The sequence below is a fragment of the Methanoculleus nereidis genome, from assembly GCF_032944295.1.
In the GTDB taxonomy this organism is placed as follows: Archaea; Halobacteriota; Methanomicrobia; order Methanomicrobiales; family Methanoculleaceae; genus Methanoculleus; species Methanoculleus nereidis.
Window position 1 is genome coordinate 1 of the sequence record NZ_JABFFQ010000013.1, and the last position, 49,127, is coordinate 49,127.

60 protein-coding genes, 2 tRNA genes and 1 pseudogene are annotated in these 49,127 nt (G+C 60.6%); 25 read left to right on the forward strand and 38 right to left on the reverse strand.

Going from position 1 to position 49,127, the window contains the following annotated elements; translation table 11 throughout:
• Positions 1-233: 233 nt before the first annotated feature.
• Positions 234-2,072, reverse strand: coding sequence for an AMP-binding protein (locus HL657_RS12250; RefSeq protein ID WP_317297100.1), 1,839 nt, complete (start codon positions 2,070-2,072; stop codon positions 234-236).
• A gap of 197 nt (positions 2,073-2,269) precedes the next feature.
• Here HL657_RS12250 and HL657_RS12255 point away from each other — a divergent pair, with 197 nt between their 5' ends.
• Positions 2,270-3,094: an SDR family NAD(P)-dependent oxidoreductase gene (locus HL657_RS12255; RefSeq protein ID WP_317297101.1), complete on the forward strand. Its 825-nt coding sequence runs from the start codon at positions 2,270-2,272 to the stop codon at positions 3,092-3,094.
• 56 nt (positions 3,095-3,150) lie between these two features.
• A complete protein-coding gene (locus HL657_RS12260) occupies positions 3,151-3,327 on the forward strand; it encodes a hypothetical protein (protein WP_317297102.1) in 177 nt (58 codons plus the stop codon).
• 13 nt (positions 3,328-3,340) lie between these two features.
• Here the strand turns inward: HL657_RS12260 and HL657_RS12265 are convergent, their stop codons facing one another.
• Positions 3,341-3,655 carry a ferritin family protein gene (locus HL657_RS12265; protein ID WP_048114479.1) on the reverse strand — a complete coding sequence of 105 codons (315 nt, stop codon included), beginning with the start codon at positions 3,653-3,655 and terminating at the stop codon, positions 3,341-3,343.
• A gap of 148 nt (positions 3,656-3,803) precedes the next feature.
• On the opposite strand from HL657_RS12265, the gene HL657_RS12270 reads away from it, so the two are divergent.
• Complete coding sequence (locus tag HL657_RS12270) at positions 3,804-4,835, forward strand: methyltransferase domain-containing protein (protein ID WP_317297103.1); 1,032 nt, start codon at positions 3,804-3,806, stop codon at positions 4,833-4,835.
• Between the two features lie 23 nt (positions 4,836-4,858).
• On the opposite strand, the gene HL657_RS12275 is transcribed toward HL657_RS12270, so the two are convergent.
• Both HL657_RS12275 and HL657_RS12280 read right to left on the reverse strand, forming a co-directional pair.
• Positions 4,859-6,601: a bifunctional metallophosphatase/5'-nucleotidase gene (locus HL657_RS12275; protein WP_317297104.1), complete on the reverse strand. Its 1,743-nt coding sequence runs from the start codon at positions 6,599-6,601 to the stop codon at positions 4,859-4,861.
• Between the two features lie 147 nt (positions 6,602-6,748).
• Entirely contained in the window at positions 6,749-7,186 is a 438-nt protein-coding gene (locus HL657_RS12280) for an FKBP-type peptidyl-prolyl cis-trans isomerase (protein ID WP_317297105.1), read from the reverse strand.
• A 385-nt stretch (positions 7,187-7,571) separates the two neighbouring features.
• On the opposite strand from HL657_RS12280, the gene HL657_RS12285 reads away from it, so the two are divergent.
• Positions 7,572-8,123: an NADPH-dependent FMN reductase gene (locus HL657_RS12285; protein WP_317297106.1), complete on the forward strand. Its 552-nt coding sequence runs from the start codon at positions 7,572-7,574 to the stop codon at positions 8,121-8,123.
• A gap of 170 nt (positions 8,124-8,293) precedes the next feature.
• On the opposite strand, the gene HL657_RS12290 is transcribed toward HL657_RS12285, so the two are convergent.
• Positions 8,294-8,366: transfer RNA gene (locus tag HL657_RS12290), tRNA-Thr, on the reverse strand.
• A gap of 80 nt (positions 8,367-8,446) precedes the next feature.
• Positions 8,447-9,178 (reverse strand): sugar phosphate isomerase/epimerase family protein, encoded by a 732-nt coding sequence (locus tag HL657_RS12295; RefSeq protein ID WP_317297107.1) that lies wholly within the window; start codon positions 9,176-9,178, stop codon positions 8,447-8,449.
• A 127-nt stretch (positions 9,179-9,305) separates the two neighbouring features.
• Between HL657_RS12295 and HL657_RS12300 the strand changes: the two genes are divergently transcribed.
• Positions 9,306-10,484 (forward strand): hypothetical protein, encoded by a 1,179-nt coding sequence (locus HL657_RS12300; protein WP_317297108.1) that lies wholly within the window; start codon positions 9,306-9,308, stop codon positions 10,482-10,484.
• A gap of 76 nt (positions 10,485-10,560) precedes the next feature.
• On the forward strand, positions 10,561-11,493 hold the full coding sequence (locus tag HL657_RS12305; RefSeq protein WP_317297109.1) for a radical SAM protein: 933 nt from the start codon (positions 10,561-10,563) through the stop codon (positions 11,491-11,493).
• A 1-nt stretch (position 11,494) separates the two neighbouring features.
• On the opposite strand, the gene HL657_RS12310 is transcribed toward HL657_RS12305, so the two are convergent.
• Together HL657_RS12310 and HL657_RS12315 are read right to left on the reverse strand one after the other, a co-directional pair.
• Positions 11,495-12,424, reverse strand: a complete 930-nt coding sequence (locus HL657_RS12310; RefSeq protein WP_394804665.1) for a mechanosensitive ion channel family protein — start codon at positions 12,422-12,424, stop codon at positions 11,495-11,497.
• Positions 12,367-12,531, reverse strand: coding sequence for a hypothetical protein (locus HL657_RS12315; protein WP_317297110.1), 165 nt, complete (start codon positions 12,529-12,531; stop codon positions 12,367-12,369). Before HL657_RS12315 ends, HL657_RS12310 begins: the two co-directional genes overlap by 58 nt.
• A gap of 46 nt (positions 12,532-12,577) precedes the next feature.
• Here HL657_RS12315 and hypD point away from each other — a divergent pair, with 46 nt between their 5' ends.
• Complete coding sequence (gene hypD / locus HL657_RS12320) at positions 12,578-13,609, forward strand: hydrogenase formation protein HypD (protein ID WP_317297111.1); 1,032 nt, start codon at positions 12,578-12,580, stop codon at positions 13,607-13,609.
• A gap of 63 nt (positions 13,610-13,672) precedes the next feature.
• On the opposite strand, the gene HL657_RS12325 is transcribed toward hypD, so the two are convergent.
• Positions 13,673-14,809, reverse strand: coding sequence for a PAS domain S-box protein (locus HL657_RS12325; protein WP_317297112.1), 1,137 nt, complete (start codon positions 14,807-14,809; stop codon positions 13,673-13,675).
• Positions 14,799-15,935 (reverse strand): alcohol dehydrogenase-like regulatory protein ErcA, encoded by a 1,137-nt coding sequence (gene ercA / locus HL657_RS12330; protein ID WP_317297113.1) that lies wholly within the window; start codon positions 15,933-15,935, stop codon positions 14,799-14,801. The genes HL657_RS12325 and ercA overlap by 11 nt, the downstream gene beginning before the upstream one ends.
• Positions 15,936-16,361: 426 nt before the next feature.
• Here ercA and HL657_RS12335 point away from each other — a divergent pair.
• A tRNA-Arg gene (locus HL657_RS12335) sits at positions 16,362-16,433 on the forward strand.
• Positions 16,434-16,515: 82 nt separating this feature from the next.
• On the opposite strand, the gene HL657_RS12340 is transcribed toward HL657_RS12335, so the two are convergent.
• Positions 16,516-18,033: a transglutaminase domain-containing protein gene (locus tag HL657_RS12340; RefSeq protein WP_317297114.1), complete on the reverse strand. Its 1,518-nt coding sequence runs from the start codon at positions 18,031-18,033 to the stop codon at positions 16,516-16,518.
• A gap of 143 nt (positions 18,034-18,176) precedes the next feature.
• On the reverse strand, positions 18,177-20,006 hold the full coding sequence (locus tag HL657_RS12345) for a PAS domain S-box protein (protein ID WP_317297115.1): 1,830 nt from the start codon (positions 20,004-20,006) through the stop codon (positions 18,177-18,179).
• A gap of 364 nt (positions 20,007-20,370) precedes the next feature.
• Between HL657_RS12345 and HL657_RS12350 the strand changes: the two genes are divergently transcribed.
• Complete coding sequence (locus HL657_RS12350; protein WP_317297116.1) at positions 20,371-21,033, forward strand: peptidase associated/transthyretin-like domain-containing protein; 663 nt, start codon at positions 20,371-20,373, stop codon at positions 21,031-21,033.
• A 48-nt stretch (positions 21,034-21,081) separates the two neighbouring features.
• On the opposite strand, the gene HL657_RS12355 is transcribed toward HL657_RS12350, so the two are convergent.
• The 3 genes from HL657_RS12355 to HL657_RS13475 form a co-directional block, all read right to left on the reverse strand.
• The gene (locus HL657_RS12355; RefSeq protein WP_317297117.1) at positions 21,082-21,258 is read right to left on the reverse strand and encodes a hypothetical protein; all 177 of its coding nucleotides are present in this window, start codon (positions 21,256-21,258) and stop codon (positions 21,082-21,084) included.
• Between the two features lie 238 nt (positions 21,259-21,496).
• On the reverse strand, positions 21,497-23,074 hold the full coding sequence (locus HL657_RS12360; RefSeq protein ID WP_317297118.1) for a sodium:solute symporter family protein: 1,578 nt from the start codon (positions 23,072-23,074) through the stop codon (positions 21,497-21,499).
• The gene (locus HL657_RS13475; RefSeq protein ID WP_342606854.1) at positions 23,064-23,192 is read right to left on the reverse strand and encodes a symporter small accessory protein; all 129 of its coding nucleotides are present in this window, start codon (positions 23,190-23,192) and stop codon (positions 23,064-23,066) included. The genes HL657_RS12360 and HL657_RS13475 overlap by 11 nt, the downstream gene beginning before the upstream one ends.
• Before the next feature lie 385 nt (positions 23,193-23,577).
• Here HL657_RS13475 and HL657_RS12365 point away from each other — a divergent pair, with 385 nt between their 5' ends.
• The 3 genes from HL657_RS12365 (at position 23,578) to HL657_RS12375 (ending at position 25,511) form a co-directional block, all read left to right on the forward strand.
• The gene (locus HL657_RS12365) at positions 23,578-24,537 is read left to right on the forward strand and encodes a nucleoside recognition protein (protein WP_317297119.1); all 960 of its coding nucleotides are present in this window, start codon (positions 23,578-23,580) and stop codon (positions 24,535-24,537) included.
• 185 nt (positions 24,538-24,722) lie between these two features.
• Positions 24,723-25,214, forward strand: coding sequence for an SRPBCC family protein (locus tag HL657_RS12370; RefSeq protein WP_317297120.1), 492 nt, complete (start codon positions 24,723-24,725; stop codon positions 25,212-25,214).
• A 150-nt stretch (positions 25,215-25,364) separates the two neighbouring features.
• Positions 25,365-25,511: a hypothetical protein gene (locus tag HL657_RS12375; protein WP_317297121.1), complete on the forward strand. Its 147-nt coding sequence runs from the start codon at positions 25,365-25,367 to the stop codon at positions 25,509-25,511.
• Here HL657_RS12375 and HL657_RS12380 read toward each other — a convergent pair.
• The 5 genes from HL657_RS12380 to HL657_RS12400 form a co-directional block, all read right to left on the reverse strand.
• Complete coding sequence (locus HL657_RS12380) at positions 25,498-26,742, reverse strand: PQQ-dependent sugar dehydrogenase (RefSeq protein ID WP_317297122.1); 1,245 nt, start codon at positions 26,740-26,742, stop codon at positions 25,498-25,500. The genes HL657_RS12375 and HL657_RS12380 overlap by 14 nt on opposite strands.
• Before the next feature lie 111 nt (positions 26,743-26,853).
• Positions 26,854-27,111 carry a type II toxin-antitoxin system RelE family toxin gene (locus tag HL657_RS12385; protein WP_317297123.1) on the reverse strand — a complete coding sequence of 86 codons (258 nt, stop codon included), beginning with the start codon at positions 27,109-27,111 and terminating at the stop codon, positions 26,854-26,856.
• Positions 27,112-27,354: a DUF7557 family protein gene (locus tag HL657_RS12390; RefSeq protein WP_301678351.1), complete on the reverse strand. Its 243-nt coding sequence runs from the start codon at positions 27,352-27,354 to the stop codon at positions 27,112-27,114.
• Between the two features lie 253 nt (positions 27,355-27,607).
• Positions 27,608-28,444, reverse strand: coding sequence for an SDR family oxidoreductase (locus HL657_RS12395; protein WP_317297124.1), 837 nt, complete (start codon positions 28,442-28,444; stop codon positions 27,608-27,610).
• Between the two features lie 15 nt (positions 28,445-28,459).
• The gene (locus HL657_RS12400) at positions 28,460-29,254 is read right to left on the reverse strand and encodes an acetoacetate decarboxylase family protein (RefSeq protein ID WP_317297125.1); all 795 of its coding nucleotides are present in this window, start codon (positions 29,252-29,254) and stop codon (positions 28,460-28,462) included.
• Between the two features lie 316 nt (positions 29,255-29,570).
• On the opposite strand from HL657_RS12400, the gene HL657_RS12405 reads away from it, so the two are divergent.
• Together HL657_RS12405 and HL657_RS12410 are read left to right on the forward strand one after the other, a co-directional pair.
• The gene (locus HL657_RS12405; RefSeq protein ID WP_317297126.1) at positions 29,571-30,206 is read left to right on the forward strand and encodes a hypothetical protein; all 636 of its coding nucleotides are present in this window, start codon (positions 29,571-29,573) and stop codon (positions 30,204-30,206) included.
• Positions 30,203-30,811 (forward strand): hypothetical protein, encoded by a 609-nt coding sequence (locus HL657_RS12410; RefSeq protein WP_317297127.1) that lies wholly within the window; start codon positions 30,203-30,205, stop codon positions 30,809-30,811. The genes HL657_RS12405 and HL657_RS12410 overlap by 4 nt, the downstream gene beginning before the upstream one ends.
• A gap of 169 nt (positions 30,812-30,980) precedes the next feature.
• Here the strand turns inward: HL657_RS12410 and HL657_RS12415 are convergent, their stop codons facing one another.
• Complete coding sequence (locus HL657_RS12415) at positions 30,981-31,223, reverse strand: hypothetical protein (RefSeq protein WP_317297128.1); 243 nt, start codon at positions 31,221-31,223, stop codon at positions 30,981-30,983.
• Positions 31,224-31,373: 150 nt separating this feature from the next.
• The gene (locus tag HL657_RS12420; RefSeq protein ID WP_317297129.1) at positions 31,374-31,760 is read right to left on the reverse strand and encodes a hypothetical protein; all 387 of its coding nucleotides are present in this window, start codon (positions 31,758-31,760) and stop codon (positions 31,374-31,376) included.
• Positions 31,761-31,868: 108 nt separating this feature from the next.
• On the opposite strand from HL657_RS12420, the gene HL657_RS12425 reads away from it, so the two are divergent.
• Positions 31,869-32,213, forward strand: a complete 345-nt coding sequence (locus HL657_RS12425) for a DUF4405 domain-containing protein (RefSeq protein ID WP_317297130.1) — start codon at positions 31,869-31,871, stop codon at positions 32,211-32,213.
• Here the strand turns inward: HL657_RS12425 and HL657_RS12430 are convergent.
• A complete protein-coding gene (locus HL657_RS12430; RefSeq protein WP_317297131.1) occupies positions 32,188-32,667 on the reverse strand; it encodes a GNAT family N-acetyltransferase in 480 nt (159 codons plus the stop codon). The genes HL657_RS12425 and HL657_RS12430 overlap by 26 nt on opposite strands.
• Before the next feature lie 198 nt (positions 32,668-32,865).
• The gene (locus HL657_RS12435; RefSeq protein WP_317297132.1) at positions 32,866-33,609 is read right to left on the reverse strand and encodes a 4Fe-4S binding protein; all 744 of its coding nucleotides are present in this window, start codon (positions 33,607-33,609) and stop codon (positions 32,866-32,868) included.
• Positions 33,610-34,029: 420 nt separating this feature from the next.
• Here HL657_RS12435 and HL657_RS12440 point away from each other — a divergent pair.
• Positions 34,030-34,251: pseudogene (locus HL657_RS12440) on the forward strand (sodium-dependent transporter); the annotation flags it as partial.
• Between the two features lie 62 nt (positions 34,252-34,313).
• Here HL657_RS12440 and HL657_RS12445 read toward each other — a convergent pair.
• From HL657_RS12445 to HL657_RS12475, 8 genes are all read right to left on the reverse strand, one after another.
• Positions 34,314-35,603 carry an ATP-binding protein gene (locus tag HL657_RS12445; protein ID WP_048114571.1) on the reverse strand — a complete coding sequence of 430 codons (1,290 nt, stop codon included), beginning with the start codon at positions 35,601-35,603 and terminating at the stop codon, positions 34,314-34,316.
• Positions 35,604-35,754: 151 nt separating this feature from the next.
• Complete coding sequence (locus HL657_RS12450; RefSeq protein ID WP_317297133.1) at positions 35,755-37,323, reverse strand: AAA family ATPase; 1,569 nt, start codon at positions 37,321-37,323, stop codon at positions 35,755-35,757.
• A 146-nt stretch (positions 37,324-37,469) separates the two neighbouring features.
• Positions 37,470-37,862 (reverse strand): VOC family protein, encoded by a 393-nt coding sequence (locus HL657_RS12455; protein ID WP_317297134.1) that lies wholly within the window; start codon positions 37,860-37,862, stop codon positions 37,470-37,472.
• A gap of 146 nt (positions 37,863-38,008) precedes the next feature.
• A complete protein-coding gene (locus HL657_RS12460; RefSeq protein ID WP_317297135.1) occupies positions 38,009-38,659 on the reverse strand; it encodes a B3/B4 domain-containing protein in 651 nt (216 codons plus the stop codon).
• A 291-nt stretch (positions 38,660-38,950) separates the two neighbouring features.
• A complete protein-coding gene (locus HL657_RS12465) occupies positions 38,951-39,388 on the reverse strand; it encodes a hypothetical protein (RefSeq protein ID WP_317297136.1) in 438 nt (145 codons plus the stop codon).
• Between the two features lie 98 nt (positions 39,389-39,486).
• Positions 39,487-39,612 (reverse strand): type II toxin-antitoxin system HicA family toxin, encoded by a 126-nt coding sequence (locus HL657_RS12470; RefSeq protein WP_317297137.1) that lies wholly within the window; start codon positions 39,610-39,612, stop codon positions 39,487-39,489.
• On the reverse strand, positions 39,593-39,763 hold the full coding sequence (locus HL657_RS13480; RefSeq protein WP_394804664.1) for a type II toxin-antitoxin system HicA family toxin: 171 nt from the start codon (positions 39,761-39,763) through the stop codon (positions 39,593-39,595). The genes HL657_RS12470 and HL657_RS13480 overlap by 20 nt, the downstream gene beginning before the upstream one ends.
• Positions 39,750-39,962, reverse strand: a complete 213-nt coding sequence (locus tag HL657_RS12475) for a type II toxin-antitoxin system HicB family antitoxin (protein WP_317297138.1) — start codon at positions 39,960-39,962, stop codon at positions 39,750-39,752. Before HL657_RS12475 ends, HL657_RS13480 begins: the two co-directional genes overlap by 14 nt.
• Positions 39,963-40,975: 1,013 nt before the next feature.
• Between HL657_RS12475 and HL657_RS12480 the strand changes: the two genes are divergently transcribed.
• From HL657_RS12480 to HL657_RS12485, 3 genes are all read left to right on the forward strand, one after another.
• Positions 40,976-42,436, forward strand: coding sequence for an ATP-binding protein (locus HL657_RS12480; RefSeq protein ID WP_317297139.1), 1,461 nt, complete (start codon positions 40,976-40,978; stop codon positions 42,434-42,436).
• Between the two features lie 505 nt (positions 42,437-42,941).
• The gene (locus HL657_RS13485; protein WP_394804666.1) at positions 42,942-43,166 is read left to right on the forward strand and encodes a Fic family protein; all 225 of its coding nucleotides are present in this window, start codon (positions 42,942-42,944) and stop codon (positions 43,164-43,166) included.
• Positions 43,163-43,423, forward strand: coding sequence for a type II toxin-antitoxin system HicB family antitoxin (locus HL657_RS12485; protein WP_317297140.1), 261 nt, complete (start codon positions 43,163-43,165; stop codon positions 43,421-43,423). Before HL657_RS13485 ends, HL657_RS12485 begins: the two co-directional genes overlap by 4 nt.
• Positions 43,424-43,508: 85 nt before the next feature.
• Here the strand turns inward: HL657_RS12485 and HL657_RS12490 are convergent, their stop codons facing one another.
• The 4 genes from HL657_RS12490 to HL657_RS12505 form a co-directional block, all read right to left on the reverse strand.
• Positions 43,509-43,712 carry a hypothetical protein gene (locus tag HL657_RS12490; RefSeq protein ID WP_317297141.1) on the reverse strand — a complete coding sequence of 68 codons (204 nt, stop codon included), beginning with the start codon at positions 43,710-43,712 and terminating at the stop codon, positions 43,509-43,511.
• Between the two features lie 63 nt (positions 43,713-43,775).
• Entirely contained in the window at positions 43,776-44,111 is a 336-nt protein-coding gene (locus HL657_RS12495; RefSeq protein WP_317297142.1) for a type II toxin-antitoxin system PemK/MazF family toxin, read from the reverse strand.
• Position 44,112: 1 nt separating this feature from the next.
• A complete protein-coding gene (locus HL657_RS12500) occupies positions 44,113-44,592 on the reverse strand; it encodes a hypothetical protein (protein ID WP_317297143.1) in 480 nt (159 codons plus the stop codon).
• Between the two features lie 40 nt (positions 44,593-44,632).
• On the reverse strand, positions 44,633-44,974 hold the full coding sequence (locus HL657_RS12505) for a transcriptional regulator (RefSeq protein ID WP_317297144.1): 342 nt from the start codon (positions 44,972-44,974) through the stop codon (positions 44,633-44,635).
• A gap of 384 nt (positions 44,975-45,358) precedes the next feature.
• On the opposite strand from HL657_RS12505, the gene mntA reads away from it, so the two are divergent.
• The 3 genes from mntA to HL657_RS12520 are packed head-to-tail and all read left to right on the forward strand — an operon-like array spanning position 45,359 to position 46,012.
• On the forward strand, positions 45,359-45,688 hold the full coding sequence (gene mntA, locus HL657_RS12510) for a type VII toxin-antitoxin system MntA family adenylyltransferase antitoxin (protein WP_317297145.1): 330 nt from the start codon (positions 45,359-45,361) through the stop codon (positions 45,686-45,688).
• The gene (locus tag HL657_RS12515) at positions 45,648-45,887 is read left to right on the forward strand and encodes a HepT-like ribonuclease domain-containing protein (RefSeq protein WP_317297146.1); all 240 of its coding nucleotides are present in this window, start codon (positions 45,648-45,650) and stop codon (positions 45,885-45,887) included. Before mntA ends, HL657_RS12515 begins: the two co-directional genes overlap by 41 nt.
• Complete coding sequence (locus tag HL657_RS12520) at positions 45,872-46,012, forward strand: HepT-like ribonuclease domain-containing protein (RefSeq protein WP_317297147.1); 141 nt, start codon at positions 45,872-45,874, stop codon at positions 46,010-46,012. The genes HL657_RS12515 and HL657_RS12520 overlap by 16 nt, the downstream gene beginning before the upstream one ends.
• A 213-nt stretch (positions 46,013-46,225) precedes the next feature.
• On the opposite strand, the gene HL657_RS12525 is transcribed toward HL657_RS12520, so the two are convergent.
• Positions 46,226-46,876, reverse strand: coding sequence for a B3/B4 domain-containing protein (locus tag HL657_RS12525; protein WP_317297148.1), 651 nt, complete (start codon positions 46,874-46,876; stop codon positions 46,226-46,228).
• Positions 46,877-47,234: 358 nt separating this feature from the next.
• Between HL657_RS12525 and HL657_RS12530 the strand changes: the two genes are divergently transcribed.
• The 3 genes from HL657_RS12530 (at position 47,235) to HL657_RS12540 (ending at position 48,517) form a co-directional block, all read left to right on the forward strand.
• Positions 47,235-47,444, forward strand: coding sequence for a hypothetical protein (locus HL657_RS12530; RefSeq protein WP_011843958.1), 210 nt, complete (start codon positions 47,235-47,237; stop codon positions 47,442-47,444).
• 63 nt (positions 47,445-47,507) lie between these two features.
• A complete protein-coding gene (locus HL657_RS12535) occupies positions 47,508-47,828 on the forward strand; it encodes a type II toxin-antitoxin system VapC family toxin (protein WP_317297149.1) in 321 nt (106 codons plus the stop codon).
• A gap of 299 nt (positions 47,829-48,127) precedes the next feature.
• Positions 48,128-48,517, forward strand: a complete 390-nt coding sequence (locus HL657_RS12540) for a type II toxin-antitoxin system death-on-curing family toxin (RefSeq protein ID WP_317297150.1) — start codon at positions 48,128-48,130, stop codon at positions 48,515-48,517.
• On the opposite strand, the gene HL657_RS12545 is transcribed toward HL657_RS12540, so the two are convergent.
• Positions 48,514-48,777 carry a hypothetical protein gene (locus HL657_RS12545; RefSeq protein WP_317297151.1) on the reverse strand — a complete coding sequence of 88 codons (264 nt, stop codon included), beginning with the start codon at positions 48,775-48,777 and terminating at the stop codon, positions 48,514-48,516. The genes HL657_RS12540 and HL657_RS12545 overlap by 4 nt on opposite strands.
• Positions 48,778-49,127: the final 350 nt, after the last annotated feature.

The window sequence follows — 49,127 nt, forward strand, 5'->3', positions numbered from 1 at the left end:
GGGGTGGGGACAGGGGAGGGGGGATGCTCCCCCCTCCCCCAGACGCGATATCCCCACGGTCCACTGCATCGTGATGTTTTCCTCGTTTGGTCACTCTGTTTACCACACCTCGCGGCGCCTGAGCTATTCTGAAATGCTCCTAACATGAGTGGCGATGGTTGCATGAGAATCTGAATTCGAGTTCTGCTAGGTGCGAGCCTGCGCACCATCAAGCCCAAAAAACAGGGGAACTCTCAGCTCCCGTTATTGTTCTTGTACAGTTCCTGGTCTCTGAGAACGCTCCTCTGGATCTTGCCGGATATTGTCTTCGGGAGGGTCTCGACGAACTCGACCGCCCTCGGGTACTTGTATGGGGCGGTGGTGTTCCGGACATGGGCCTGGAGTTCCTTGACCAGCGATTCGGACGGCTGGTAGCCGGGCTTCAACACGATGAATGCCTTGACGACCATACCGCGGATGAGGTCGGGAGACCCGACGACCGCCGATTCCTGGACGGCCGGGTGCTCCATGAGGGCGCTCTCGACCTCGAACGGCCCGATCCGGTAGCCGGAGGACTTGATGACGTCGTCGCTCCTTCCGATGAACCAGAAGTAGCCGTCCTCATCCATCCGTGCCTTGTCGCCGGTGTAGTAGTACCCGTTCTGGAACGATTCCCGGTTCGCCTCGGGGTTGTCCAGGTACTCCACGAAGAGCCCGACCGGCCGGGGGTCGAGCTTGACCGCGATGCGCCCTTCCTCGCCGCGGCCGACCGGGCTGCCGTCGTCGTCGTGGAGCTCGATCTGCCAGCCCGGCGCGGGTTTTCCCATGGAGCCGGGTTTATGCGCCATGCAGGGGAACGTGGCGATGCAGCAGACAGTCTCCGTCTGGCCGTATCCCTCATAGATGGGCTGCTCGGTGCCGTCCTCCCAGACGCGGATCACCTCGGGATTGAGCGGTTCGCCGGCGCTGCAGCAGTGCCGCAGGTCGCGGAAATCGAACTTGTCGAGGTCGGCGAGAATCAGCATCCGGTAGACCGTCGGCGGTGCGCAGAACGTGGTCACCTCGTACCTCTCGATCAGCGGGAGGAGCTCGGTCGCGCCGAACTTCCCCCGGATATCGTAGACGAAGATGCAGGCTCCGGCGATCCACTGGCCGAAAATCTTGCCCCAGGCGCACTTTGCCCACCCGGTATCGGAGAACGTCAGGTGCAGGTCGTTTTCCGTGACGTCCTGCCAGAGCGAGGCGGTGATGATGTGTCCGAGCGGGTAACTCTGGTTGTGCAGCACCATCTTGGCTTCGCCGGTGGTGCCTGAGGTGAAGTAGATCAGCATCGGATCGGTCGATTTCGTCTTCTTCGAGACCGGCATGCTGACCTTGTGGTGCGATACCGGTGCAGGGTACTCGAGCTCGTGCGGGTAACTCGCCCAGCCCTCCCGCTCCCCGTCCACGAGGAAGAGGGTATCGAGCAGCGGACAGGCGTTGGCGACCTCATCGACTTTCTCGGCGTTCTCGGAATTCGTGATGATCATCCGGAACTTCCCGGCCTGCACCCGGTATTTGATGTCCTTTGGCGTCAGCATCGTCGGGCAGGGGCAGAAGACCGCACCGAGCTTGATGAGCGCGATGACGAAGATCCACCATTCCGGGACCCTTGGGAGCATCAGCATGACCCGGTCACCCTTTTTAATGCCGTACTTCAGCAGGATGTTTGCGGCACCGTTCGAGAGATACCGCAGGTCGCGGAAGGAGTACTTCCTCTCGTTTCCCTCCTGATCAACCCAGATCAGCGCCAGTTTGTTCCGGTCGGTCTCGGCCCACCGGTCGATCACGTCGTAGCCGAAGTTGAACTGTTCGGGGACGTCGATCCTGAAGTTGGCGCAGGCGGCCTCGTAGTCGGTCATGTTCGGCTCCCGGATGCTTGCAGACGGTGCCCCCGCGGGGACCGCGGCCTGCACGCCGCTTGCCGATGCACCGTTGAGGTACTTCGTGCAGAGTTCGTTGAGCCATTCCGACCGGGAGATGCCACTGTATTCACGCATCCTGTCGATCGCCTTCACGAGGTCGTCATCCATCGTGATCGAGTATCGCACCATACAATACAGGTTTGTGGTGCACCATATCACTTTTTTGATTTGTCATACACCTCCGCCCGCGAGAACAGCACCTTTGTGGTGCATCCGGCCGGCATCCCGGCCGGGAGGCGATCCGGGCCGCCGGTCCGGGGAGGAGGAGCGCACCAATCTCCCGCACCGCCATGTTCAAATAGAGACGGTGTGCATCCAGGCCATATATGGCGGAGCAGACTATCCTCGTTACGGGCTCGACGGACGGTATCGGGAAGGCGACGGCACGCGCCCTTGCCGCGCAGGGCCACCACGTGCTGCTCCACGGCAGGGACCCTGAGAAGGGCCGGAGAGTCCTCGAAGAACTAAAGGCGGCCACCGGCTCCGACCGGCTCCCCCTCTTCATCGCCGACCTCTCGGTGCAGGAGCGGGTCAGGGGTCTTGCGGAGGAGATCGGCGGAGCGTACGACCGGCTCGACGTCCTCGTCAACAACGCCGGCGTCTTCATGCCGGAGCGAGAGGTTGCACCCGGCGGAATCGAGACGACGTTTGCCGTGAACTTTCTTGCGCAGGTCCTTCTCACCCACGAGCTCCTCCCGCTCCTTGCGAGGAGCGCTCCTGCGAGGGTCGTCAACGTCGCGTCGATCGCCCACAGGAGCGTGGGGTCGGTCGAATGGGGAAATCTCCCGGGCTTTTCGAGGTATGAGCCCTACGAGGCCTACGCCGTATCGAAGGTAGGGGTCATCGCCTTCACCGCCCGGCTCGCCCGGGCCCTCGAGGGGACGGGGGTGACGGCGAACAGCCTCCACCCGGGGGTGATCGACACGAAGCTCCTCCGGGCCTATATCCATGGCGGGAATGAAGGCGCCCCGCCGGAACGGGGGGCGGAGGTGGTGACGTACCTCGCAACCTCCCCCGAAGCCGGGAAGGTGAACGGCGGCTACTTCGAGGAGACCCGGTGGACCCAGCCGTCATCCCTTGCACACGACCCGGGGGTTCAGGAGCGGTTCTGGGAGATAGGTCTCGAACGTACCGGGATCAGTCGGTGGTGACACGAAAGCATATGCCCGATGAAGGAGAGCAGTGACCCGCACGGAGGAAGGATCGCATGACAAGACGCAGCATAAAAGGCGAAGAAAAAGAGGAGACAACGGAGTTCTGGTGCGAGATCTGCGGGGCGGCCTGTGACGAGCTGACCGAAGAGAACTACCCGGACCTCGAGAAGGCCCGGACGCTCTGTCCGGGCTGCAGGAAATCCTACGAAGAGTCCTGCAGGATCAGGTGACGGGAAGGGGAGATCACTTCCCGCCTTTCTTCAACTCCTCGATCATCTCCTCGACTTCTTCGTAGCCGTGCTGGTAGAACTCCTCTTCGGCGGGCTCAAGCTCCCGGAGCAGCCGCAGGAACTCCCCTGCATGCTCTTTCTCCTCGTCCGCGATATCGCGCATCACCTTCTGGACCAGCGGTTCGTCGGTCGATTCAGCGATCTGGTTGTAGAGCTGGATCGCCTCATACTCGGCGGCGATCGAGAACCGGATCGTCCGGATGAGTTCGCCCCGGTCCAGTTTGCGCTCCATGCGGTTGCCGGAGAACGGTTGAGAAAATTCGGGCATGTCAGATAACCTCCTATGGCTCATGCGGTGGGGCGCTATTTATAGATTGGGCCGGTTCCCGGCCGGGTGCCTGTGGCCGCAGGACGGCCTTACCCACATTCGGGAATCCGTACAAAACATTATAAATCAGGAACCGGTATGAGCCAGCATGGTGGTGCGGCCCCTGATCACGCGGCCTCTGAGTTTCATGCTTCAGATGGCGACCGTGCTCCGCAGGCATGCCATGGATCTGCTACAGTCCAGGGAGTTCGGTCGAACACTGCTCTACGACATCGAGAACAGAGGAACGTTTGAGGATATCTCGTGTCACGAGATAATGATTGCAGATGCGGTGCGGATGAAACGGTATCACGATGCCATCATGCGCTATATCAACCCGGGCGATACCGTTGTCGATCTGGGGACGGGAACTGGAGTTCTCTCGTTCTTTGCAGCACAGAGAGACCCGAAGAAGATTTACGCCATCGACCATTCCGAGCTCGTGATAACAATCGCCGGAACGATCGCCGAGGAGAACGGCATAAACAATGTGTCGTTTTTCCCGCAAAATAGCCGGTTTTTCGAGCCGGATGAGAAGGTGGACGTCATTCTTCACGAACAGATGGGCTCCAACCTTATCGACGAAAATATGATAGAAAACATCCTGGATCTCAAAAAACGGGTATTAAAGAGCACAGGAAAAATCCTGCCCGGAAGATTCGAGTTGTTCCTCGAACCGATCTGCTTAAAAGAGGAGTACAGGGTTCCCCACCTCTGGGAGAACAACGTCTACGGTATAGACTTCAACTGTTTGAGAGATTGCAGCGAGTATAACGATCATTCGCGGCCGTCAAAACTTAAGATCGAGCATTCCTCCGTAGACTATCTCCTCTGCGACCCGGAACCGATCCTATCCTTCGACCTGAACACGATGCGCGACCCGGGCGAGATCCCGAGATCCATCGAGACATCAAAGAAGGTGGTTCGATCCGGATCGATGGATGGTCTGTGCCTCTATTTCAGGGTGATATTCGACGACGAAATCAGTTTCGATACCTCTCCCTTATCCCCGCGTACTCACTGGGATCATCCATTGTTCAGGACCGAGAGCAGACAGTATGTTCAAGGCGAAGAGATATCGTTCAAGTTTACCATGGAGGTTCCCACCAGAAGGGAGACATGGTCGGTATCGGTCAAATAGCACCGAACCGCCGGGTGCAACTATCATGCCGACACAGAAAGAGCGGATAGAGGGTCCGGACTCCCGGCATCACCGCCCGGTCTCCACGCGACCTTCGCGATCCTCCCCTCCGGCTTCATCTCCACCGGCTCCGGAAGGGACCCCATATACGCGACCAGTGCGTCGACGTCGAACGGGCCGGGGACCACGTTCGTGCCTTCTCTGAACACAGTATATTTGTCACCGCCGGTGGCGAGGAAGTCGACCATTGCTGCCGTGTACTCCGCGTCCGGGTCCAGCGGGGTGCCGTTCACCCGGACTGCGACGACCCTGCCGCCGGCGGGTTTGCTCTCGTCAAACGAGTAGGTAAGCCCGGAGACGGCGAGGTTGTGGGGCGGGAGCGGGGTCTCCCACTGCCGTTCCAGCGCGTCCCGGACCTGTTCTCCCGTCAGGGTCATCGAGAGCACGGTCGAGGAGAACGGCTGCACCGCATACAGGTCGCCCCAGGTGACTTCGCCCTCCGCTATCTCCGCCCGGAGCGAGCCGGTGGTGATGAACGCGATATCGGCACCCATCGCCGCCCGCTGGCCGTCGACGACGAGGTTGCCGAGTGCGGATTCGCCGGCGTCGGTCTCTACCCGCGTGATATCCGCCGATGCGACCGTTATGATCCGGCCGGTCATCGGCCTGACCGCCTCTTCGCAGGTCTCGAGCAATGCCAGGGCCCCGGGATCGGGGCTGGTGCCGTTTCCGTATGCCGGGACGATTCGTGCCGATGTGTGCGTGACCTCGCCGGTGAGGGGATCGATGACGAGACTGACATCGGCAAACGCCCTGCTGCAGCTGTATGCCTGCGCCACCAGGACCGGGTTTTTGCCGGCGTTCTCCAGGTAGGCGTTGGTGAACGCATGGGTGTGGCCCGAGAGGACGACGTCCACGTCCGCATCAAGGCCGGCGACGATTCCGGCGACCCTGCCGGTGACGTTGCCTCCTTCCCGGGTCGGACCGTCGTAGGGCTCCTGCTCTCCGCCCTCGTGGAGGAGAACGACGATCGCGTGCACCCCCTGCTGCTGGATCTCCGGGACGTAGCGGTTGATCGACGCGGTCTCGTCTTCAAAGAGGACCTCCTCGATGCTCGCCGCCTTCTGGATCGAGGGGGTTTCGGTTGTCGTGGCACCGATGAACGCGATCTGTACGCCGCCGGCATCCCGGATCGTGTAAGGGGCAGCAAGAAGGGTGCCGTTCGTCTTCCAGACCACGTTTGAGCAGACGTATTCCGCTGCCGCACCCGGGTAGGGGTCCGCCAGGTGGGTGATGGCCGTCGCACCGTTCCCGCCGCGGACCATCCGCAACAGCTCGTCCGTGCCCCGGTCGAACTCGTGGTTGCCGAAGGTTGCGATTATGTCCGGGCAGTCGTCCGCGAGGCCGTTGAAGAAGAGCACGGTGGGTTCGTCCAGCAGCAGCCCGGACTCGGGCGGCGACGCCCCGACAACATCCCCGGGGAGCGCGATGAACGTGGCGGCCCCGTCGGCATCCGCCATCGCGCATTTGAGATACGACGAAAGCACCGGCGCGCTCCCGGCCGGTTCGCCGTTGAGGTTCTGCCCGGCGGAGAGTTGCCCGTGGAAGTCGTTGACCGCGAGGATCCGAACATGCACCGGTTCTGCTGCCGGAGAGAGGGAGCCTGAGAGTGCGATGGGGGCGAGAACAATGATCAGGAGTACGAATAAGCCGACGGCCGCCTGCCGCCGGGGCGATCTGCTGCCTGTGGACGAACCAGATACCATTAAAAGAACTCTCGCCGGGCGGGATAAATACCAGCCGGAACAGATCCGGACAGGGACGAAGGAACAGGGTTTTTTCCGGCCCGATCAGCATAGCACCCGGGCCGGCGCGGCGGGTTCCATCCCGCGGTCTGCGGTTCGGGGGGTCGTTCAGCCGTCCCGGGGGAGGATCTCCTCGACCGTGATCGTGTAGGTGATCGTCTCCCCTGCGAGCGGGTGGTTTCCGTCGATGGTGATCCTTTTGTCGTCCACGTCGAGGACGGTCACCAGGCAGGACTTCCCCAGCACCTTGACCCTGATGAACTCGCCGACAACCGGTTCGTGGTCGAGTTTCAGTTTCGTGCGCTTTATCGTGACCACGAGGCGCTTGCGGTACTTCCCGTAGGCCTTCTCCGGGGGCAACGCAACCGTCGCCGTCTCGCCCGGCTCTTTGCCGATCAGCGCCTCCTCAAAGAGGGGGTTGATCTGGTTCTCGCCGAGGGTGGCCCGGACCGGCTCGCCCGACCGGGTATCCTCAAAGACCTCGCCGTCGGGGCGGGTGCTGGTGAAGTGCAGGAGGAGGGTGTCTCCGTCTGTCACGGGTGCCATGGGTGCCTGATCGGTTTGTCGGGCAGGGGTTTAATTCATTGTGGGAGTTCGAAGAACTTTGCAGTATTCATTAAAAAGAGGAATTACGCGCAGACGGGATTCCCACCAGTATGTCGAAAGCTTCTTTCACCATTGCGTCCGCAAAATTCATGCCGGGCACATGCGGGATCTCCCACTCATCCACTCAACGGAGACCAGGTCCATTCCCGGAGGATTGTGATTAACCCGTTTCGCTCGCCACACATCTGCTCTCTCCTGCCCTGTGTTCTTGAACCCTGCACTTGCAGGGTTCCTGTCAACTACCCCCTCCTCGCGTCGGGGGGCTCCTCGGCCCATGATCCTTTTCACGAGATAGGTTTATGCACACTTTCGGCAAGTACGGGCCATGCGTCAATACCGCATCGCCGTTATGGTCGGGAGCCTCCGGAAAGATTCGTACAACCGAAAACTTGCGACCGCCATCGTGAAGCTGGCACCTTCGGACTTTTCATTCCACCAGGTGCAGATCAACGATCTGCCACTGTATAATCAGGATGACGATGAGAACCAGGCAGCACCCGTGAGAAGGATGAAGGCCGAGATCCAGGCCGCCGACGGTATCATGTTCGTAACGCCCGAATACAGCCGTTCGATCCCCGGGGTCCTCAAGAACGCCCTCGATCACGGTTCGCGTCCTTACGGCCGGAACGTGTGGGCCGGAAAACCGGCAGGAATTCTGGGCGTTTCTCCCGGTTCTGCCGGGACGGCCATGGCCCAGCAGCACCTGCGCAACATCCTCGCATGTCTGGACATGCCCACACAGGGCCAGCCTGAAGCATTCATCCAGGTACGGGAAGGCCTCTTCGATGAGGCGGGAGAGATCGGCGAGGCAAGCAGACCGCACCTGCAGAACTGGATGGACCACTATGTTGCCTGGGTAAAAAGCCACGTGGAGTAGGGCGACAGGGCGGGGGCGGGTATGATGCACCTCTCAGGCGTTTACAGAAGGATCTGCGCAGGCTCCGCCTCATCCTCAGGTAGGCAGGGCAAAAGACCTGACCGATACCCGGGTACGGTAACATGAATAAGACGTAAAACGCTCAAGAAAAGGTGAGAGAACTTCTACCAAGCCTCAGGCGAGATTCGAACTCGCGACCTCGTCCTTACCAAGGACGCGCTCTACCGGCTGAGCCACTGAGGCGTGACGCACCAATTATGTTGGAGGTTTACCCTATAAAAGGTTACGGCCGGAACAGGGGAAAGAACCGGGCGGGACCGCCCCTATTCACCCGGCGCGGCGGCGTCGATCGCCTCCAGCGCGGATATGCTGGATATCACCCCGGTGAGGGTATCCACCTCGACGATGGGGGTGGCCCTGTCCCTCCTGACAGCCTCCATCACGGCCGAAAAGTCGATCGTCCCGTCCCCCACCGGCGAATGCGTATCCCCGGTGCCGTCGTTGTCGTGCAGGTGGTAGTGCGCCGCCGGGTGGGCGAGAAACTCGTCCAGGCACCCGTTCAGGTTCGCGTGGCCGACGTCGAGCGCGAACCCGATCCCGTCGATGAGCGGCAGGTCCTCACAGGAGCGCAGGAAGAAGTACTCCCAGTTCCCCATATTCTCCACAAAGAACGTGACCGAGCGGTCCTCGGCCGCCGCCGTCAGTTCCGTGAGCGACTGCCGGAACCTCTCCGCCGCCCGGTCCTGCTCCTCGCGCCACGCGTAGTAGCCCGGGTGGATGACCACGTCCGCCCCGACCTCCGCGGCGACGGCGAAGGTCTGCGTCAGGACCTCAACGCTCGCCCGCCGGATGGGCTCGAGGAGGCTTGCGATATTGACCCCCCGGGCCGGTGCGTGGATGAAGTAGCGATACGAGTAACTCTCCAGCGGTTCCGCGCTCTCCAGGTAGTGCAGCCCGTCATCCATCACCTCCACGCAATCGGTGATGGAAGCAAGGTTCTCGAGTGCACGAGCGAGCGGCTCGCGGTGAAGGCAGTAGGTGGAGACGCCAAACATACAGAGTGTTCCGGCCGGAACGATAAAATAGGTTCGGACCAGGCACCCCTCGGCACGGGACCGCCCTCCGCCGGCAAAAAAGACTAATCCGCATGGTTTATGCCGTCAGCACCACAAACAGATAACTATGGCTGACGGCTTCATCCCGGAGGTTGTCATCTCGAACCGGCTCGAAAAAGCAAAGGCAGAGATCTTCTCCTACATAGAATCCAATGCCGAAGCCATCGACGAAAACTTCGCCGCCTTCTTCGGGAACGTCGTCACGATCCTCGACCGTGCGGGCGTCCCCATCACCGACCAGATCTACGACGAGTTCATCGACGCGATCGTGTTCCGGGTCTTCGATGTCAGCAAACGGGCCGGGGACGTGAAGTTCCTCAACCGCGCCTGCGAGATCGCCTGCGGGATGAAGCGCAAGAAAGAGCGCAAGGCCGGTGTCCACCTTGCAGCTGCCGTCAAACTGATGAAGATAGGAATGCCGCTTGCCGCGGCGGCCTACCTCCAGCACTACCGCAAACACGATGCCGCCGTGGGGTGCTGGTACGCCTACTGCTACTACACGCTCTACAAGGACGGGTCCGCCGAACCCGGCTACTCCGCCGCCGAACGGTGGAACTACCTGAAGGCCGCACGCCAGTACATGGAGGAACTCGGGCAGCTGCAGCCGGGGCTGCAGCGGCTGGTCAGGGGCGAACTCGAACGCGACCCATGGCTTGCCGAGCCGTTCTGGATGATGATCTTCCTTGCGACCGAATGGATCCCCAACAACCGCTGGTTCCTGGAGATCGGGATCGCACGCGGCAAACAGGAGAACAACGACGTGGCCCTGGTGAAGATGCTCCAGATCGGCCTCATCCGGTTCCCCGACGACATGCTCTTTTACCGGGAGGCCTACCACCTCAAGTTCGAGCAGGGCGAACTGGCCGATGCCCTGGGGCTCATCTACGACCTGATCCGGAGGTTCCCCGACGACCCCGAGCCGGTCTACTACGGCCTCCGGACCTCGCTCTATCTCCCCCGCGAGACAGAGTTCAACGAGTTCCGCAGGATTGCCGACGAGATGAAGATGCCGGGGCACGTCCTCTGCCTCATCGACTATGCATACGCCTTCCTCCGGGGAAGGAAGGAGCAGGCGGGCCTCTGCCTCGACCAGTTCCATAGGAAATACCCCTCGCTGAACTACTACTCCGACATCCTCCGGTTCGTCACCGCCGATCTCCCCGCGACGCAGAACGGCATCAAACTGGCGGTCTTCACCTCGGTCGACCATTTCTGCAAGAAGATGCTCAAGATCGCCGAGACGTGAGGGCGAGTCCCGGGACGCGTTGCAGGCAGGTGAACCCTGATGATTCCTCGTGCCGGATAGTACTCAGGATTACCTCATGGCATACCGTTACCTCTTCGGCCCGGTCCCCTCCCGGCGCCTGGGCATCTCGCTCGGGATCGACCTGGTGCCGTACAAGACCTGCGCTTTTGACTGCATCTACTGTGAGTGCGGGCGGACGACCGATCTGACCTGCGAGCGGCGCGAGTACGTCCCGACCGACCGGGTCATCGCGGAACTCGACGACTTCCTCGCGAAAGCCCCGGACCTCGACTACGTCACGTTTGCCGGGTCAGGGGAACCGACGCTGCACTCGGGCATCGGCGAGATCATCTCCTTCATCAAAGACCGGTATCCGCGCTACCGGGTTGCGGTGCTGACCAACAGCGCGCTCTTCACCGACCCGGCAGTCCGGGCTGCCCTCATGCCCGCAGACCTTGTGGTGCCGTCGCTCGATGCGGTCTCCGAAGAGGCCTTCTCAAGGATCAACCGCTCCTCTCCCGGCATCACCGCCGGCCGGGTGCTCGAGGGGCTGCTCGACTTCTCCCGGGAGTATCCCGGCGAGATCTGGCTCGAGGTCTTCATCGTCCCGGGCATCAACGACACCGGGGAGGAACTCCGGCTCCTGAAAGACGCCGTCGCGGCGATCAAGCCCGATCGCGTTCAGGTGAACACCCTCGATCGGCCCGGCACCGAGGACTGGGTCCGGCCGGCATCGCCCGAGGCTATCGAGCGGATCGCGGCAATGCTCGGCGGAAACGCGGGAGCGATCGGGGTAGCGTACGCGGGCCGGACGCTGCCGCCGGAGAGCAAGGATATCGGGGAGACCATCCTCGCGACCATCCGGCGCCGGCCCTGTACGCCCCGCGATCTCGCCACGCTGCTCGGCATCCGTCCAACCGAGGTCGCGAAGCACCTCCGGGTCCTCGAAGCCGAGGGCCTGATCGAACCCGTGGAGGAGAAGAGAGGGGTATTTTACCGGGCGACCTAGATCACTCCCGCACGTGGACGTCCATCTGCGGGAACGGGATCTCGATTCCTTCTTCCGCAAACCGCTCGTAGACGCGCGTGTTCACGTAGTCCTGGACGTCCCAGGCCAGGTTGAAGGCCCTTGCCCAGATGATGAGCATGAAGTCCAGGCTCGATGCTCCGAACTCGAGGAAGTAGGCGGACGGTGCAGGATCGGAGAGGACGTATTTCGACCGTGCCGCCGCCTCGCACCCGATCTCGATGAGGATCTCTTTCACGCGCTTGATGTCGCTGCCGTATGCGGCCGAGATCGGGATCTTGATCTTGAGTTTGACGTCCGGCATGGCGTAGTTGACGATGACGCTGCTCGAGACCATTGAGTTCGGGATGGTGACCATCTGGTGGTCCAGCGTCTTGATCCTGGTGCTCCGGGGACCGATGCTGACTACGTCCCCGAGGTAACTGTCGATCTTGATCCGGTCGCCGACCGCGAACGGCTTATCCGCGAGGATGACCGCGCCCCCGAAGAAGTTGGAGACGATGTCCTGGGCAGCGAGCGCCACCGCCAGGCCGGCGAGCCCGGCACCGGCGACGAGCGGCGTGATGTCCACCTCGAGCATCTGGAGGACCATGAGGATGGCGATGAACCAGATGACGTAGCGTGCCGCGAGCTCGAGCACCCGGACGATCCGGTCGTCGAGGTCGGTCTCGGTCTTCGACGCCATCCACCTGCCGTAGAGGGTGATGAAGTTGTAGACGAACGAAGAGACCACCCACGCCGCGATGAGGATCGCCGCCGCAGCGAAGCATTTCTCCGAAACGAGCCACGCGTACTCCCCGAGGAGGGCCGCGGGGTCGATGATGAATGTTACGGAGATCCAGACGGAACCCGCGATTAAGGCGATAGCAAGAGGTTTGTCAAGCGAGTAGAGTACGATGTCGTCAGCTTCGATTCGGTGAGGTCGGCTCGCTTCTGCAGCCACCGGAAGACCTCGTGAACGACGAACGCTGCGATGATCCCGCAGAGGACGATCGCGCTTCCGTAGATGATGCTGTTCATTCCGGTACTAATATGTGCTGTCAACGAAATATAAATGTGATAATTCATGGCGGCTGGAAAGGAAATCCTCGATGCGCTCCGTGCCCTTGTAGACCGGGATATCACGCTCATGCATATCTGCGGTACCCACGAGGCGGCAATCGCCCGCGCCGGGCTCAGGAGCGTCCTTCCCCGGGGTCTCAAGATCGTTATGGGGCCGGGCTGCCCCGTCTGCATCACGCCGCAGGGCGAGATCGACGCCGCGCTCGACCTGGTGGAACGGGACTGCACCATCGCCACCTACGGCGACCTGCTGCGTGTCCCGGGGTCGAAGGGATCGCTCGAGTCGAGCGGCGGGGACGTCCGGGTGGTGCAGGGCGTCCACAAGGCGGTGGAGATCGCCCGGAGGGAAACCGACCGGGAGGTCACCTTCATATCGGTCGGCTTCGAGACCACCGCGCCGACGGTCGCCGCCACGATCCTCTCCCGTCCGCCGGAGAACTTCTCCATTCTCTCGTGCCACCGGCTCGTCCCGCCGGCGATGGCGTGGCTCCTCGCCCAGGGGGAGGCGTCGCTCGACGGGTTCCTCCTCCCCGGCCACGTCTGCGCGGTGATGGGCTACGAGGAGTACGAGCAGTTCCCCGTCCCGCAGGTCGTCGCGGGGTTCGAGCCCGAGGACATCCTCCTTGCCCTCCTCATGGCGGTCCGGCAGGTCAAGGGCGGCGTGCACCGGGTGGAGAACGCCTACCCGCGTGTGGTCACCCGGGAGGGGAACGTCAAGGCGAAACGCCTGATGTACGAGGTCTTCGAGCCGTTCGACGTCGAGTGGCGCGGATTCCCCGTGATCCCGGCCTCCGGCCTCCGCTTAAAGCCGGAGTTCGAGGGCTACGACGCCCAGAAGAAGTTCGATATCGAGATCCAGCACGTGGACAAGCATTCCGCCTGCATCTGCGATAAGGTGCTGCGCGGCGTCGCCCGGCCGTCCGACTGCAAACTCTTCGGGAAGGTCTGCACCCCGCGCACCCCTGTGGGCCCCTGCATGGTCAGCCACGAAGGGGCGTGCAAGATCTGGCACCTCTACGAATCGAGGAGAGGCTAGGGTTCTCCTCTCCGCCGGCTTATTTATACCCGATGAGAACGGCGTGATACAGACACCCTGTGCTCAGGTGTCTCGTTCCTTCAGGGTTGAGATATCGGTGCCCGTCTGCAGAGGGGAATCTCTATCTTCCCCGTGCTTTCGCAGGAAATGCCTGACGTTCGCCGACTCGACCCATCCCCGGTCGAGTTCGGTGACGAGTTCGTCAATCCGCCTCGACTGTTCGAGGATCTTTCCGGCAAGCGAGTCATCGATCATCTCCGCATACCCGACGATCACCTGGAGCGGGTTACGGATATGATCCCCAAGGATAGCGAACTGTTCAATATTTTTCCCGAGCTGCGCATACGTCTCCCGTTTCATCTGGTCGATGAGAATCCGCTCGGTGATGTCCATGACGATCAGCATGATGCAGAGCGGCTGCCCGGCATCATTCTGCACGACGCTGCCCGAGACCTGGATGTGAAACGGAGACCCGCTGCTGTGCAGTCCGATCGTCTCCTGCACGATCGCATGGGTATCGAGGAGCCGGGCCGTAACCTTCTCCCCGACGGTAGGGTCCGCGAAGAATGTCTCCAGGTTTCTCCCCGCAACCGCGCCCGCCCGCTCGTACCCGAACATCCCGGCAAAACTCCGGTTGGCATACATGACCGTCCCGGCGAGGTCGGTGATGAGGATGCCGTTCGTCGAGGATTCGAGCGCGCTCTCCTTTATCCTGAGCTCCCGCTCGGTGCGGATCCGGTCGGTGATGTCCCGTGCAATCGCGACGATGTACCGCTCGGCGCCGAAGGTGACCGACCGGACGGTGATCTCCATCGGGATCTCCGTTCCACTCCGTGATACGAGCCGCGCGGTAACGGTCTGCCCGGATTTGGACAGCAGAGCGCTGCTCTCCCGGATGAATTCGGCAAGCCAGGTCTTCTTCGTCGGGGAGATTAAATCGATAAACGGTTTTGCGAGCAGCTCCCTCTTTGAATAGCCGAGATGTGTCTCCGCGGACGCGTTGACGTCCGCAAGTTCCCCGGTTTCTGCACGGATCAGGAATATCGCGTCGTGGGTCTGGTCGAGCAGGGCTCTGAACCGCTCGAGTTCCGCAAGCCGGTTCTGCAGCTCGGGATAGTAACTCTTGTGCAGGGACGTCTCCCCGAGGCCGATGATCTTTGCCCGGAGTGCATCCCGATCGTCGGGAGGTTCAGAACGCATGCTCATAGATCCGTTCGATGTCGTCGCAGGCGAGGCTGCGCGGGTTCGTTACCATGCAGGGGTCGGCATAGGCACATCGGGCAAGGGCGGGGATCGTATCCTCCCGGACGCCGACATCGGCGAGGGTCTCGGTGATGCCGAGCGATCTCCTGAATGCCGCCACCTTCTCTGCCGGCGTCACCCGTCCCGGCCCGAAGATCGCTCCAATCCGGTCGTAACGATCCGGTGCCGCCTCGTAGTTGGCCGCCATCACGTGCTCGAGGAGCAGCGCGTTGCACCGCCCGTGCGCAAGGTCGCAGGCCCCCCCGAGACTGTGCGCCATCGCATGTGCGGCTCCGACGCTTGCGTTGGAGAACGCAAGCCCGGCATGAAGGCTGGCGAGGAGGGTCGAGAACCGTAGATCCAGATCGCCGGGCTCTTCCAGGGCCGCAGGCAGTGCGCTCGTGACGAGCCGTATCGCCTCGAGGGCATGCACGTCGGTCATCGGTGAACTGGCGTTCGAGACGTAAGCCTCGATCGCGTGGCTGAGGGCATCCACGCCGGTATCCGCGGTCAGGTCCCTGGACATCGTCGTCAGCGGTTCGGGATCGAGCAGGGAGACGTCCGGGACGAGCGCTTTACTGATAATGGCGATTTTTCTCTTTTCCCCCTCATCCGTGAGGATGGCAAACTGGGAGACGTCGGCAGAACTCCCGGCGGTCGTCGGGATGCAGATGAGCGGCGGGGCAGACACCGGCACCCGGTCGACACCCTCGAACGTGAGGATGTCCCGCATGTTCGAGCTCGCTACCCCGATTCCCTTGGCACAGTCCATCGGGCTTCCTCCGCCGACGACGACGATGCCGTTGCACTCTTCAGACCGGTAGACCTCCATACCCGCCATCACCTGCCGGGTGCGGGGGTTTGCGGAGACAGAATCGAAGACGGTGAACGCTATGTCTGCTTCGGCCAGGCTCTCCGCGACGGCGTCGGCCCAGCCTGCGGCCCGGACACCCGGATCGGTGACAAGGAGCACCTGTTTCATCCCGAAGTTGCGGGCATACCGCCCTGCAAGCTGCAGTGCTCCGTACCCGCAGATAAATTCCGGTGCTACAAACTTTCTCAGGTCAAGCTGGCTTATCGACATTATTCTGCGACACGGAAGTATTTCGGTGATCGGTGAGGCTATCATCAGATGTAGGGAGGCGTACCCATATATATCCTAATGATTTGCATTGAGGAATTAATACGTATTACGTTATTGAGGTCTCCGAATTCATATTGATCGGTTAATTTCGAATGAAATCCCGGTAAGACACCCCTGCATCGTCCCCGGTCCGGGGGGCTGCTCCATCCGCAGCGCCCTTCATCCCGCTCCTGCGGATGAATGGCCCGGATCACGCCCTGAAAGTTCTCCTCAGCGGTCGAACCGGGAGAGACCTCCTCTTTGAGGAGTTAAACGCAATTCCTCACGCATCACGCGCGATACCCCGGGCAGACCGCACCCCCGTCGCGGCCCGGTGCCGGAACATCCGTTTGCCTTTTATACAAGGCAGATCAACATGATATGGCAGTCTCGGTAGGGTAGTGGATATCCTGAAAGCCTCCGGAGCTTTCGACCCGGGTTCGAATCCCGGCCGGGGCGCTTTTTGCTTTTGTGTTTCGGTTTTTACAATGCAATCCTGGACCGCAGGTCCGTTCCACCGGGTAAAAATGAGTGACGGGTATCAGTCAACAGCCACAAGGCTGATACTGAAGAAGTCCGAGCAGAAGAGATTCAGGTCGTAGTCTGCCGTATCGGAGACGACCGCCGGGCTCTGCAGGACGATCCTGAAGACGACGGCGTCTTCCGGCAGGGGCGGGTCCATCGGGGCGTCAACGTTCTTCTGGATGACGAGGCGCGCAGGATCGAGGTTTGCGGCGTAATAGTCTTTAAACACCGTTCGCTTTTCGTCGGGGATAGTGACCCAGTCAGTTATCTCGGCGACCGTCAGGTCGTTCGGGACCCAGCCGTAGCCGGGCAGGTAGTATTCCGCCCAGAAGTGAGTGCCGGGCGTCTCGGAGAGAAGCATCTGGTAGCCGCCGATGGCGCGGGCGGGGATCCCGAGTGACCGGCAGAACGCGGCAAAGAGCATGCTCTGGGTGCCGCAGTCGCCATGACCGGTCTCGAACATGTAGGTTGATTCAGCGACCCCGGGCTCCCGGACATCGAGCGAACCGTGCGGGACATGGCTGTAGGGATAGGTCTCGATGATATGATAGTAGATCTTCTGTGCCTGCAGGTGCGGGTTCGTCTCGTTCCCGACGATCTCCCGTGCCTTCTCCCGGACAGCATCCGTGACCTCGATGTTCCTCTCCGATGTCGTGTACAGCAGGTACTCAGGATCGCTCGTGTCGTACTCCCCGACCTTTGCCGGATCGATATCCTCAAAGATCTGCTCGTAGGAGATGAACGCGATATCCGCCGAGAGGACGAGGTTTCCGTTGACCGCCCCGGCCGGGATCTCGTAATAGACGTAGCCGATGGCGCCCGTGGTCACCGGACCGGCGACGATGAAGTCGGAGCACGAGAGGTTGGTGACGGTGACGTTTCGCTGCGACTCCGTCTCGACCGGGAGCGGGAACCAGATCTTCATGATTCCCGACGAGGGGAGCGCTTCGAACGGGATCTCGAGCCGCTCGACGCCCTCGTAGCGCACCGGGTTCACATACGGCCTGTTCTCTGAACGGTTCTCAGACCAGGCGTACCGGGCGATGTAGTCGAAGTCGAGAGTCGTCGCGGTCGTCTTCCTCATTTCATCGAAATGCGCGTAGAGGTAGTCGCCGGCGACGTCGTAGAAGTAGAGCGTCTCGTTCTCCGAGACGATCTTCTGGGCACGGTTCTCCAGCCAGCCGGTTACGTTCTCGTCGGTGATGCCGGGAACCTTCTCCCGCAACGCCGCTTCTGCGGCCGCGGTGTCGAGCGGATACTCCATGTATGTCCTGTTCGCCCGGAACATGGCGTTCCTGGCTGTTCTGGCCTTATCCGGATCGCCGGCATCGGCGTAGAGGGCACAGGCCTCCGCGAAGCGTTCTTCGGCGACACGGTAGTTGGCGGCTCCATATTCGGCGAGCCCCTGAGCGTAGGCCTCGTCGGCCGGTGCAACAGGATCGGACTTCTCTTCCGTTGCGGCGCTGCATCCTGCCGCAAAAATGAGAAAAAGGGCGAATATAACCGCAGAAAAGGTGATCGCAGTGGATCTCATAGTAGAGAGAACATGCGGATTGTAGAAAATCATTTTCTTTTTTATCGAAACGTTTTTCAGGGAGGTTCGGGATTTTAGTATTCTAAGGGGGGTGCTCGGAAATTCCGGGATCGAAGGAGGCCAGGATAGCCGCTACAGCCCTTCTACACCCGCAGCGAGGCTTCAGGCACGGCCCGCGCCTTCGGCTCCTCCCCTAACGCCGTTTTGAGCGTGAGCCGGAATGCTGCCCCCGCATCCGTGGCGCCCGGCACCCGGTCCTCCACCCAGATGCTCCCCCCGTAGCGGGTAACAAGCATCCGCACGATGTACAGGCCGAGACCCTTGCCGCTCTTTGACCCCTTCCCCTTCCGGAACCGGGAGAAGAGCGTGGGTTTTACCTCGTCGGGTATGCCCGGGCCCGTATCCTCGACCGAGACCAGCACCTCGCCGTCCTGCTCCTCGACCCGGATCGCGATCGCGACATCGGGCTCCCCGAACTTGATGCTGTTGCCGACGAGGTTCGTGAAGACCTCCGGGAGGAGATCGTCGGCGAGGACTGCAACCGATCTCCCGTCGTACCAGATATCGGCATCCGGGTGCTGCCGGATCTCGGCCCGGATCACCGCATCAAGGTCGACAGGTTTCAGGGGCGGGGCCGGCGGGCGGAGACGCCGGATCGTCGAGACGTTCTGGATGATCTCGATGCTCTGGCTGACGGCTGACCGGATCTTCTGCATCATCTCCCGGTTTTTTCCGTCCAGGTCTTCGGCGAGGAACTCGCTGTACCCAAGCGCTATCGCGTTCGCGTTGTTGATGTCGTGGACCATGATATCAAGATACAGGTTCGCCTCCTCGTTTGCCGCGAGAATGGCGTCCTCAGCCTCTTTGCGCTCGGTGATGTCCGTGAACGTGACCACCGCCATGAACGGGCTGCCGCCCGCGCCGCGGACGAGGGTGCCGCCGTAATTGAATACGCGCTCCCGGTCGGCCCCGATGCGCCGGGTACGCACCTCCATGTCCCGGATCTGCTCCCCGCGCAGGATGCGGGATAGGGGCCACTCCTCCACCGGGAGGATTGTCCCGTCCAGCGTTGCAAACTCAAAATGGTCGGCGAGCTCGTTCACGTTCCGGGGAACATCCTCAAGGCCAAGCAGTCCGAAGGTCTCCCGGGCAGTGCGGTTCCACTGGAGCGGGTTGCCGTCGAGGTCGAAGACACCCAGTCCCTCGTTCAGGTTCTCGACGATCGTGCGGAGCTGGGCCTCGCTGTTCCGGAGCGCCTCCTGTGCCCTGATCCGGTCGGTGATATCCTTTCCCGACCCAAGAACCTCGATGACGCGGCCGCCGGTGTCCCGCAGGACAGTCTCTTTCCAGATGAGCGTGCGCTCATCGCCGCTCTTCGTCACGATGACGTTCTCGTCCGTCCCGGGTGCCGGGAGGGTCCCGGATGCCGCCATCCGCATGAACGTCTGCCGGCCCTCCTCTCGGTTGCGCTCCGGGACCGCCACGTCGAACCAGTTCTTCCCGAGCAGTTCCTCCTCACGATAGCCGAGCAGCTCGCAGCCACGCCGGTTGATGAGGCCGATGGTCTGGTCTGCGTTGATGACGACCAGCAGGACAGCGGCCACGTCAAGATAGCCCTGCGCCCGGTCGCGCTCCTTCTCGGTATCCTTCTGCTGCCCTCTCAATCGCTCAGAGAGCCAGGCGATGACGATTGCGACCACGACGAACATCACCGCACGCCCGTAGTCGTTGACGGTTCCGACGTCGGTCCTGAGGAGGAAGTGGCTGATCAGGACCAGCCCGCCGAGGAAGAAGGCCACGCTGATGCCCCTTCTCCCCCACCAGAGTGCGGCGAGGATGATGGGTATGTAGAAGAAGTGGGAGAAGACGGCCCCTACCGAGAGGACTGCATGAAAGTAGTAGGTCAGGACAACAGATATCCCGATCAGGATGCCGACGATGAATATACGGATGGTCTCGGGCAGTGGTGCCATAGCAGGACGCCTCCCGTCCAGGCTCTATTTTTATATCCACCATGCAATAAAAGTCACTGCATACTTCTATCTGTGGTCCGGGGGGGGAATAATTTCCTGTTCCCGGATTCCTGATCACCGCCCTCAGGCCCTCCGGAATGTCGTCAGGCACCGTCGTGAGGACGCAGGGTGCCGGGGATCGGGCACGGGCGCGTTCCCGCCTGGCCCGCACGTGGACGGTATGAAACCGCCGCAGTTTTGCCGGAAGTTCCACATTTCCACAGGAAATTGCGTTCGTTATCGTATTTACGCTGCTCTAATTAAGAAAAGTTTATACGTCAGGGGATAAGTTATTAGTAAAGCGGAGGCTTTTATGCAGAGTGCTATGCGCAATCTTCTGATCATTTCTCTCATCGCCTGCTTCCTTGTCCTTCCTTCGAGTGCTCAGCCACCCGTAGGCGGGGACAACGGATGGTACGCAGTCAACTGTAACGTGAATGGAGCCGACGTCTACTTCGACGACGAATTCAAGGGCACGATCGAGGACAGCGTGCTGTACGTCCCGGTCTACACCACCGGTGCACCCTACCAGACGTTCCGTGTCGAGAAAGACGGCTACACCACCTACTACGGAGATGTCACCTCGGTCCCCGGAAAGGGAGAGGTCTTCGACCTCTACGCAACCCTGAACCCCGCCGCGCCCCCCGCCCCGATCGGCGGCGATGTCGGCTGGTACACCGTCCACGTCAACGTTGACGGCGCAACGGTCCAGTTCGACAACGAGGTCAAGGGTACCACCAGCCAGGGTGTCCTCTCCGTGCAGGTCTACGTGACCGGGACACCCTACCAGACCTACACCGTGACCAAAGAGGGCTACCTGCCCTACACGGCGGCCATCAACCAGTATCCCGCCGCAGGGGAGACCGTCGATCTCTACGCGGACCTGAGCACCGCGCCCCCCACGCAGCAGGCGCCCCTCTCGCCGGCCCTTGCCGGCGCCGCCCTGCTGATCGCCGGGCTGGTGCTGGTTACCGGGAGAAAGAACTAACCTTCACTCTTTTTTGTAACCTCTGACTGGCAGGGATGGCCCTACGTCTCACTCTCGCATGTTTCTCGCTCCCGCGAGAACGATGAGGTTCCCCGCCGCCCCGCCGCCGAAGATGGGGATGAGCTGGCCGAAATAACCCGTTCCCGCAAGCACGAGCGCCGTAGCGATGATAACTCCCGCCCAGATGATCACCGTTCCGAGGATTGCTGCATTCCATGCTTTCATGGTTATCTTACGGGGAGGTGGCGGGCGTCCTGATATATCTTCCCGGACGATACCCGTACGGGGGAAAGGTCCGGCAAGACATTTGTTTTCGTTGCCGGTTGTCGATCCTCCAGGAAGTCGGAGTGGCCGCGGAACATCTGTGCATCGATTCTGTTCTCCGGTTCACCGACCACTAAAAGCGCAGGCTCGTTTCCCTGAAAGGCCCGGCGGACTCTTTTAAAAAAAGATAGGGCCACCATCAGGCAGCCTCGACCGGGCCCTCCAGAGCTACCTCATGGCGGTCGAGCGCCCACCCGACCAGCAGCGCGGTCGTCGAGAGGGGGAGGGCGATGACGAGCGGGTCCACGTCCTGCCACGGGGCGGAGAGAACCGCCGGAACCCCGAAGAGGAGGTTGGAGAGCCCGAGCGCCGCCGACTCCTTGACGTGGACGAAGGCCGTCCACGCGAACCAGGCGACCGCTCCGGTGACGAGACTCATCTTTGCCGCCTTTAGCGACGGCCTGCTGCTGTACATGGCGTGGGCGTAGGCCGGCAGGAACGCCGATGCACAGAGGCCCATGAACATCGCCGTTGCCCGGGCGATGATGCTGCCGGGCATGACAAAGGCGAGAACGACGCTCACGACGATCATGGCGACGGTCGCAATCCGGATCGGCCGCATCGTCGCCCTCTCCGTTCCGGTGCGCCGTATGACGTCGAACCCGAGCGACGTTCCCATGGTATGAAAGAGGGAACTGAGCGTGGACATCGCGGCGGCAAGGAGCGCCAGCATGAAGACGACGACGAAGAGGTCCGGCATCGACGTGTTGATGAAGTTCGGGATGATCGTGTCGACGTTGCCGTCGGTTGCCGCCGCGAGAGCGATCACGCCCTGGTTCTGGTAGAAGTAGACGTTCGTGAGCGCCCCGACCGTGAAGGCGACCCCCGTCATCATCAGGATGAATGGCCCGCCGACGAGAACCGCACGGTTCAGCGCCCGGCTGTCCTTGACGGTCATGAACCGGACGACCAGCTGGGGCTGTGCCAGCACCCCGATGCCGACCCCGAGAACGAGCGTCGTCACCAGCGTGAGCCAGATGGACGACCCGAACGCCGGCATGGACGCCCACCCGGTCAGCCCCCCGGCGGCGAGCGCTTCCGGGACGAGGTCGGACATCGCGGCAAGGGCGGTATGCGCCTCGACAACCCCGCCGAGCTGGACGTAGGTGAGCGCGAGGAGGATGGTCATCCCGACGAGCATGATCCCGCCCTGCAGCGCGTCGGTGTACATAACGGCGATGAGCCCGCCGAGCACCACGTAGAGGGCGACGATCGCCGCGAAACCGAGGAGCGCGGTGGTGTAGGGGATCTGCAGCGTGCTCGTGATGAACTGGGCGCCGCCGATCAGGATCGCCGCCGTGTACAGCGGCATGCCGAGGACGATGACGAGTCCTGCGGCATACTGCATGAACGGCGACCCGTAGCACTTCCCCATCAGGTCGGGGAAGGTCACGGCACGGAGTTTGCTCCCGATCCGGCGGGTCCGTTTTCCGAAGAAGACGAACGCGATGAAGATCCCGAGCCCGATATTGAGGACGGTCAGCCAGATCATCCCCATGCCGAGCTGCGCTGCAACCCCGCCGAACCCAACGATGGCGGAGGTGCTGATGAAGGTCGCGCCGTAGGAGAGGGCGAGAACCACGGGATGGATCTTCCTGCCGGCAACCATGTAGTCGTCGCTCTCTTTCGTCCGGCGGTATCCGAGGTAGCCGAGGCCGATGATGAGGACGAGGTATACCAGCGTCATTCCGACGAAGATGCCGGTATCAACTGCCATCCCGTTGCTCCTCCACGCCGTTGTTCCAGTTCAACAGGCCGTACACTAAGCATGCGAGCGTAAAGACGAGCGCAAGCAGATACCCAACCCAGATCGCGGGATCAGTAATGCCGAACATAACAAACCACCTGGCGGTAACGGAAAAACCGTTACGTTACACGGGAACTCAGCAGAAGGGCCGGTTCCCTATCTAAAGAAGAATGCGTTCTGCGCAAAGACGCAGTTCTGCACTGGCGTGCAATAGGACTCTAAATCGTTGCCAATCATCGAGTACCTAAACACCATCTAGATCCATTGTATTTAAACCATCCGATTTTCTGGCACCTCAGGCGGAGGGAGATCGCACCACTGCCGGATTTCTCCAATCCTGAAGCCCCGATTTCGGTACGGGCCCCGGCAATGGTGGCCGAGCGCGCTCCCGGGCATCCAGAACGGTGATATGCACGGACGGCGTACCGGATGTTGTTTCGGGGCGGGTCAAAAGCCGTAAGGCGAGGTGAACCATGGACGGCACTGCAGAGATCGTTTCGGCGGCACTGGGCCTCTCGTTCGAACTCCTGGTTCGGACGGTCCCGATCGTCGTCGCCGGCGTTTTGATCGCCGAAGTCCTGATTGCTCTCCGGATCACCGACAAAATCGCGAGCGTCGCCTACCCGGTCACGACGTTCTCCCACCTCCCCCGGGAATGCGGGGCGAGTTTCCTCCTGGCGTTCGTCTCGCCGCAGGCGGCGGACGCGATGCTCGTCGATTATCACGACAGGGGGATGATCGGGAGGGGCGAACTCGTCGTCGCGGCGCTCATCAACTCCTTTCCGTCCGTCGTGATGCACTGGCGCTACCTTATTCCGGTCTATGTGCCGCTGCTCGGGGCCTTCGGCCTGATCTACTTCGCCATACTGATGGGTATCGGGTTTCTCAAGACCGGGATCGTCATGGTGGCCGGGAGGGTGCTCCTTCCCGGGGTTCCAGCGTCCGGGCCGCCGGAGAAGCCCTCAGGGAAGAGGTTGTCCCTTCGGGAGGCGCTCTCTGCCGCAGCCCGACCGGCCGCAAAGACCCTCCGCCGTATCCTCGGGATCATGATCCCGACGATCGTCATTGTGGCGTTTCTCATCGAGATGGGCGTCTTCGACGCCGTTGCCGTGTACCTGGAGGGCGCGAGCAGGCTCTTCCCCATACCGCCCGGGGGGCTTGCGATCATCGCCGCGAAGTTCGGGTCGTACGTCGCCGCGGCAAGCCTTGCGTCGGGTCTGCTCGCGGCGGGCGATATGTCGGGCAGGGAGATCGTCATCACGCTGCTCGTGGCGAACCTGCTCACCAGCGTCGTCACCTACCTGCGATGGCTCGGGTCCTTCTACATCGCGATCTTCGGACCGAGGCGGGGCACCGAGATCATGCTCCTCTCGGTCGCTCTGCAGGACGGCCTTCTGCTGGCGGCGATCTTCCTGCTGGCCTGGTTCTGGTGAGAGAAAGGAGGCACGTATCCGGACGGGAGCCTCTGCCCGCACCCGGGGCATACCGCGGAAGTGCCGCATCTCAGGAGGCATTTCCCGGTTTTGCTGCATTCGTGGTTGTCTTCACCGGCGTACCCGTGACAGGAAGATTTTTCATGGAGAAGCGATGAAGCCCGGGAAAATCGGGGGACGATGCAATGGCAGAAACAAGTCTCATCGCTGAACCGGGAAAGCAGGAGATTATCATTTCGCGGGAGTTCGACGCGCCGCGAGACCTCGTGTTCAAGGCGTGCACCGACCCGGAGCTGATATCGCAGTGGTGGGCGCCGGAGGGCATCACGACCACGGTCGAGAGGATGGACGCGAAGCCGGGCGGCACCTGGCGCGTCGTCCAGCGCGATGCCGAGGGGAACGAGTTCGCGTTCCATGGCGTATTCCACGAGGTTACGCCGGAGCAGATCGTCGACACCATCGAGTACGAGACCATGCCGGGCCATGTCACATTCGAGACGGAGACGCTCGAAGACCTTGGCGGCGGCAGAACAAAGCTGACGGATCACCTGGTCTTCCAGTCGGTCGAGGACCGCGACGGGATGCTCCAGTCGGGGATGGAAGAAGAGATGACCGGGCCCCTGGAGCGCCTTGCCGGACTTTTGCAGTCGCTGAAACAGGCTGCGTCGGCACGATAGGTGCGGAGCAGCCGGCCCCGGCCCCGAACGGTTTTCGTGCAGGGTGTTGCCGCGGGCCTCCGGGCAGGATACCTGCGCCACCTCACCCGGAGCATCGCCGATGGGTTAATAACCACCCGGCCGTCATAGGGCTCGCAGGGTGAGCAATCTATGGAAGAAGCAGAGCAGATCCGGTCGGAAATCCTCGTCGAGCGTGTTTTTGACGCCCCACGCGGCGGCCACTTCGGCGCCATGGAAGATCCGGAGTTGCTCGCAAACGGTATACGTGCTCTCTTCCGCACCATTATGCAGGGTTAGCGTCTTTCCCGTGCCTATCGTCCGGCGCCGGCACGATCCGGTAGACCCGGCCCGTCTCCCCGGCCGGCCCCCGGCTCTTCGAGGTCAGGACGTAGAGTTCGTGCTCCGCGTCCTCCCCGAACGCGAGGACGTAAGCTCCGATTGTCCGGCTCCCGGCCACCTCGATCTCGGTAAACTCCCACATCCTCCCGGGGTCTTGTGGCGGCGTCGCGGCAAAGATGATCCCGTCGCCCTCGGCCCCGGCCCGGTTCCACTCCCCGAAGATGTAGCGCCCGGCGAGCCCGGGGATTGCCCTCCCCCGGTAGACGTATCCGCCGATCACGACCTGCCCGATGCCGCCGGGCTGTTTGGCGTTCGGGTACTCGATGATCACGTCGACCAGGGGCTCGCCGCGCCGGCCGGTCCGGGGCACGTCCTGTGGCGACTCGCGGGGGTTCTCGGGGTCGAAGGCATGGTTGCCCTCTCTCAGGTTCCAGCCGTGGTTGCCGCCTGCAACGATGATCTTCACCGACTCCCAGAGATACTGCCCGGCATCGGCGGCAAAGAGCCGGTGCTCCCCTCCGGCGTCGAACGTCATCCTCCACGGGTTGCGGAGGCCATAGGCGTAGATCTCGTCCCGCCCTTCTCTTCCGACGAAGGGGTTGTCTCCCGGGATCCCGTAGGGCTCGGGGCCGTCGACGTCGATCCGGAGAATCTTCCCAAGCAGCGTGGTGGTATCCTGCCCGTTTCCTCCGGGCGGGTGGCCTCTCCCGACGTCGTTCGCGCCGCCGCCGTCGCCGAGCGGGATGTAGAGACAGCCGTCGGGGCCGAAGGTGATCGAGCCGCCGTTGTGGTTCGCCTGCGGCTCTTCGACCTCCAGGATCACCCGCTCGGAACCGGGGTCCGCCCGGTCGGGGGTGGAGACGGTAAACTCCGATACCCGGCTCGTGTGGTCCCGGCCCGCCGGCGCACCGTCCCGGAGCGGGGCGCTGTAGTAGACGAAGAACCTGCCGTTCTCCGCGAACCGTGGGTGAAACGCGAGGCCGAGCAGTCCGCGCTCGTCGTAGCCGGTGCGGAGGTCGACGACCCGGTCGGCGATATCGAGGAACGGCTCATCCTGGAGACAGCCGTCGGCGTCAATGATCCGGATGACGCCCGGAAGGTCCACGATGAAGAGCCGCCCGGTCCCGTCATCGGGAGACGCAAGCGCGACGGGCATGGTGAATCCCGCGGCGACCGCCTCAAGGCCCACTCGTTCCGGAGCGATCGCTCCGGGGATATTCTGATCGATGATCCCACCTCAAGGGTGATGGATCGAGCGGCAGCACTTAAAAGTCATCCATAGCATATTCAGGGGAGACTCTCAGATCCTGTCGTACACATTCTCCCGCTTCCCGACCTTGATCACGTACACAATCATGGTCTTCTTTCGTAAGTCCAGAATGACGCGGTAATTCCCCACCCGCAGCTTGAAGTAGGGGGACCCTCGCAGCGGGTGCAGGTGATCCAGGGGGTTGGCACGGGTTCTCTCGACGGCTGCAACGATCCTCGCAGCAGTTTCGCGGGGAAGTTGTTTCAGGTTTTTAAGGGCTTTTTCGGTCCAGATCACCGTATAGGCCATTCAATCGATCCCCAGCTCCAGCTTCAACTCTTCCGTTGTGTATACCCTCCCGGCCTTAATATCCGCAATCGCCTCCTCGATATCACGGATATCTTCATCCGTCAGTTCCTCAGCAGCTTCCTCCAGGGCATCCCGGGTGAGACGGTCGATCACGTCGTTGTACGTCTCCCGGGGGTAGTTTTTCAGTTTATCCAGCCTCCCCTTCACTTCCGGGGTCACCTTGATCGTTGCCTCCACTGCCATACACCATAATACACCATAGGGTAACATCAATCTTTCCGGCCGGAGCAGAACCCGGCACCGCCCTATAGCAGGGGATGCTCGTGACGAACGCCAGGAAGTTCAGCACACTCTGGAACTGCCGCAGGAGCATGACCGCGAAGAGTAACGCCGCCCCGTGTTATGCGGGACAGCGTGGAGATCTGTTCATTACCCGAACCCGTGCAGGCAACCAGATAAGATTGTTACCTGACGGGCCCGGGGCAAAAAGAGAATATCAGAAGTACGTCCCGCCCTTCTCGAACGCTTCCCGTCGCTCGCGTGCCATCTGCGCGAGCCGCTCCTCCGCCTCCGGGATGCCGAGGATATATCCCTTCCAGAGGTCGGTGTAGGGGTCTTCGGGCACGACGATGATCCCCTTATGCTCCGCGACCCGGTCGAGGATGAGCGCCGCCGCTTTATCGGCGGGATACGCATCGTCGGGGATCCTCAGGTCGCCGCGGGCCTGCCCGTCGATACCCTTGTTGAAGATCGGGGTCGCGATGTTCGCCGGGCAGATCGTCGAGAAGTAGAGCCCTTTATCCGCATACTCGTACTTCAGGCTCTCGGTAAGGCCGGTGACGCCGTACTTCGTCAGGGAGTAGAGCGCCTGGAACGGAGGCGGAACGATGCCCGCTATCGAACTGGTGTTCACGACATGCCCGAACCCCTGTTTGAGCATGATCGGCACGGCGGCATGGACTCCGTAGACGACGCTCCAGATGTTGGTGTCGATGATCGCCTTCCAGTCTTCGAGGGTGGCCATCTCGAACGGGATGGTTCCCCCGACACCTGCGTTGTTGAAGAGGAAATCCAGCCTGCCCGCCTCCGCCACCGTATCCTCGATACCCTTCTGCACCTGCTCCTGCTTCGTCACGTCCACGACGAGCGGGCGTGCCCGGTCCCCGTAGGCGGAGAGCTGGCCGGCGGCCGCAACGACCTTCTCCCGGCTGCGGCCGGCCATGTAGACGACGGCTCCCCGCTTTAAGAGTTCTTCGCTGATCGCATACCCGATCCCGGAGTTTGCACCGGTGACGATGCAGACTTTGCCCTTATAGTAATCCGAATTAACCATGATCCTCACCTGCCCTTACTCGATCACCCTCGCACCCATCGCACGAAGGATGGCCCTCCCCTCGATCAGTGCCGCCTGCGTCACCCGTTTTATGGGCAGGGCCGCGAGGCTGTTGACGATGTAATACTGGGCCGGACTCTGCATCGGGGTCAGTTCGGTCCATTTCAGGCTGCCCTTTCCAACCTCTGCCGTCTCCACCTCCATGCCCTGGGGGTAGAGGACGAACTGGGAGAGGTCCGCTCCCGGAGCGCCGACCTTCGGGATGTAGCGCCACCCGAGGGTGTTCATGGAGAGGAACTGCGACTTCAGGGCATCGAGATCCTGCCCGGCGATCGATCCCGTGGCCTCGAAGTCCATGTTGAGGAAGGTGTTCCCCTCGTAACTGACGGTCGTGGCGTAGTGAGGCCGGACGATATGCAGGTCTTCGATATCGGCGTAGATCTTCGGGATGCCGGTCTGCTCCCGCCCGCCGAGGATGGGGGCCGTTTTGTTCTCCCAGACCACCAGCGTGTAGGCGCCATCGATCTCGTCCTTCTTCCCGTGGAACCGGACCGGTGCCGCCACGTTGATCAGGTTGTACTGGCCGCCGTGCATCCAGTTAATCTCGGTGAATTTGTTGAACGCAACCTGCACCTCGGGGGCCAGGAGTTCGAATCCCTCGGGAATGTAGTTCTCAAGGAGGTCTCTCTCGGTTTCGTAACTGAGGGAGAGGGCGGTCGCCTTCTGCGTGACCAGCGTCTCCGGGTCGAATTTGCCGCCCCCGAAGTGGACCGGCATCAGATACGTAAAATCGTCTTGCGGTCGGAACATAACGTCCTCCAATCTTTTGCATGTCATCCTATTGGGCATATACTTTTTGAATCGTGCTTCTCCTGCATCTGATTTAGAAAATAAATCCTTTACTGCCGCAATAGATGGAACGGCCGGTGATCTCAACGATTCTTACCAGAGCCATCGCATCAGCGCCACAACGGTTCCAGATCGGCGGCGAGCTCCGCCTTCGATGCGACACTCAACCGGAGCAGGAATAGATATCTATATAACTATCCTGAATGCAGATCAGAGCATTTACTCGATCAACGCTATTAATCCATTTGTCGCCGGATAGAACCGCGGAGACGCAATTATGGAACTTACCAGCCAGCCGGGAGAGAAGACCGAGCCGATTACGAGAGCAGAGTCCGACCTTTCCCTCGAGGTCGTCATCCTGCTCGTCTTCGGGGTATTCATGTCCCTCTTCGGCCTGCTGCTCTTCAGGATTCATACGGGCGAGCTTCCATATGCCCCGGACAGCACCTACGGACTTTTTCTCGTGATCGTCTCGTTTCAGGTCATCACGATGGGAAAGACCCCGTTCGGCGATCTCCGGCGTTCGTGGGCGGTCATCCTTCTCGGGGTGTGCACGGCGGTTATCGGGATGGCCGCCTGCTTCGTTCCCGGAATGCTGGCCGGGCCGGTTCGCATCCTCGTCGGATTGCTCCTCTTTGCCGGGGGGATCGCTCTTCTCGCGCAGTTGTTCCTCTCCGAAGATAAAGCCCGGGTGTGGCTGAAGATCCCCGGCATACTCCGGCACCTGACGATCGCCTGCATCATCGTATACGTGATGTCGATCATCCTCGGCCTCGTCACGCTCCTTCCCGGCATTACGACCGACGGCGAGACCGCGGTCCTTCTCATCATCTACGGCATCGGCTTCTTCTACCTTGCCTGGTGCATCCAGAAGGTTGCCCGGACGTATCCCCCCGGAGAGACCCCGGCATGACTCCAGACGACCTTCACGCAAAAGACGGGTTCGGGTTCTTCGGGGAGGCCTCCCTCCCCCTCTCGATTGCCCTGGTCATCCCGGTCGGCGTGCTGCTGGTGCTCCTCGGGCTGCTGCTCATCCCGGTGAACCTCGGATTAATCCCGTTCTCCCCGGACGGTCAGCTCGGCCTGCTGCTCGTCATCATGGCCATTCAGATGCTGGCCCTGGGGGAGACTCCGATGGGCCAGTACAAACGCTCGTGGCTGCTGATCGTCATCGGGATCGTCTTCGCCGCAATGGGGATCTTCTCCTGCATCGTTCCGGGCATCCTGACCGGCGTGATCCAGCTGCTTCTCGCGATCCTCAACATCGCCGGGGGAGTGATACTCCTTGCAAAGCGGTTCCTCCCGATGCTGCACAGTGCCGGGGACCCGGCGGCCCCTCTCCCGCCCATCCTCAAACGGCTCCTGGTTACCCTGACGGTCTTGAACGTCGTGGCGATCGCGTTCGGTATCAGCATGCTGCTGCCGGGCCTGGTTCCGGGCATGGTCATTGCGGGGATCGTCGTGATCAACGGCCTGCTCCTCTTCGTCCTGGTATCCATCCTCTTAAAGCTCGGTTAGTCAGGGGTATCTTCAGGGCCGTTCCAAGAGGAGCAGGGACCTGGACTTCACCCCACGGGGCTCGGGAATCTCGCGGGTGTGAAGAGAGGGACGAGCTGGGAGGATATTCACCGCCCGTTTTGCCCGCAGGCGCAGTTCTCGTCCCGCAACGTCCGACGGTGCCGTCCGATCAACCCGGGCCTCGCTCCCCCTCCATCCTCTTCGCCTTCATCTCCTTCGCCCGGGCGATGAGATACTCCAGTTCAACCAGTTCCCCGGCAGTCCCGCAGGCGCCCCTGCTGCACGCCCCGTCATGCAGCCTCCAGCACTCCTGCTCGATGCGGTTGAGGTCGTCCATCGAATAGAGATGGTATCGGGCAAGGATCTCTCCATGCTCACGGACAAACGCGGCGATCTCCTCGAGGAGAACCATTCGGTCTGCTCTTGCCGTCCGATCCGGCGACCCTGGCGTGCACCGGCCTGAAGCAGGGTGTTCCATAATACGCCCTCGCCGCACGAGGAGTTAGCCTTTCCGGAAACGACGGGAGCCGCCTTCACCGGCAGGGATGCGGGCCGGAGCCGGTCATTCCCGGCTGATCCGCGAAACGATCTCCTTCACGCTCCCGGCAACGGTGAAGGCCACGCCCTGCACCCAGACCGTAAAGAAATCCAGGGCAACGGAGAGAAGCGACTCTTCCGGGAACATACGGTTGCGCACGTTCCGGAGCGAAAAGCACGCGAGCAGCATCCATACGGTTGCAACGAGCCCCTGGCCGACCATCGATATCCAGAGCCCGAGGGTGGCGAAGACCAGCGCCATACTGTAGCCGAGGATGCTCGTGAAGAGCGCCGAGAAGAAGTTCAGCACGGTGCCGCGCGACAGCACGTCGCGGAGCTGCGGCAGGAGCATGACCGCGAAGAGTACCGTGATGCCGGTAATTGCAACATCCTGCCAGCTCGTTTTGATCACGTCGTCCCGTGCACACGCGGTGCAGCCTGAAGATATCGACCTCCGGACATATCAGTCCACCAGATCCGGGGGCGCGGGATATATATCCTGCAAATGACAGGGGTGACCATGAAGCAGATCGCCATCAACGCGCTCGTCGACATCGGATGCCTGATCACGTTCATTCCCTCGGTTATTTCGGGACTCGTGCTCTATCTTGTCCTGCCTTCCGGAGGCGGGCGGGGCAGCGGATGGGAACTGTTCCTCGACATCCCCCGCAGCCAGTGGGTTGTCATGCACGACAACTCGAGTCTCGTGTTTGCCGCCCTGATCATCATCCATCTACTCCTGCACTGGAAATTCTTCCGGCACATCAACAGATATTTTACCAGGGATACAACGAGCAATGCGCAATCGGAAGGCGGCCAACAGCCCCGGAACACGCGGCCTACCGGCCTTCGTCCAGGGCCTTGACCATCGCATAATAGTCCAGCCTTTTCCCGCTCCCTACGGGGATGTACGCCTCGCACTCCGTCGTGTAGCCAAGCCTGTCGTAGAACCGTTTCGACGGCAGCGAGGCGGAGAGATCGACTCTCCGTACTCCGCGGCGGAGCGCCTCCCGCTCCAGGGCCTGCATCAGGAGGGCGCCGTATCCCCTGCGCTGGCGGGAAGGGTGCACGAAGACCCGTTTGATCGTCGTGCCGAGCAGGGTTCCGGTGCCGGCGATCCGGCCGCCGGGTGCGAGGACAAAGGTGCAGCCCCGGTCTGCATCCAGAAGGATCTGCTCCACGGTATGGTACTCGAGGAAGTAATCTATCGCTTCCCGCGGGTAGCTTTTTGCATACGAAACCTCTATCGTCTCGACGACGAGCCTGCTCACGTCCTCGATGTCCCCAGGAAGGAACCTCCGGAGCGGAATATCCTCCATGATCCTCGTGGGGAGATGGTACTCCTTGCGGGATAATCGTTCCGGGGGGTCCATTCCCCGTCAGCGGAGATGGTTCCCAACGAGAGGCACGGTGTCCTTCGGGTCGGATGCACGAACTATAAGGATCCTCTCTTTCCGATCACAGCAGGGGTTTGAGAACAATCCGCGTGGTGGATGCACGGCAGGGGGAGCCGGCCTTCATCTCTCCCCCTCGGCTCCCGGAAACGCCGGGCACCCGGTGACGCAGAGGCTGCACCGGATCGTTGCCGTCCGGGCGACGAGCGGCGCAAGCGGGGCCATACCCCTGAGCAGCAACTGCCGCCGGAGCAGCCACTTCACGGCCGGGACGACCGGGGGCGGGACCCATGCCCGTATCGTCCGGCACCGGAACGCATCGACGCCGTCCGGCCCGATCGCCCCTTCCGGGCATGCCCGGATGCAGGCTCCGCACCCGGTGCAGAGCGGCGCACCGGTATTTCTGTACCCGGCTTCCTGAACCGGGGAGCCGGCCACGACACCGGCAAGGAGCAGCTGCGGGCCGAAGCGGGGATTGAGGAGGAGGGTATTCTTTCCGATCTCCCCGAGCCCCCCGGCTGCTGCGATATGTTTCAGCCGGACGACGCCCTGAACCCTCCCGTCGACGACCCGCACGGGCAGGAAAAGCGGAACCGGGAGGGCCGGGATGCCTTCTCTCTCCAGGCGGCCGGCGAGCCGCCCGGCAGCGTCGTCCAGGCTCTCTGCAATCCGGAGCATCTGTTGGGTCTTCTCTCTTGGCGGCATCCGGTACACCGGGACCGGGACTTCCTTCCCGAAGACAATCACGGACCGGGCGGGCGGGAGAAACTCCAGCACCGATGCCCTGTCGGCATCGGGGAGATCCTCGATGGCAACCCGGGAGAAGATGTCGACTCCCTCATCTCCAAAGAACGTCGCAAGATCCATCCCGGCACATCCTGGAGAGCATGGGTGCGAATGCCTCATCAGGGTATTGGTGAGACCAGCGGGAACCATTTTCCTAGTTCTATTCCGGGAAGGCGAAGATGGCGGCGAGGTTGTTCTTCGACTCTTCCCGGAAGCATCCCTTGCACGACGCAGAATAGCGACAGGCTGCAATCTGGAATCCTGGAACGCGAGGAGGATAAGAGTACCGGTCCGGGTCGAACCGCATCAGAAGGGGCGATGCATGAATCCCGGCAGTTCCGGAATTCAACCTGAGATATTTTATCTATTGCGAAAAAGGGCTGACCAAGCGGTATTGAACCCACGGCCCCTACCATACCGGGGTAAAGAGACCTTTCCCGGGCTGCATCTGCGAACGATAACGACATATCTTTCCCGCCCCGGACTCAAGATATCTGAGTAATGAGTGCAGGAGAGCGCTGGAGCTCACGGCTCACCTTCGTACTCGCCGGGATAGGGGCGGCAATCGGCCTCGGAAACCTCTGGCGCTTCCCCTATATCTGTTATGACAACGGCGGCGGGGCGTTTCTTCTGCCCTACGTCATCGCCCTGCTCTTTGCCGGCATTCCGCTCTGGCTGATGGAGAGCGCTCTCGGATACCGGGCGCGGGCAGGAGTACCCGGCTCGTTCAGGGCGCTTATCGGCCGAAAGACCTCCGGGACGCCTGGAGAGAGGCACGACCGACCTCAGCCGGCGCCGAGCAGCCACTTCCAGAGCGGGATATACCGGACGGCTCCCTCTCTCTTCTCCGTATCTTTCGTGAGAAGGATGCACTCCCGCACCCCGGAGCCGTGGAGGTCTGCAAATTCAAGCAGCGCTTTTTCCTCCCGGGTGGAGAGAGCATCCGTATACGAGACGTTGATGGCCGAGAGCGACCGGTCGGGGTTTTTAACCACGAAATCAACCTCGCCCTGCTTCTTCCAGTAGTAGACCTCACGACCCTGCTTCTTGAGCTCGATGAAGACGAGGTTCTCCGCAAGTCTTCCCTCGTCCTCCGAGAACCGGAACGATACGGCATTCCGGAGACCGTTGTCGATGCAGTAGATCTTTTTATTGTTCCGGCTCTGTGTTTTCAGCGAGTAACTGAAGTACTGGACTTCAAAGAGGATCTTCGCCCTCTGTGCGTAGTAGAGGTACTCCTTGATCGTCTCGAAGTCGATGCCGAGCACCTCCCGGAGGTTCCGGTAGGAGTAGGGTGAGGTTACGTTCGTCATGCAGTATACGAGCAGATCAGCGAGCGCCTTCTGGTTCCGCACCTCGTTGACCCGCACGATGTCGCGATAGACGATGCTGTCGTAGTATGCCTTCAGTTGGTCCCGCCGGATCGTCTCGTCATCCGAAAGGACGACCTGCGGAAAACCCCCTTCCCTGAGATACTCGCCGAGCAGGTGCAGGAGCCGGTACCTCGCCGCCGCGAGCGTGACAGGGTCGTGCGGCAGGTCCTCGCCCGAGAAGACCACGTACTCCGCGAAGTCGAGCGGGTAGATGTGAACCGGAAGATACCGCCCGGCGATGAGCATCGAGAGGTTTGAGTCGAGGAGGTATGACGTCGAGCCGGATATGATGAGGCTGAACTGCTTCCGGTCGTAAAGCGACTTTACCCACCGCTCCCAGCCCTCGACGGTCTGGATCTCGTCAAGGATGAGGTAGGCCTTATCACCACCGTATACGTCCCTGCGGTAGGTCTCAAGCAGCGTCTCAAGCGGATTCTCGAGCCGGGCAATCTCCGGCTCATCGCAGTTCACGAAGAGTATCGACCGCGGATCGACCCCGCGGTTGCGGATAAGATCGTCGATGACCTGGAAGAGGAGCGTTGTCTTGCCTGAACGCCGCACCCCCGTAAGGACAACGATCTCTCCGGTTCCAAGATACTTCTGTATCTTCGTGAAGTACTTCTCCCGCAGTATACCCGCATCGAAGGGTCTGCCGCTCCACCAGGGATTGAGGGCGGTGAGGAGGGCGAGGGGCGAGGGCATATGGTTTGTTGGAATATACTCCAGCATAAATGTTTGTTTTTGTTGGGTTATAATCAAACAAAATGCGATCCCCGGGGTCCTCTCTCGAAGGCATGCCGGGACACTGTGTCGACCCTGTCCGCCTCCCAAACGTTCTCACGTCAACTGGAACCTAGAGCCCCGGAGCCAGCTCCTCCGATCCCGTGATCACCCGTACAATCCCGGCGACGACCGCCCGCTCTTCCGGCTGCAGTCTCGTGTAATACAGCCGTGTGTTGTTCGCCTCGACGATTGCCACGGCGTCCGCGACCGGCTTTAAGAACCCCTCAAACCCGGCGCCCCCGGACGCGACGATCCCGCGAACGGCGCTTTTGATCACGCCGACCCGCCCCTCACCGACGATCCCTTTCAGGAAACCCGCCGTGATCCGCCGCACCGTGCCCGGGTCCAGGTCTTCCGCGTGCACGTATGCCTCACCTATCAGGGAGAGGCCGTTCGCCTCGTTTCCGTCCAGGAGTTCCTCCCGAGCGCGATCGAGCGAGAGCCGCGCCATTTGCGCCCGCGTCCCGGCGGCATGCGAAGCCCCCCGTTCGTGCCAGGCCTCCAGGAACTCGATGAGAGCACTCACGCGGTCCCGGCCGGCCGGTCTGCGCATCGCCCGCCAGAGCCAGAAGAGGCGATCCCGGACCTCGTACGACGTCCTCTTCCTCATCGGGCGGGAGACGACGTAGCCGTCCGCCTCCAGCCTCCGGAGCTGCGCGGTCACCGTCGCCGGGTTCAGCCGGGCACGCTCCGCGATATCCTTCGGCGTAAGGGGGGTATCCGCGCTGAGGATGGTATCGAAGATGAGCCTCCGCTGCCCGGGGAGTCTCCCGAACACCTCCCGGTAGTAGGGCGTCTGCTCGTCCATCATCCTGAAGAAGACGACCCCCATATCCCTGGTTCCGCATCGGGAGACGGCCTCGTACGCCTGGACGGCCAGCCGCGGACTGCCGCCGGCGAGGTGCAGCAGCCCCTCGATGCCGGGCTCGTAATCGGGGAAGTTCTCGATGAACGCGGTGTTGCCGTCCAGCCGTGCGACCCTCTGCATGAGTTCCTTCGCTTCGGCGTGTTCGAGTTCCCGGAGGTGAAAGACCCGGAAGAAGTTGTAGAACGGCTCGTCGTGGTCCGCAACCCCGGGGAAGAGCGACGGTGCCGACGCGACCACCGAGAAGAGATCCGTCCGCTGGAATATCGACCGTAGCGCCTGGGTCTCGCTACTGTCCATCTGAGTGAAGAGTTCGTGGACGTTGTCGGCGAATATCGCGATCTGTCTTCCAGCGGCCGCTTCGGTGAGGGTATCGACCGCAACGTCGCGGACCAGGGGGTCGTCGTCGAGTGCGGCGATCGTTGAAGTATCGATTCCCATCTCCTCGAGCACCCGGAGGAAGAAGTCGGACGCCCTGAATATCGAGTACTCCTCCTCCGCGAGTCTCACGGGGATAACCCGCTCCGAGAGCTCGCCCTGCACCCGATGGTAGAGCAGGCTCAGCAGGTGGGATTTCCCCGCGCCGTGGGAGCCGGTCAGGAGGAAGAACCGCGGCGTTCCGCTCCGGGATGCCTGGTCCAGTTCTTCCAGCATCTCCCCAAGGAGGTTCTCCCGGCCGACGAGGAGGTAGCGGAGCGTCTCGTCATCCAGCGCCCCGGGGGAGTGGCGGCAGGCGGCGGTGCTACCCGGTGAGGGACTTCCTACAGGCAACATGCTGCACCCAATGAGTGTGATGTATAACAGATGTGTTATATAACAATTTTGTTATGTTAAGGAGATCCGGGGGGGGGCGGCTCATGGTGCGGGTAACAATTAGAGATCCCGCCGGTTCAGGAGCGGGCCGCCTCCAGTAGAATAGTTCACTTTTGCAGTGTCTGGATCTGGATGAGGTTGCCGCAGGTGTCGTCGAAGACCGCTATGGTCACCTGGTCGAGAAGATCGGTCGGCTCCACCATGAACTCCACGCCCTGCGCTTTCAGCCTCTCATACTCCGCACGGACGTCTTCGACACCAAAGGAGGCGGCGGGGATGCCCTGTTCAGCGATCCCTTCCTGGTATGCCTGAACCACCGGATTGTCGTTCAGTTCAAGCAGCAGCTCGGTTCCGTTCCGGTCGTCCGGGGAGACGACGGTAAGCCACCGGTAGCCTTCGGCAGAGACGTCGTTCTTCTTCACAAAGCCCAGTGTTTCGGTGTAGAATTTCAGAGCCCTCTCCGGGTCATCGACAAACACCTTGGTCAGTATGATCTTCATGGTCGTCCATATCCGGAGAACTATATGCCTGTTTCGGCAACCGGTCGATCCGATGCACGCTTCAACGGAGCTGTACAGGAGACGGATTGATAACTCGCAATACAACAGCCGGGAAAGAGAGTGCGCAGGCCCGCTTCCATTCCTCATCACCGGATGCCGGAAGCGTATTCCCGCAGGTATGCGACGGCCAGTTCGTATGCCGAATAGACCTTCTCCCGCTCAATCCCCGGCACGCCGCATGCCACGATGTGAACCGTCGTTGTGGCGAGGGTGATCTTTGTTGCATCCGAGTCGCGGTACGGGTAGACGGCGACGACCGCATCCTCATCCGTCAGGATGACCTGGTTCTTATGGAGCATGACGGGTGCCGCCATCCCGATGCCGAGGAACGCTTCACCCTCTTCTGCAAACCGCATGGAGAGATCCCCGCCCAGGGTATCGGCATCGAACGCGGCAATGGGTATGCCTGTCCGGACTGAGGCCAGGTTATAGGCATCCACCGCGGTGTTGATCGCCGGGAGCATCTTCCCGGCCAGGATCCTTCGGACAAGAGCCTCCGAGGCAGGCCGTGTTTTGGTCGGATCGACGCCCACCCTCCAGAAGAAGTCCCGGTACGCCCTGAACAGGGGCTCATCCTTGATCCTCTCCAGCGTATACTGTTCTCTTACCTGGCGAACGACCTCGTCTCTCAGGCCGTTCAGGGCCGGACTCTTCTCCTGAATCGACAGCGGCCCGACATCGCCTTCTGCAACCGAGAGACCGGGGAATGTGGCAAGAATCTCCTTATGCATCTCCATGGCTCGTACCGTTCCTGCTGGATTGATTGAGCATCTCCAGCCTTAAGGAACGAACCATTCCAACGATGGAGATGCTCGCGTCAACGTTTCTTTCTGCCTTCAACAGTATTGACCTTTTTTGAATCCGGGGGAGATCAGACCCGGAGGAGGCTCACCCACCCCCAAGCACCCTCACCAGCACCGCCACCACCCCGCCGGCACTGGCGCCGATCGTCGAGATCCTCTTCTCTCGCACCTTGCGGTGCTCGAACTCCTGCTCGAAACCCTTCGGGTTTCTCGAGCTCCGGCCCTTCAGGCCATCGCACCCTTCGGGCAGTCGTTCTCCGGAACATCGTTCCTATCAGAGGCTCCCTCTCCTGCACGGCGGCGGGCGGGCTCCTTCTCTGTGTGGAGGGGGAACGCTACCGGATCGAGGCCGGGGATGTGAAGAGCCTGATCTTTGCCGGCCGGCCCGGAGTCGAAAACCTTTGGTTTTCTCCCGCTCCGGTCCTGAAGGACCATCGCGCCGGTCGTGCGGGAGCGGTGCGATGGTGCGACCGGGTTGACGATCGAGAGGCATGCGGCGGTGGATCCTGCTGGGAGAGCGGTGGCGATCCGGGTCCGGGCGGGGGCCTGGATCGTCCCGCTCGCCTCATTCCGGCGGGTGGCGTGTGGGGAGGAGGTGAGGGTGTTGGTTTTTGGGATTGTGGGGGAGGGCGACTGTCTGATAGATGGGGGTTTTAGCACCAATCTGAAGGATTCAACTCCCGAGGCCGGGGGGGTTTGAACCCGTGGCCTCTGATTGAATAGCGACGCGGAATGCCTGCGGCCAGCCGAGAAGGCCCCTCTCAAAGATACCGGGCAAAATCCTCAGGATCGATCTTCGCCAGCTTCAGGACGCTGCGAAGTGTACCGATCTTCAGCTCGTTGTGCAGCGGGACGACCGTCCCCACCTCACACCTTGCGGTGCTCAAGCTCCTGTCTTTCAGACAGTCGCACTTTCCCGTTTGGTGTCTCCTTTGAAAGGCGAACATGGCTCCCGGACTGCCCGCTTATGACGAATCCATACTGTTTCGAGAGTATCTTAATCACGGTCTCGCCGGAGGTGGGTTTAAGCCCGGGCACCCTCGGCCACCTCGAACGTCGTGATGATCGGCCGCCTCCCGTCTTCCAGCGGGAATTCTTCTAAGTACAGTTCCGTAGCATCTTTGAGGTTGGCCACCGCCTCTTCAACCGTCCTGCCCTGGCTGACGGTGCCGACCTCCGGGCACTCCGCGACGTACATATCCTCTTCCCTGTAGAGCACGGCCGTGAACGTCCTCATGATCTCACCGATAGAATAGCATCTCCTTTTGTGATGATAATACTGACCGACGTGTTCGGGCAGTCACCCCGCCTGCCCGGAAGAGTTCAAATGCGGGTTCAAATACGGATCCCGGAGGACGAACCCGACGATGGGGACGACGGTCCGGACGTTTGCACTTTTGCACCTGGTTTGCACCAGAATTTCGGGAAAAGTGCAAACGAAGAAAACCGCCATAGCAGGGAGAATTCTGATATTGGAGATATATGTACAAAGATATGTACAGATCAGAATAGTACTTTGCACCAGTTACCGGGAACGGAGAGCATGCCTGCAGGGGCAGGTGAGTCGGCTTTTCGTGTCTGTGAAACCCGCAGTGGTGCAAACGTGCTGGATATCTCGAAGATTATCGGCCAGATTTTGGAACCGGCTGCATCCGAAGGTTTTTGGAGGTGCAAAATTGGGTGCAAACGGGTGCAAAGGTGCAAACGATCGTCCCGGTCAACCCCGCCGTTCGCACCCGCTCGCACCCGGCGGCAGAGGACGAGCCTTGCCACGCCTACGGTCGCCAGCCGGTGTCGTCGATGCGGCGGGGCGGGGGCTCTACCCCTGCTACGACTATTTTGTATCGGCAAAGCGGCCTTCAAGGGCGCGACCGCTCCCGGGGGTGCTGGGGCACAGTGAGGAAAATCTCTGATTTTCCGGTCCACCGGACGTTTGCGCGGGTGAAGGTGGAGATCGGCCGGTGCGAGGTCTGCGGGGAGAAGAAGGCTGTTTATCAGTCGCGGGAGGCGCAGGCGGGGGTGTGGGAGGAACGACTGGCGCGAGCACCGCGAGCGGCAGGAGTTCGAGCACCGCCCGGTGCGGTGAACGTATATCATTGGGAAGACAACCAATGTAAACGTGACAACAGAGGAGCGGATCGCCCGGAATAGCTTGATCTTACTGTCCGGATGTGAGAGATCTGTACCTGCATACCCTGAAATAAAGAGGGTCGTGCGGAGTGGGAGAATGACTTTGAAGAGGGACATAAAATGAACGAGCGCGGAAGTTTATGCGACCTCATAGATGAACTGCGCCGCTATCCTAAAGAGAAGGAGTGGTTTGACTTCAAAGTAAACAACTCCGAACCACATATGGTAGGAGAATACATCTCCGCTTTGAGTAACTCGGCACTTCATCATCAGGTGAAGCACGGGTACCTGGTCTTTGGAATTGACGACGTTACTCATGAGATTATCGGCACGACATTCACTCCACAGACAGAGAAAGGTCGGGGGAACGAAGACCTCGAACCGTGGTTGAAACGGTTACTCGATCCCCGTGTCGATTTTTCATTTCATGAGACCACGTGCGAAGGGAAACCTGTTGTCATTGTTCAAATCGATGCCGCATACGAACGTCCCGTCAGATTTGATGGGACTGAGTACATCCGGGTAAGCTCATATAAAAAGAAACTCTCCGATCACCCTGAACTGGAGCGTAAGCTGTGGGCACTTACGCACCCCGTCAGATTCGAAGAAGGGTATGCATCTACGGGATTAACAGGCGATGAAGTGCTCGATCTTCTTGATTACCCGGCGATTTTTCACCTTCTTGAAATGCCGCTTCCAGAAAGCAAGTCAGGTATTTTGAAGAGGCTTGAAGAAGAACAAGCAATTTCCAGAGATGAGGCAGGATTTAACATCACTAACCTGGGTGCACTTCTCTTTGCACGTGACCTCGGCAACTTCCCGTCTCTCCGCAGGAAAGCGCTGCGCATCATTATATACGACGGCAAAGGCCGGACACGTGCGAAGAAAGAGCATAGTCCTCGCGGGGGATACGCCATCACGTTTGAGTCCACAATCGACTGGATCTGCGACCAACTGCCTTCCAACGAGGTCATTGCGGGTGCATTGCGGGTTGAGGAGAGGATGTACCCAAAGGTTGCAATCCGTGAATTCGCCGCGAATGCCCTCATCCATCAGGATTTCTCCATATCCGGGACCGGCCCCATGATTGAGATCTTTGATGCCCGGATGGAGATCTCAAATCCCGGGAAACCCCTGATCGAGCCCGACCGGTTCATTGACCATCCTCCCCGGTCACGGAATGAGACACTCGCCTCGATGATGCGCAGGATGAACATCTGCGAGGAGCGGGGAAGTGGAATTGATCGCGCCATCGAGTGTATTGAAATGTACCAATTGCCTGCGCCGGACTTTCAGGAAGACGAGGATTTCACACGCGTCACGCTCTTTGCGCATCGAAGTTATAGCGAGATGGGGCGGGAGGATAAAATCAGGGCCTGTTACCAGCATGCATGTCTCCTATATGTCTGCAGGGAGTTCATGACGAATGCTACACTAAGAAAGCGGTTGGGCATCGACGATCAGAATTACCCTATTGCATCCCGTATTATCAGTGATACAATGGAGGCAGGTCTGATTCGACTGCAGGACCCGGAAACTCGATCCAATAGATCCAGGAGGTATGTCCCGTACTGGGCTTAGGGTATGTAATCCACATGTACGGATCGTTCTGCCCCCGATCCGAAAAATCCATTTTTATGGGGATTTCTGGAAATGCATCGATGATCGTTAATTTTTGGTATGTAACGGGCATGTAATCCACAACGATCCTGGTATGTACATCACGGTTCACGGAGCAGGGCCTCCCTTCCTCGAAAAACTCTGGATCGAGCACTGCATCGTCCTATCTCCTCGTATATCGCTTTGCCGGATATGTAACCGATATGTAATCAGGAGTGCGGCGCCCCGGGGAAACCACCCCATCGATCTCAACCGTGACCACATTCCCTCCGCAACACACTTCCACAATATCTGAGCCCGGATGGGTGTATGGGCACGGGAACGCGGGACATGATCCGGCACTGCTCCGAAGCAGGGCTGCCGGAGCCGGAGTTTGCCGGGAGTGTATGGGTTCCGGACGATCGTTCGCCGGACTCTGGCTCCCGGCCAGGCACCACAGCCAGAGTCGCTTGAAGCGAGAGTTCTGGTGCTCTTGAGTGTCGCCCCCAGATCTAAAGCAGAATTATCAAGGGGGCTCGGGCAGAAAGAGATCTCCGGCCAATTGAATAAGGTCGTCCGTCAACTACTGGCCGATCAGATGCTCGAGTACACCATCCCTGAGAAACCCGGCAGTCAGCATCAGAAGTACCGCCTGACTGAGAAGGGTCGGGCTGCGGCAGCGAAACACGGTTCCGGAGGAGACACTCCGTGAGCCCTGCCGGCAAGCATGAAGCGAGAGGCTTGCACTATCGTATCCTCCTCCGAAGAGAGCTGGAAGGCGGGTATACCGTCGCCGTGCCGGCACTCGCCCGTGCTCGCGTCACATTCGGGGAGACCGTCGACGAGGCGATAGCGATGGTACGGGAGGCTATCGAACTCTATATTGAGCATCTTCTGGAAAAGGGTGAGGAGATTCCCACCGAAGAAGGGCTCCTGGAATACACCCTCACCGTCGAAACCCATGCCTGAACTTCCAGCACTCACGGCGCAGAACGTCATCTGGATTCTGAAAAAGGAGGGGCGGTGATCGAAGGGGCTCACCCTCTACCGACCGCTACGTAAATTGCCGAAGACCTTGACGAGGGAATCGGGAGCCCATCCTCCCGGAGCCCTTCGATGTGGAACTCAATCGCTTCGTGCATCCGCTCTTCCACTTCCTCGCGGGTCGCTCCGGTCGCCACGCACCGGCGGCGAGGTCCGGGGAGTATGCCGAGTAGTTGCCGTCGGTCTGCTCGACGATGACAAGAAATCGATACATTACTTTCGGCCCTGCCTGTTTGAGAACGCTGTTCAGCGTTCCCGGAGCAAGTTTGTCTGTCGGTTATTCCAGCGCCAACAGGTCCTTCAACAGAACGCTTATCGCTTCCATATCTTCGGCCGAACATCGCCCGATCTTTTTGACGAAACGGTCTTCTGAGAGGGCAACGATCTGGAAGACCAGCGCCGCACTGCTGGAGGAGAGCCCGTTCTGCGAACTTTTCTCGATGCCATGGGTGTGCGGGAACGAAAAAGCCGCCGGAGTCGTCGTGAGCGGGACCACGATTGTCATCCCCCCGTAAGAGACAGCGAGCACCACGGCGGGCCGGAGTCCGCTCTGCTCGTGTCCCCGTGCGTCGGTGAGGTCGACGAACCAGATATCGCCCCTGCTCCGGCGCATCTTAATGCCTCATCGACCGGATACCGGCCCGCTGCCACTCCTGCAGTTCGGCGTCGAGCGCCGCCTTCTCTTCGTCGGTGGGGACGAAGAGGTACTGCTTTGCCCGGTTGACGCCCTTGACGATCTGCTCATTTGAGTAGAAGGACTTCATTCTCCGGACTGTCCGGTATGCCTGCTCTGGCGGCTGGCGCATCTCGTAGGCCAGGTACCCGTAGGTCGCTCCGATCTCAAGCAGGGACGGGCTTTTATCGAAGAGGCCGGTGAGTCCGGCAACGGCATCCGCCTCGGCGGGAGAGAGCATGCTCTCCGTCTCACACCGGGAAAACTCGTCGGCATGCCGGTAGTACTCTCGTGCAAGGTCCGGCGAGTAGGGCCCCCGGACATAGAGGCGGAACGGATACACGAATTCGACACCCTTCAGTTTCAGCAGGTAGACGAACTTCTGGGCGATGAGCCGGTGCTCGAACAGATCCGTATTCATTCGGAATCCCGCTTCCCGGAAGCAGGCAATGACTTTGCTTCTATCGTTCACAGGTCTCACCCCCGCAGCCCAGGAGTTTGCAGAGCCAGCTCCGGACACGCCGCCACTCGGCGAGTCCTTCCGGGGTGATGGCGTAGAGCTCCAGTTCCTTCCCTTCGAGCGTCACCTTCTCGGAGCGGAGGTATCCCATCTCGACAAGTTTCTTGAGGTTTGCGTAGAGCACGCCGTCGCTCAGGTTCAGCCCGGCCTTGAGCTGCCGTGCGGTGGCCCCGTCCTCGCCGAGCTCGGAGAGCGCCCAGAGTATCTCCAGGCGCACCCGGGAGATGAGAGCGCTGTTCACGTCCTCGGACTCTTCCACGATTGCTATGAGATCATCAGGCATAGGCGACTTTCAACTTTGAGTAGATGTTGGAGCGAGGGGTGATAAAGGGTTCGGGCGGTGTACCCTGTCATACCAGCGGTTTTCTCGCGGCGCCTGTCCAGGTCGCATTTATCATCCCGGACGTTCAATACGCCAGTTAACCTGAGGTGCTTTTGAATGCTGGTTGAATTTGACGTATACTATGATGGGGGATGTGGCCGCGGCCTGTGCTGAACAGGAAGACCTCCGGATCCTGCCCGTAGCCCGTAATTTTGACCGTTAGTCCTTTGATGCCGGAGTTTTGTCCGGTGCGTTTGTACCAGGCCGGACTCGCTTCACCTTTCAAAAGACTGATGACGGAGCGGGGTAATACTGACAGTAGCATATGGGTGAGAGGCGAGCGAAATGGCTGAACGCAGGTTAACGGAGAAGTCCCGTGAGGAAATCGTTCGTATACTCACCCGGAACGGTGCCGACTGGATTGCGGTCTTCGGCTCCTATGCCCGGGGAGATGCCGGCCCAGCAAGTGATATCGACATTCTGGTCAGGTTCGCCCGCACAAAGAGTCTCTTCCAGCTTGTTCGAATCGAGGACGAACTCCGGCGTGCTCTCGGGAGAGACGTGGATCTTGTCACCGAGAACGCCGTGAGCCCTTACCTTGCCGATGCAATATACCGTGATGCCGTGGTGATCTATGACGCCGGAGGACCCCGCATATCTCCGCCACATCCTTGATGCCATCATAAGTATCGAGGATTTCTCCAAAGGAATTTCGTCGGCGCAGGACCTCCGGAACCGCCGGCTGGAACGCGCCGGGATCGAGCGCATGCTGACCATTATCGGCGAGGCGGCAAAGAAGATCTCCCCGGAGTTGCGCGAGAGTTATCCGGAGGCTCCCTGGAGAGAGGCCGGCCAGGGATGCGGGATAAGATAATCCATCACTACTTCGGTGTGGACTACGAATCGATATTCCTGACCATACAGGACGATCTCCCCGTGCTCAAGCGGGAAATCCGGTCCATCCTCGACGAGGTCGACCGCATCCGTTCCACCGGGTAGCATCGCGAAGATGCAGGCCACGCCGGGTACGCATACGATCGCTCCGTCGTGGAGGACTGATCTCAACGGCTGGCAACTTCTTTTGCAGAACCCGGGATCGGAGATCCGGTTCTCCGGGGTGGGTGCCGGACCGGGGGGCGTGTGTTCCGATCTTATGACTCGCAATAAAACAAGCCGGAGGTACAAAGAGAGCAGGGCCGCGTATACCCCGTATCACCGGCTGCCTGAAGCGTATTCCCGCAGGTATGCGGCAGCCAGTTCGTATGCCGAATGCACCTTCTCTCTCTCAATCCCCGGCACGCCGCATGCCACGATGTGCACCGTCGTTGTGGCGAGGGTGATCTTTGTTGCATCCGAGTCGCGGTACGGGTAGACGGCGACGATCGCGTCTTCATCCGTCAGGATGACCTGGTTCTTATGGAGCATGACGGGTGCCGCCATCCCGATGCCGAGGAACTCCTCGCCCTCTTCTGCAAACCTCATAACGAGCTCCCCGCCCAGGGTACCGGCGTCGAACGCCGCAATGGGTATGCCTGTCCGGACTGAGGCCAGGTTATAGGCATCCACCGCGGTGTTGATCGCCGGGAGCATCTTCCCGGCCAGGATCCTTCGGACAAGAGCCTCCGAGGCGGGCCGCGTTTTGGTCGGATCGACGCCCACCCGCCAGAAGAAGTCCCTGTATGCCCTGAACAGGGGCTCATCCTTGATCCTCTCCAGCGTATACTGTTCTCTTACCTGGCGAACGACCTCGTCTCTCAGGCCGTTCAGGGCCGGACTCTTCTCCTGAATCGACAGCGGCCCGACATCGCCTTCTGCAACCGAGAGACCGGGGAATGTGGCAAGAATCTCCTTATGCATCTCCATGGCTCGTACCGTTCCTGCTGAAGCGAGAGAACATCTCCATACTGCCCGGGGGAACGAACCGTTCCGGCGATGGAGATGCTCGCGTCAACGTTTCTGCCTTCAACCGTATTGACCTTTATTCCGCTCCGGCCGATTCGAACGCGGGGTCGGGCGGCTGCGGATAGGGTCGTCGACGATCCGGAAAAGAGAGCGTCGTCCTGCCTGATCGACGCACCTCCGCGAGGATAACGATCTCTCCGGCCCCAAACCGCCAGTCACGAAGGGAGCAGGAGCGTGGCCCCTCTCGATGAGGGGCGCCGGGGCAGGGCAACTATAATCTGCCTGGAACTCCCACATACGCATATCTGGAGTGTGCGGCATGGGAGTACAGTACATTTGCGATGCAGACGGGAGGAAGACCGACGTTATCGTGCCCATCGATCTCTGGGAGAGCCTGACCGCCGAAAAGCCTGCAGATGAACCGATCGGGGTTGCCGAGCCCGCGAGATACCGGGGCATATACCGGGACCGGGATCTCGACCTGGAAACCGAGGCCCGAAACTTGCGGAACGAGTGGAACCGGACATGAAACGGTACCTGCTCGATACGAACATCCTCATCTAGTACCTCGCAGACGCCATTCCGCCGGAGAGTGAGCGAGATAGAAGATATGCTCACCTCTTCGTTCCGGATCTCGATCATCACGAAGATCGAGTTTCTCGGCTGGAAGAAGCATACCCCAGAGGGATACGCGCTGGCCCGGGACTTCATCCGCTCGGCGGAAGTATATCCTCTGACCGATAGGATTGCCGACCGTGCCGTTCACCTGCGCCGAACGTGCGGGATGAAACTCCCCGATGCGGTCATTGCCGCCACTGCCCTCACGCATGAGTGCGCGCTCGTCACCCGGAACGAGAGCGATTTTTCCGGGATCTGCGCACTTGAAATCGTAAACCCGTTCGTCTGTGAGTAAGACGGGCAAGGTGGCGCCCGCACGGATAGGATATATCATTCGGGAATATACCGTTGTGAACAGGCACTGAGCCGGCATGACCTGCAGGGGATCCCGGGTCGGGTGAAGAGGTTCCTGCCGGGAAAGGAAGTACGTCTCACCGTCAAAGCCCGGCCTTCATGCCTGTAGCAGGCGAGACCCGCCCTCCTCACCTGCGGGAGTACTCGTTATGGGCCTTCTCGATCGTCATGATCTTCTCGATCAACGCAAGATCAACAGGTACAAGAGGCCCGGGGCGTAACCATAAAAAAGAACACCCCATGGTAGACTTCACGGTTGAGAAAATTATTGAAGTCCAGATCCGAATCATCGAGGCGAGCGATCATGAGGAAGACAAAAGGACTGAAGGGCTCGTCCGTGACCATGGGACACTTGACTTTCTCGTTGATAGAGCAAATCACATTGATGACGCATACAGGAAAGCGGCCTGGATGCTCTACAGCATTGCTGCCCGGCATCCCTTTTATCAGGGAAATAAGCGAACGGCTCTCATTGCTGCAGAAATGATCCTGATGCTTGAAGCGGGTTCCCCTATCACTGCTGATGAAGAGGTGATCGATCTCTATGTCCGCGAGGTTGCGACCTATCGGCACGGTCTCGAGGACGTAGAGTGCTGGATCCGGGGAAACTGCCGGAAAAAAGATGATTAGTGCCGGGCCAGGAGATCGAGCGCCCGGCTGTGCTTCTGTATTGCGAGCTCGAGGGCTTCGCGCTCAACCGTGGTGAGGCTTTTCTGCCCCTCTGCTACCGGGATATTGTCAGACGGAGGGATTCCGCCATACTCGATCGTGCCTGCCGGCTCGAACGTACCGGATATCGGGGGCGTATGGGTTGAATCATCGGACGAATAGCGCCGGGATGCCTTCACGGTCTCTTTTCTGGCATCAGATTCTCTGGTGTTGGGATGCACCTTCTCCTCCCCTCCCTCTGCTGAGTCTACTGTTCTTCAACCCTGAAACCTTGGTGTTGCAGGTACTTTAAGGTATAGATTGCCATGTTGAGGAAGCGGTTGGGTATCGATGATCAGAACCGCTCTATTACAGGCCAGGCGTGGATACGGGCACGGTTGATCTGAACTTCCGGCACTCACGGCCCAGAACGTCATCCGGATTCTGGAAGAAAAAGAGTCTGATGAGAACTTCGAAAAACCCCACCTCATCCAAAGTACTTTATAGCCACGGATCGACGTTTTTCTCATGAGCACGTTTACCAATTTTGCGATTCGGCACGAATATGCCAGCCTTGCCGCTCTGGGCGATC

Bases quoted from the DNA above. Each gene is read 5' to 3' on its own strand.
- HL657_RS12250 (WP_317297100.1), bottom strand. From the start codon at position 2,072: ATGGTGCGATACTCGATCACGATGGATGACGACCTCGTGAAGGCGATC.
- HL657_RS12255 (WP_317297101.1), top strand. From the start codon at position 2,270: ATGGCGGAGCAGACTATCCTCGTTACGGGCTCGACGGACGGTATCGGG.
- HL657_RS12260 (WP_317297102.1), top strand. From the start codon at position 3,151: ATGACAAGACGCAGCATAAAAGGCGAAGAAAAAGAGGAGACAACGGAG.
- HL657_RS12265 (WP_048114479.1), bottom strand. From the start codon at position 3,655: ATGCCCGAATTTTCTCAACCGTTCTCCGGCAACCGCATGGAGCGCAAA.
- HL657_RS12270 (WP_317297103.1), top strand. From the start codon at position 3,804: ATGGTGGTGCGGCCCCTGATCACGCGGCCTCTGAGTTTCATGCTTCAG.
- HL657_RS12275 (WP_317297104.1), bottom strand. From the start codon at position 6,601: ATGGTATCTGGTTCGTCCACAGGCAGCAGATCGCCCCGGCGGCAGGCG.
- HL657_RS12280 (WP_317297105.1), bottom strand. From the start codon at position 7,186: ATGGCACCCGTGACAGACGGAGACACCCTCCTCCTGCACTTCACCAGC.
- HL657_RS12285 (WP_317297106.1), top strand. From the start codon at position 7,572: ATGCGTCAATACCGCATCGCCGTTATGGTCGGGAGCCTCCGGAAAGAT.
- HL657_RS12295 (WP_317297107.1), bottom strand. From the start codon at position 9,178: ATGTTTGGCGTCTCCACCTACTGCCTTCACCGCGAGCCGCTCGCTCGT.
- HL657_RS12300 (WP_317297108.1), top strand. From the start codon at position 9,306: ATGGCTGACGGCTTCATCCCGGAGGTTGTCATCTCGAACCGGCTCGAA.
- HL657_RS12305 (WP_317297109.1), top strand. From the start codon at position 10,561: ATGGCATACCGTTACCTCTTCGGCCCGGTCCCCTCCCGGCGCCTGGGC.
- HL657_RS12315 (WP_317297110.1), bottom strand. From the start codon at position 12,531: ATGAACAGCATCATCTACGGAAGCGCGATCGTCCTCTGCGGGATCATC.
- hypD (WP_317297111.1), top strand. From the start codon at position 12,578: ATGGCGGCTGGAAAGGAAATCCTCGATGCGCTCCGTGCCCTTGTAGAC.
- HL657_RS12325 (WP_317297112.1), bottom strand. From the start codon at position 14,809: ATGCGTTCTGAACCTCCCGACGATCGGGATGCACTCCGGGCAAAGATC.
- ercA (WP_317297113.1), bottom strand. From the start codon at position 15,935: ATGTCGATAAGCCAGCTTGACCTGAGAAAGTTTGTAGCACCGGAATTT.
- HL657_RS12340 (WP_317297114.1), bottom strand. From the start codon at position 18,033: ATGAGATCCACTGCGATCACCTTTTCTGCGGTTATATTCGCCCTTTTT.
- HL657_RS12345 (WP_317297115.1), bottom strand. From the start codon at position 20,006: ATGGCACCACTGCCCGAGACCATCCGTATATTCATCGTCGGCATCCTG.
- HL657_RS12350 (WP_317297116.1), top strand. From the start codon at position 20,371: ATGCGCAATCTTCTGATCATTTCTCTCATCGCCTGCTTCCTTGTCCTT.
- HL657_RS12355 (WP_317297117.1), bottom strand. From the start codon at position 21,258: ATGAAAGCATGGAATGCAGCAATCCTCGGAACGGTGATCATCTGGGCG.
- HL657_RS12360 (WP_317297118.1), bottom strand. From the start codon at position 23,074: ATGGCAGTTGATACCGGCATCTTCGTCGGAATGACGCTGGTATACCTC.
- HL657_RS13475 (WP_342606854.1), bottom strand. From the start codon at position 23,192: ATGTTCGGCATTACTGATCCCGCGATCTGGGTTGGGTATCTGCTTGCG.
- HL657_RS12365 (WP_317297119.1), top strand. From the start codon at position 23,578: ATGGACGGCACTGCAGAGATCGTTTCGGCGGCACTGGGCCTCTCGTTC.
- HL657_RS12370 (WP_317297120.1), top strand. From the start codon at position 24,723: ATGGCAGAAACAAGTCTCATCGCTGAACCGGGAAAGCAGGAGATTATC.
- HL657_RS12375 (WP_317297121.1), top strand. From the start codon at position 25,365: ATGGAAGAAGCAGAGCAGATCCGGTCGGAAATCCTCGTCGAGCGTGTT.
- HL657_RS12385 (WP_317297123.1), bottom strand. From the start codon at position 27,111: ATGGCCTATACGGTGATCTGGACCGAAAAAGCCCTTAAAAACCTGAAA.
- HL657_RS12390 (WP_301678351.1), bottom strand. From the start codon at position 27,354: ATGGCAGTGGAGGCAACGATCAAGGTGACCCCGGAAGTGAAGGGGAGG.
- HL657_RS12395 (WP_317297124.1), bottom strand. From the start codon at position 28,444: ATGGTTAATTCGGATTACTATAAGGGCAAAGTCTGCATCGTCACCGGT.
- HL657_RS12400 (WP_317297125.1), bottom strand. From the start codon at position 29,254: ATGTTCCGACCGCAAGACGATTTTACGTATCTGATGCCGGTCCACTTC.
- HL657_RS12405 (WP_317297126.1), top strand. From the start codon at position 29,571: ATGGAACTTACCAGCCAGCCGGGAGAGAAGACCGAGCCGATTACGAGA.
- HL657_RS12410 (WP_317297127.1), top strand. From the start codon at position 30,203: ATGACTCCAGACGACCTTCACGCAAAAGACGGGTTCGGGTTCTTCGGG.
- HL657_RS12415 (WP_317297128.1), bottom strand. From the start codon at position 31,223: ATGGTTCTCCTCGAGGAGATCGCCGCGTTTGTCCGTGAGCATGGAGAG.
- HL657_RS12425 (WP_317297130.1), top strand. From the start codon at position 31,869: ATGAAGCAGATCGCCATCAACGCGCTCGTCGACATCGGATGCCTGATC.
- HL657_RS12430 (WP_317297131.1), bottom strand. From the start codon at position 32,667: ATGGAGGATATTCCGCTCCGGAGGTTCCTTCCTGGGGACATCGAGGAC.
- HL657_RS12435 (WP_317297132.1), bottom strand. From the start codon at position 33,609: ATGGATCTTGCGACGTTCTTTGGAGATGAGGGAGTCGACATCTTCTCC.
- HL657_RS12445 (WP_048114571.1), bottom strand. From the start codon at position 35,603: ATGCCCTCGCCCCTCGCCCTCCTCACCGCCCTCAATCCCTGGTGGAGC.
- HL657_RS12450 (WP_317297133.1), bottom strand. From the start codon at position 37,323: ATGTTGCCTGTAGGAAGTCCCTCACCGGGTAGCACCGCCGCCTGCCGC.
- HL657_RS12455 (WP_317297134.1), bottom strand. From the start codon at position 37,862: ATGAAGATCATACTGACCAAGGTGTTTGTCGATGACCCGGAGAGGGCT.
- HL657_RS12460 (WP_317297135.1), bottom strand. From the start codon at position 38,659: ATGGAGATGCATAAGGAGATTCTTGCCACATTCCCCGGTCTCTCGGTT.
- HL657_RS12475 (WP_317297138.1), bottom strand. From the start codon at position 39,962: ATGAGGACGTTCACGGCCGTGCTCTACAGGGAAGAGGATATGTACGTC.
- HL657_RS12480 (WP_317297139.1), top strand. From the start codon at position 40,976: ATGAACGAGCGCGGAAGTTTATGCGACCTCATAGATGAACTGCGCCGC.
- HL657_RS12490 (WP_317297141.1), bottom strand. From the start codon at position 43,712: ATGTATCGATTTCTTGTCATCGTCGAGCAGACCGACGGCAACTACTCG.
- HL657_RS12495 (WP_317297142.1), bottom strand. From the start codon at position 44,111: ATGCGCCGGAGCAGGGGCGATATCTGGTTCGTCGACCTCACCGACGCA.
- HL657_RS12500 (WP_317297143.1), bottom strand. From the start codon at position 44,592: ATGAATACGGATCTGTTCGAGCACCGGCTCATCGCCCAGAAGTTCGTC.
- HL657_RS12505 (WP_317297144.1), bottom strand. From the start codon at position 44,974: ATGCCTGATGATCTCATAGCAATCGTGGAAGAGTCCGAGGACGTGAAC.
- mntA (WP_317297145.1), top strand. From the start codon at position 45,359: ATGGCTGAACGCAGGTTAACGGAGAAGTCCCGTGAGGAAATCGTTCGT.
- HL657_RS12515 (WP_317297146.1), top strand. From the start codon at position 45,648: ATGACGCCGGAGGACCCCGCATATCTCCGCCACATCCTTGATGCCATC.
- HL657_RS12520 (WP_317297147.1), top strand. From the start codon at position 45,872: ATGCGGGATAAGATAATCCATCACTACTTCGGTGTGGACTACGAATCG.
- HL657_RS12525 (WP_317297148.1), bottom strand. From the start codon at position 46,876: ATGGAGATGCATAAGGAGATTCTTGCCACATTCCCCGGTCTCTCGGTT.
- HL657_RS12530 (WP_011843958.1), top strand. From the start codon at position 47,235: ATGGGAGTACAGTACATTTGCGATGCAGACGGGAGGAAGACCGACGTT.
- HL657_RS12540 (WP_317297150.1), top strand. From the start codon at position 48,128: ATGGTAGACTTCACGGTTGAGAAAATTATTGAAGTCCAGATCCGAATC.